Genomic DNA, 57,671 nt, shown 5'->3' on the forward strand with positions numbered 1-57,671 from the left:
GAGCCCCCAGCAGGGAAGAGATCCCTTTGGTAATACCGAGATCCTCGTTGATGCCGGCGGCGGAAGCGAAGCTGAAGTTCGCGCGATCAAGGTACGCCAGGCTGTACGTGATAAACACGATTGGCATGATGTACCACCAGCGTTTTGCTGCATTGGTTGAGCTATTCATAGACTGCCCTCTGGTTATGCTGATACGCCGCCTCTGAATGTAGGGTACAGAGACAGAGTTGGCCGGGAATTTATTCCCCTAATTGTTCACGTGTGGGTAATCCTTCGCTGTCGCCCTGGACCTGAATGGCCAGAGCGCCAATTTTATTGCCCCGGGTCACCGCCTGATGCAGCGAGCGCCCTTCCAGCAGGGCGCTGATAACGCCGACGGCAAAGCCATCACCCGCACCGACGGTATCGACCACATTGTCGACTTTCACCGGTGCGACGCAGCCTTGCTCGCCGCTCGCTGCTTTGTACCAGGCCCCATCAGCCCCGGTTTTGATAATCACGGCCTTCACGCCATGACGCAGATAAAAGTCGGCAATGGCTTCTGGTGTCTGCTGACCGGTTAAAATCATGCCCTCTTTTAACCCCGGCAGTACCCAGTCAGCCTGGAATGCCAGTCGGTTGAGTTTTTCCACCATCTCGCCTTCGCTTTTCCACAGCACTGGGCGTAAATTCGGATCGAACGAGATGGTCTTCCCTTGCGTTTTTAGCGTGCGGGCGGTGTGCGCCAGTAGTTCATATGAACTGGCAGACAGCGCAGCTGCAACGCCGCTCAGGTGCAGGTGGCGTGCGCTGGAGAAATACCCATCGTGATAATCCTCAACGCTGAGATGGCTGGCAGCAGAACCTTTGCGGAAATATTCCACAATGGGATCGGTTCCATTTTCGACTTTAGATTTAAGTTGAAAGCCGGTAGCGTAACGCCCGTCCTGGGTGACTCCCTGCGCATCAATCCCTTCTTTTTCCAGCGACTTAACGATAAAACGGCCAAAACTGTCGTTGCCTACACGGCTTACCCAGCCTACGTTCAGACCCAGGCGAGCAAGTCCGGTTGCGACATTAAGTTCAGCGCCTGCAACGCGTTTAATAAACTGCTCCACGTCCGCCAAATCACCGGTTTGCGTGGCGACAAACATCGCCATCGCTTCACCAATCGTTACCACATCCAGTGAATTTTTCATGCGTTACTCCTCGCGTAACAACTCGACGTAACGGCGGGTAACCGCCGCCAAATCCTGCCCTTCCAGGGGAAACTCAATGCCGCGCGGAACATCTGCGGGCAACGTGTCCAGCAGCGCCAGCCAGCGTGGTTCCGCGTGATCAGGCGGCACGGCACGGTAACTGTCGCGATGTGATGTGGCGGCTTTCACATGGATATACCCAACGGTTGACGCCAGTTTCTGCGCCGCCTGTTCCGGGGAGTCGCCCACCCACAGCCAGTTGCCCATATCGAAGGTCAGAGATATCGGCAGATTTTGCGTCTGGCAGGCTTCGTTAAAGCGCTGCATCGGCTTCAGGCGTCCGCAGGACGTTTGATCGTTTTCGACAACCAGCTCCATCCCGCTGTTGTCCAGCCATTCACGTAACACGTTGAACTGTTCGGTATGGGAGAAATGGCCGAGGGAGACTTTTAGCCACAGCGCCTGCAGGGCCTGTGCTTCTTCAAGTAGCGCAGGAAGTCGGGGATTGAGGCTACCGTCCTCAAGGAACAACGGCTCAGGCGCTGAGTAACAGGCCAGCAGGCCGAAGATTTCGATAGCAGAGGCCATGGTTGGCAGTGTTTTTAGCTCGGCGTCGGTCAGCATCTCGCGACGGATTTCAACCCCGTCAGCACCGGCTTCGGCAATGATAGGCAGCAGGGCGGTTTGCCCACCTGCGGCGCGTACCTGGTCGTAGCCGTAAGCGGCAGTGACCACCATAATTTTTCTTTTCATGGAAACTCCAAAACTAGCGTTCTTGCTATAACGCTAGATGGAACCGGTTCCAAAGAAAAGGCTATGATGTTGAATTTATGATCACCATCACGAAGGAAATTTAGCGGGCGGTTGAGCCACGGACGATCAGTTCGCCGGAAAAAACCTGTTCCTGGATTGTGTCTGAGTCGCCATCGATCCGGCGTACTACCTGTTCGACGGCGGTGTAGCCAATCTGCCAGGTGGGCTGTTTTAGCGTGGTGATGCCGACGCCCGCCAGCTCGGCCCATTCCAGCTCGTCAAACCCGAGCAGACCGATGTCGCTGCCCCAGTTGAGGCCAATACGCTTTAGCGCACGGGCAACCTGCAACGTCAGGGCGCCATTGGCAGAGATAACGGCTTTGCGCATCCCACGATGCTGCTGGTGAAACTGGCGCAGTGTGTCATCGAGTTGCGTATTGTCCGTTAGCGGGACTTCCGCATTTTGTGCGATAACGCCGGGGTACTGTGCGAGGGTGGCGCGAAAAGCGCTCAGGCGCTCGCGGCGGGTATTCACCATGCCGAGTGGTTCGCTGAGGAACAGGATGGCTTCAAAACCTTGTTCGACCAGATGTTCCGTGGCAACCGTTGCCGCCTGGGTGTTATCCAGACCGACCATATCACAGGCGAAATCGGGAATTTTACGGTCAATCAGCACCATCGGCAGCGCAGACTGCTGCAGACGGTTCAGTCCTTCTTCACGCATCCCGACGGCGTTCACCACGATCCCTTCGACCTGGTAGCTGCGCAGCAGGTCGAGATAATGCAGCTCCTGATCCACTTCGTTGTTCGTGTTACAGACCAGCGGGGTAAAACCTTTGTCACGACAGGCGGCTTCAATACCGCTTAACACGTTGACGGAGTAGGGGTTAGTTATGTCAGCGATAATCAGGCCAATCAGGCGGGTACGCCCATGCTTCAGGCCTCTGGCCATCAGGCTTGGACGGTAGTCGAGTTCGGCAATGGCTTTTTCAATGCGGGCTAACAGCGCGTCGGATAGCAGATGCTTTTCACCGTTGAGGTAGCGTGAAATGCTGGTCTTGCCGGTTTTTGCGGCCTTTGCCACATCGCTGATGGTTGCCCGTGTTGATTTGCTCATCGCTGATTTCCCTGAATTTCGTGTGAATACCTTAGCGGGAAAATCTGACGAAGCAAGTAATTTGCCCGGTGGCGCTGCGCTTACCGGGCCTACATGTCGAACGTAGGCCGGGTAAGGCGAAGCCGCCACCCGGCTCAACGATTACTGCACAGGACTCAACGTAATCTCTACGCGACGGTTCTGCGCTTTACCTTCCGCCGTGCTGTTGCTGGCGATGGGGTTCGCCGGACCCATACCCTGAGTGCGAATGCGGTTCGCTGCTACGCCCTGGGTAATCAATGCACTGGCGACGGAGTCGGCACGCTGCTGTGACAGACGCATGTTCAAATCCTGGCTGCCCGTGCTGTCGGTGAAGCCCAGCACGTTGACGGCTGTTTTATTGTACTCTTTCAGTACCATTGCCACGCCGGTCAGGGTGTTGGCACCAGCAGGTTTCAGGTTGGCGCTGCTGCTGTCGAAGGTGACGTTATTCGGCATATTCAGAATGATGTTATCGCCACTACGCGTCACGCTGACGCCCGTTCCCTGCATTTTTTCGCGCAGTTTGGCTTCCTGCACGTCCATGTAATAACCGATACCGCCACCCACAGCCGCACCTGCCGCTGCACCAATCAACGCGCCTTTGCCGCGATCTTTCTTCGAAGAAGAGAGTGCGCCAATGCCCGCGCCGACCAGAGAGCCAATACCCGCGCCAATGCCGGATTTACCCGCTTCGCGTTCGCCGGTGTAAGGGTTTGTTGTGCAGCCAGAAACCGCCAGGGCGCCGCTCACGATGGCAGCAATAACAAAAACACGTTTCTTCATCTTAATTCCTTAATGACTTTTTCTTCTTTGCCACAGCGACCGTGGCGGTTGATTATGACGTGTGAACATGAAGAAAATTCCAGGGAAGACTCTGAAATTTGTAAGTAACATTGAACGGCATAATAAATAAGCCGTCACATCGCATTCAGGAGCGCCATCTTGGCTAATTCACCCGCACATTACTCGGTGTTAACCGCCGCCCACTGGGGACCCATTCTCGTCGACACCGATGGTGAGACGGTTTTCTCCTCGCGTGGCGCGCTGCCCACTTCCCATCCCAACTCCTTGCAAACCGTGGTGCGCGACCAGGTTCACAGTAAAACGCGGGTACGTTTTCCAATGGTGCGTAAAGGCTTTCTCGCCTCGCCGGATAATCCGCAAGGCGTGCGCGGGCAGGATGAGTTTGTTCGCGTCAGTTGGGACGACGCGCTGAATCTTATCCATACGCAGCATAAACGCATCCGTGACAGCTACGGTCCGGCCTCGATTTTTGCCGGTTCCTACGGCTGGCGATCTAATGGCGTGTTACACAAAGCGGCAACCCTGCTACAGCGTTATATGGCGCTGGCGGGGGGGTATACCGGACACCTGGGGGATTATTCTACGGGGGCTGCACAGGCCATCATGCCGTATGTGGTGGGGGGCAACGAAGTTTACCAGCAGCAGACCAGTTGGCCGATGGTGCTGGAGCATAGCGATGTGGTGGTGCTGTGGAGTGCTAACCCACTGAATACACTGAAAATTTCCTGGAATGCTTCTGACGAACAGGGTATTGCTTACTTTGAAGCGCTGCGCGATAGCGGTAAGCGATTGATCTGCATCGATCCAATGCGATCGGAAAGTGTGGCGTTCTTTGGCGACAAAATGGAATGGATCGCCCCGCATATGGGAACCGATGTAGCGTTGATGCTGGGTATCGCGCATACGCTGGTGGAAAACGACTGGCACGACGAGGATTTTCTCGCCCGTTGTACAACCGGATATGATTCGTTCGCCGACTACCTACTGGGTGAATCCGATGGGATAGCGAAAACGGCAGAATGGGCTGCTGAAATTTGTGGTATTCCGGCAGCGAAAATACGCGAACTTGCGGCAATATTTCACCAAAATACCACCATGCTGATGGCCGGCTGGGGGATGCAGCGTCAGCAGTATGGCGAGCAAAAACACTGGATGATCGTCACGCTGGCCGCCATGCTCGGTCAAATTGGCACGCCCGGCGGTGGCTTTGGGCTGTCGTACCATTTTGCCAACGGCGGGAACCCGACACGTCGTGCAGCGGTACTGGCTTCGATGCAAGGGAGCCTCAAAGGCGGTACCGACGCGGTGGATAAAATCCCGGTGGCGCGTATCGTTGAGGCGCTGGAAAACCCCGGCGGTTTCTATCAGCATAACGGTATGGATCGGCATTTCCCGGACATCCGCATGCTGTGGTGGGCGGGCGGCGCCAACTTCACGCATCACCAGGATACCAATCGTTTGATTCGCGCCTGGCAAAAACCGGAGTTGGTAGTTATCTCTGAGTGTTTCTGGACCGCTGCGGCGAAGCATGCCGATATCGTGTTACCTGCGACAACCTCTTTTGAACGTAACGATTTGACCATGACCGGAGACTACAGCAACCAGCATCTGGTGCCGATGAAGCAGGTCGTGCCGCCACAGGCTAAAGCACGCAACGATTTTGATGTTTTTGCCGAGCTTAGCGAGCGCTGGGAACAGGGCGGTTACGAGCGATTCACCGAAGGTAAAAGCGAACTGGTGTGGCTGGAAACTTTTTACGACATTGCCGCGCAGCGTGGTGCCAGCCAGCAGGTTACACTGCCGCCATTCGCTGAGTTCTGGCAAAAGAATGCACTGATCGAAATGCCGGAAAACGCCGCCAATGCGCAGTTCATCCGTTTTGCTGATTTTCGCCGTGATCCACAGGCGCATCCGCTGAAAACGGACAGTGGAAAAATTGAAATCTATTCTGCAAAAATTGCAGGTTACGGCTATGCGGATTGTGCAGGACACCCGATGTGGCTGGAGCCGGATGAGTGGTTCGGCAATGCCGAACCCGACCAACTGCAGGTGCTTTCCGCCCATCCGGCTCACCGTTTGCACAGCCAGCTCAACTACAGTGCGTTACGCGAACAGTATGCGGTGGCGGATCGGGAGCCGGTAACAATTCATCCGCAGGATGCGCAAGCGCGGGGGATTGCCGATGGCGATACGGTCAGAGTGTGGAACCACCGCGGGCATATCCTGGCGGGTGCTGTCGTGACGACAGGGATCAAACCTGGCGTGATTTGTATTCATGAGGGGGCCTGGCCTGATTTGGACCCGGCCGCCGACGGGATTTGTAAAAATGGTGCTGTCAACGTGCTGACCAAAGATCTCCCCAGCTCGAAGCTGGGGAACGGCTGTGCGGGCAATACTGCGCTGGCGTGGCTGGAGAAGTACAGTGGGCCCACGCTGACACTTACCGCGTTTGATCCGCCTGCCAGCCCATAATCCAGGTTGGATGGTGAGTCTCTTCCTGCCATGCGCTGTCTTCAATGCGAAAGCCCAGTGCGTGGTAGAAGTTTACCGCTGATTGGTTCTTCTGGTAGACCTCCAGGCTGAGCAACGAAAAGCGCTGCTGCACATGTTGCACCAGCGCTTTACCGATACCGCTTCTGATGGCGGCAGGCGCGACAAACAGCGCGCCTAAAAAGCGCTCTTCCATCACGCTGGCAAAACCTTTGAGCACACCGTTTTCTTCCCACACCCAGGTTTGCGCAGCGGGCAGGTAGACATCACGTACGATAGGCTCACTCTCGCGCCAGTAGCGTTCTTCGATAAAAGGATGGGCAAAAATGGTGCTTTCCATCCACAGTGCCAGAATTGGTGCCAGATCGTCAGCGTTGGATTCACGAATCATGTTGTTCTCCTGGGTAACAGATGCAGCCGGTGACATGGTCGTTGACCAGGCCGCATGCCTGCATAAAGGAGTAACAGATAGTGGTGCCAACAAACTTAAATCCACGTTTTTTTAACGCTTTAGAAAGTGCGTCAGAGGCGGGCGTTGAAGTAGGGATATCGCTCAGACTGGCGGCACGGGTTAACTGCGGTTGGTTATCGACGAATGACCAGACGAACTCGCTAAACGGCTCACCGTTTTGCTCCATTGCCAGCCAGGCGCGGGCGTTGCCGATAATGGCCTGAATCTTTCCCCGATGGCGGATAATACCGGCATCCAGTACCAGCCTTTCTACATCCTCTTCGGTCATCGCCGCAACGGTGGCAGGATCGAAGTGGTGAAATGCCTGGCGATAGTTTTCCCGTTTTTTCAGCACCGTTATCCACGACAGCCCAGCCTGCTGCCCTTCAAGGCAGATCATTTCGAACAGCTTTTTACCATCGGTTTCCGGGACGCCCCATTCCTTGTCATGATAGGCAATGTATAGTGGATCCTGACTGACCCAGCCGCAACGTTGCATACTCTTCCTCGCTGTTTTTACTGGCGTAAAAATTTCATTCGGCCCGCCTTGACGCGCCCGCTAAAAAGACAATATTTAATACAGGGCCTCATGTGCCCGATATCCTTTAAACAATGACAATAATATCGCCGTATTCGGCTCTTTTCTGGAGTCGCGTTGATGATTATAAGAAACAGTAGTGGTCGTCAGAGGTTAACTCTGGCGAACGTCATCGTCTGTGCGCTGTTTGCCAATACGGCATATGGCTGGCAACAAGAATATATCGTTGATGCGCTGTCCGGTCATACGTCGGAACGCTATACATGGGACAGCGATCACCAACCACGTTATAACGACATTCTGGAAGAGCGCATTCGCTCCACCCAGAACGTGGCGGGGCCGGTGGTGAATCTGGCGGACCAAACGGCTCTGGATGCGACCAGCGGTATGAGCGTGGGCTGGAATTTTCCCCTTTCCCGTAAGGTGACGACGGGACCCGTCGCAGCCCTGCATTATGATGGTTCAGCCACCTCTACCTACAACGAATTTGGCGACAGTGTGACTTCGCTAACGCTGACCGATCCGATGTGGCATGCCAGCGTCAGTACCCTGGGCTGGCGGGTCGACTCGCAGTTTGGCGATGTACGGTCATGGGCGCAAATCAGCTATAACCAGCAGTTTGGCGAGAATATCTGGAAGGCGCAATCGGGTCTCAATCGTATGGCGGCGGCGAGTCAGGATGGTAACTGGGTCGATGTCACTGTCGGTGCAGATATGCTGCTGAATCAGCATATGGCTGCCTATGCGGCACTTTCTCAGGCAGAAAATAGTACGAATAACAGCGATTATCTGTACACCATGGGAGTGAGCGCTAAATTTTAACGAAAGAAAGCCGGGATAAAACATCTCTGTTACATATCGGGATCAATAATCACACGCATTCCAGCGATAGCGTGCACTAACTCCAGCAATAAAATTCAGTAACCCGACTTTTTGTCTCGTCATTCATTCCGCAATCCAGGCATTTCATTCCGTCCTGATGGCATTTCATGCCGTTTTCTCCTGGTCATAAAAGCACTTCGGTATGGTTGTCGGCAGAGAATTTCCCATTTTGTTTATGCAGGAAGACTGCCATGAAAACTTCTGATTATCAGCGTACCCGGTGGCTGACACTGATCGGCACCATCATTACCCAATTTGCATTAGGTTCTGTTTATACCTGGAGCCTGTTTAACGGTGCGCTCTCTTCTAAGCTTGATGCGCCGGTGAGTCAGGTTGCATTTTCCTTTGGTTTGCTGAGTCTGGGTCTGGCGATCTCTTCTTCCGTCGCCGGGAAGCTTCAGGAACGTTTCGGTGTGAAACGCGTCACCATGGCATCGGGTATCTTACTGGGTGTGGGCTTCTTCTTAACCGCGCATTCTGACAGCCTGATTATGCTGTGGCTGAGTGCCGGTGTACTGGTTGGTCTGGCTGACGGTGCAGGGTACCTGTTAACCCTGTCCAACTGCGTGAAATGGTTCCCTGAGCGTAAAGGGCTGATTTCCGCCTTTGCGATCGGCTCTTACGGCCTGGGTAGCCTTGGTTTTAAATTTATCGACAGCCAACTGCTGAGCACTGTGGGTCTGGAAAAGACCTTTATGATTTGGGGCGCGATCGTACTGGTGATGATTGTCTTTGGCTCCACGCTGATGAAAGATGCGCCAAACCAGGAAGTTAAAGCCGTAAATGGCGTGGTAGAGAATGACTACACGCTGGCACAATCCATGCGTAAACCACAGTACTGGATGCTGGCAGTGATGTTCCTGACGGCGTGCATGAGCGGGCTTTACGTGATTGGTGTCGCGAAAGATATCGCCCAAAGCCTGGCAAAAATGGATGTGGCAACAGCGGCGAATGCGGTAACCGTTATTTCTATCGCGAACCTGTCAGGTCGTCTGGTTCTGGGTATTCTGTCCGACAAAATTTCCCGTATTCGCGTTATCACCATTGGTCAGGTTGTTTCGCTGGTGGGCATGGCGGCGCTGCTTTTTGCCCCGCTGAATGAAGTGACATTCTTCGCAGCCATTGCCTGTGTTGCCTTCAACTTCGGTGGCACCATTACGGTCTTCCCGTCACTGGTGAGCGAGTTCTTCGGCCTGAATAACCTGGCGAAAAACTACGGTGTTATCTATCTTGGCTTTGGTATCGGCAGTATTTGTGGTTCGATTATCGCTTCGCTGTTTGGTGGGTTCTATGTCACCTTCTGCGTTATCTTTGCGCTGTTAATCATCTCGCTGGCGCTTTCTACCACCATTCGCCAGCCGCAACGTAGCGTATTTACTGAGGCTCACGCCTGAATCTATTAGCGGTCTGATTAATACCCGGCGCATATATTTACAAAAATATATGCGCCGTTTGCATTCACCATAAGCACTTTTCTCCCCTCCTGTGGTCTACTTAGCCGCGCCCGTAGACATTTCATCTCTGCTGTTGTCGCATTTTCCCCTGTTTGGTCGATTGACCACTTCACAGGGTGTTTTTATCCCGATTCCCAGGGTTTTTTTGCATGAGATACATTAAATCGATGACGCAGCAAAAGCTTAGCTTCTTGCTTGCGATCTATATCGGTCTGTTTATGAACTGCGCAGTTTTTTATCGCCGCTTCGGCAGCTATGTGCAGGAATTTACCGCGTTGAAAGGAATCTCTGCGGTTGTTGAATTGGCCGGCACCGTGCTGGTTACCTTCTTTTTACTTCGTCTTCTGTCTCTGTTTGGTCGGCGGGCCTGGCGCGTACTGGCTACCTTGGTGGTGCTGTGTTCCGCTGGTGCCAGCTATTACATGACCTTCCTGAATGTGGTCATTGGCTACGGCATTATTGCCTCGGTCATGACAACCGATATTGATTTATCAAAGGAAGTTGTGGGCTGGCATTTTATCGTGTGGCTGGTGTCGGTCAGCATTTTGCCGCTGCTGCTTATCTGGAGTAACCGTTGCCGCTATACCCTGCTAAAACAAATACGTACGCCAGGTATGAGATGGCGTAGTGTGGCCGTTGTTCTGCTGGCTGGCTTGATGGTGTGGGCGCCGATTCGTTTACTTGGAATACAGCAAAAATCAGTTGAACGGGAAACGGGTATTGATTTGCCCAGCTACGGTGGCGTAGTGGCAAATTCATATTTGCCTTCAAACTGGCTGTCCGCGCTGGGTCTGTATGCCTGGGCGCAGGTGGATGAATCTTCAGATAACAATTCGTTGATGAATCCGGCGAAGAAATTTACCTACGTCGCCCCCAAGAATATTGATGATACCTACGTCGTGTTTATTATCGGCGAAACGACCCGCTGGGATCATATGGGCATTTTTGGCTACGAGAGAAATACTACGCCAAGGCTGGCTCAGGAAAAAAACCTGGCCGCGTTCCGCGGATATTCGTGTGATACGGCAACCAAACTTTCGCTACGCTGTATGTTTGTTCGTGAAGGTGGGGCGAGCGATAACCCGCAGCGTACGCTGAAAGAACAAAACGTCTTTTCCGTACTCAGCCAGCTAGGTTTTAATACCGATCTCTACGCGATGCAAAGTGAGATGTGGTTTTACAGCAACACGATGGCGGAGAACATCGCCTATCGTGAGCAGATTGGCGCTGAGCCGCGTAACCGTGGCAAAACGGTTGACGATATGCTGCTGATCTCTGAGATGCAGCAATCAATCAAACCGGACGATAATGGTAAACACCTGATTATCCTGCATACCAAAGGCTCGCACTTTAACTACACGCAGCGCTATACCCGTGAGTACGCCCAGTGGAAGCCGGAGTGTGTCAATGTTGATAGCGGTTGTTCGAAAGCGCAGATGATTAACTCATTTGATAACTCGGTAACCTATGTTGACCACTTTATCACCAAAGTGTTTGACCAGCTGCGCGATAAGAAAGCGATTGTGTTCTATGCTGCCGATCACGGTGAGTCGATCAACGAGCGTGAGCATCTGCACGGTACGCCACGTAAAATGGCACCGCCAGAGCAGTTCCGCGTTCCTATGATGGTGTGGATGTCTGATAAGTATCTGGAAGACCCCGATCATGCGAAAGCCTTCGCCCACCTTAAGCAGGAGGCTGATATGAAGATTCCGCGTCGCCATGTTGAACTGTACGACACCATTCTCGGTTGCCTTGGATATACCTCGCCAAACGGCGGTATAAATGAGAATAACAACTGGTGTCATGTCCCGGACGACAAGAAGATTGTAACCCAGTAATGGGCTGCTGACTTTCTCGCCGATCGAATGGCATTTTGATACTAAGGGATTGACGGGCGCGCAGCTGAGCAGTAAGATGCGCCCCGCATTCGGTGATTGGCGCAGCCTGGTAGCGCACTTCGTTCGGGACGAAGGGGTCGGAGGTTCGAATCCTCTATCACCGACCAAATTAGAAAAGCCCGCTCTTTGAGCGGGCTTTTTGCTTTCCGGAATCCACGAGGATGAGAACCTCCGGGGGCAAGAGGTTCGACTCGAGCGGAGCGAGAGAACGTTGCGTCAGCAACGGCCCGTAGGGCGAGCCACGCAGTGGCGAGTAATCCTCTATCACCGACCAAATTAGAAAAGCCCGCTCTTTGAGCGGGCTTTTTGCTTTCCGGAATCCACGAGGATGAGAACCTCCGGGGGTAAGAGGTTCGACTCGAGCGTAGCGAGAGAACGTTGCGTCAGCAACGGCCCGTAGGGCGAGCCACGTAGTGGCGAGTAATCCTCTATCACCGACCAAATTCAAAATCCTGCTCAGCGAGCAGGTTTTTTTTGCTTTGTAGGCCTGATAAGCGCAGCGCCATCAGGCAAAACATTGCAGCATTTTGGCATTGCCGGATGGCGGCGCAGACGCCTTATCCGGCCTACAGGCTCAGTTTCATCCCGGCGTGTATGGTGTTATTCCAACCCCACCTTTGACCTTCATTTTATCTGCAAAAATTGTGCACCACTTCCCACTGACTGTTAACGATTCTGTGACATATTCCATTGCCTTTTTTTATATTTGCTTGAATCTTTTTTTGCGTTACTTATGGCTGAACCCAGCATTTTCCGCTGTGCGTTTTAACGTTCATGGTATTAATCGCTCAGATATGCAGCATGTGTTGAGAAAATTTTCATAATTTGCATAAATGTTAATCACCAAATGTTTCTGAATATGAAGATATTTATTCTGGCATAGTGCGCGTAGCACAAATTTCCCTGCTGAAAATACCCGCCTGCACTTTTTTTAATCTTTGTTTGCCAATTCTCACCGTTGGTGTAAATCGCGGTTACCTGTATTGACGTTTTCACATTCTGTTGACAGATTGTAGGGCATGAGGGGCATTTCATGGAGAATCCGCGCTGCAACTCAGTCGCTTATGTGAACGGAATCCCCATCCTCTTAACGCCGACCCGGCCGGGTAAAAAACAAAAAAGGCCAGGCGGTGCAAACCCACTGCAAAGGGTAAAACAACAAACATCACATTTGGAGCAGAAGAATGAGTATTTCCTTGAAGAAGTCAGGGATGCTGAAGCTTGGTCTGAGCCTGGTGGCTATGACCGTCGCAGCAAGCGTACAGGCTAAAACTCTGGTTTATTGTTCAGAAGGATCTCCTGAAGGCTTTAACCCGCAGCTTTTCACCTCTGGTACCACCTATGATGCCAGCTCCGTGCCGATCTATAACCGCCTGGTCGAGTTCAAAACCGGCACAACTGAAGTGATCCCGGGACTTGCTGAGAAGTGGGAAATCAGCGAAGACGGTAAAACCTATACCTTCCACCTTCGCCCTGGCGTGAAGTGGCAGGACAACAAAGATTTCAAACCGACGCGCGATTTCAACGCCGATGACGTGGTGTTCTCTTTCGATCGTCAGAAAAATGCCCAGAACCCGTACCACAAAGTTTCTGGCGGCAGCTATGAATACTTCGAAGGGATGGGCCTGCCGGATCTGATCTCCGAAGTGAAAAAGGTGGATGATAAAACCGTTCAGTTCGTGCTGACTCGCCCGGAAGCACCGTTCCTGGCTGACCTGGCGATGGACTTCGCTTCTATTCTTTCCAAAGAATATGCGGACAACATGCTGAAAGCCGGTTCCCCGGAGAAAGTGGATCTGAACCCAATCGGTACCGGTCCGTTCCAGCTGCAGCAGTACCAGAAAGACTCCCGTATTCTGTATAAAGCATTCGAAGGTTACTGGGGCACTAAGCCGCAGATCGACCGTCTGGTCTTCTCCATTACGCCTGACGCTTCCGTGCGTTATGCCAAGTTGCAGAAGAACGAGTGCCAGGTGATGCCGTACCCGAACCCGGCAGACATCGCGCGCATGAAGCAGGATAAAAATATCAACCTGATGGAGCAGGCCGGCCTGAACGTTGGCTACCTCTCTTTCAACACCGAGAAGAAACCGTTTGATGACGTGAAAGTCCGTCAGGCGCTGACCTACGCGGTAAACAAAGACGCGATCATTAAAGCGGTTTATCAGGGTGCTGGCGTTGCCGCGAAAAACCTGATCCCACCGACCATGTGGGGCTATAACGACGACATTAAAGATTACACCTACGATCCTGAGAAAGCCAAAGCACTGCTGAAGGAAGCCGGTCAGGACAAAGGCTTTACCGTTGAGCTGTGGGCTATGCCGGTACAGCGTCCGTATAACCCGAACGCCCGTCGTATGGCGGAAATGGTTCAGGCTGACTGGGCGAAAATTGGCGTTCAGGCCAAGATTGTGACCTACGAGTGGGGCGAGTATCTGAAACGCGCCAAAGCGGGTGAACATCAGGCGGTGATGATGGGCTGGACCGGTGATAACGGGGATCCGGACAACTTCTTCGCCACCCTGTTCAGCTGTGCGGCAGCGAAAGACGGTTCTAACTACTCTCGCTGGTGCTACAAACCGTTTGAAGACCTGATCCAACCGGCGCGTGCGACCGACGATCACAACAAACGTATTGAACTGTACAAGCAAGCTCAGGTTGTTATGCACGACCAGGCTCCGGCTCTGATTGTTGCTCACTCCACCGTGTATGAACCAGTGCGTAAAGAAGTAAAAGGCTATGTGGTTGATCCATTAGGCAAACACCACTTCGAAAACGTCTCTGTCGAATAATTAAAAGCAATCAAGGAAACGCTGCGCCCCGGTATTGTGTAGGCCGGATAAGCGCAGCGCCATCCGGCGTAATGCTTTACCCACGATGCAGTTTGCGTGGGATAAGATTTGTGAGCAATACAGACTCACGGTTCCAGGCCGTGCGTCATTAGAGAGAATCCGGGTTATGTTGCAGTTCATTCTCCGACGTTTGGGACTCGTCATCCCCACGTTTATCGGTATCACTCTTCTCACCTTTGCCTTCGTCCATATGATCCCCGGCGATCCGGTTATGATCATGGCGGGTGAACGTGGGATCTCCCCTGAGCGTCATGCTCAACTGCTGGCTGAACTCGGTCTGGATAAGCCGATGTGGCAGCAGTACCTCCACTATATCTGGGGGGTTATGCATGGCGATTTAGGTATCTCGCTGAAAAGCCGCTTACCGGTGTGGGAAGAGTTCGTGCCTCGCTTCAAAGCGACGCTGGAACTCGGCGTCTGCGCGATGATTTTCGCCGTCGCAGTAGGTATCCCGGTGGGTGTTCTTGCTGCCGTTAAGCGCGGCTCCATTTTCGATCATACCGCCGTTGGCCTGGCGCTGACCGGTTACTCCATGCCGATCTTCTGGTGGGGCATGATGCTGATCATGCTGGTTTCCGTGCAGTGGAACCTGACGCCAGTTTCTGGGCGGGTGAGCGACATGGTATTCCTTGATGATTCCAATCCGCTGACCGGTTTTATGCTGATCGACACCGCCATCTGGGGTGAAGAGGGCAACTTCATCGATGCGCTGGCGCATATGGTTCTGCCGGCAATGGTGCTGGGCACTATACCTCTGGCGGTCATTGTGCGTATGACCCGTTCATCGATGCTGGAAGTGTTGGGTGAGGATTACATCCGCACCGCGCGCGCCAAGGGGCTGACCCGGATGCGCGTCATCATCATTCATGCTCTGCGTAACGCGATGCTGCCCGTTGTAACCGTTATCGGCCTGCAGGTCGGTACGCTGCTGGCCGGGGCAATCCTGACCGAGACTATCTTCTCGTGGCCGGGTCTGGGACGCTGGTTGATAGATGCGCTGCAACGCCGTGATTATCCGGTAGTGCAGGGCGGGGTACTGCTGGTCGCGACGATGATTATCCTCGTCAACCTGCTGGTAGACCTGCTGTACGGCGTGGTGAACCCGCGTATTCGGCATAAGAAGTAAGGGGCCATCATGTCACAGGTTACTGAAAATAAAGTTATTGCTGCACCGGTGCCGATGACGCCGCTGCAGGAGTTCTGGCACTATTTTAAACGCAACAAAGGTGCGGTTGTTGGGCTGGTGTACGTTGTGGTGATGATCCTGATTGCGGTCTTTGCCAACGTTCTCGCGCCGTACAACCCGGCAGACCAGTTCCGCGATACGCTGCTGGCTCCGCCGGCATGGCAGGAAGGCGGTTCCATGGCGCACCTGCTTGGTACTGATGATGTGGGCCGCGATGTGCTGTCCCGCCTGATGTACGGGGCGCGTCTGTCGCTGTTGGTTGGCTGTCTGGTGGTGGTGCTTTCCCTGCTGATGGGCGTGGTTCTCGGGCTTATCGCCGGTTACTTTGGCGGGATTGTCGATAACGTCATCATGCGCGTGGTTGATATCATGCTGGCGCTGCCGAGCCTGTTACTGGCGCTGGTGCTGGTGGCGGTATTTGGTCCCTCGATTGGCAACGCCGCGCTGGCGCTGACGTTCGTGGCATTGCCGCACTATGTGCGTCTGACGCGTGCCGCCGTACTGGTGGAGGTGAACCGCGACTATGTCACCGCATCCCGCGTGGCCGGAGCCGGTGCGATGCGCCAAATGTTCGTCAATATTCTGCCTAACTGTCTTGCGCCGCTGATTGTTCAGGCGTCGCTTGGCTTCTCTAACGCCATTCTCGATATGGCTGCCCTCGGCTTTCTGGGGATGGGCGCACAGCCGCCGACGCCAGAGTGGGGCACCATGCTCTCTGACGTGCTGCAGTTCGCTCAAAGCGCCTGGTGGGTCGTGACCTTCCCGGGGCTGGCGATCCTGTTGACGGTGCTGGCATTTAACCTGATGGGTGACGGTCTGCGTGACGCGCTCGATCCCAAACTGAAGCAGTAAGAGGTTCGAGATGGCGTTATTAAATGTAGATAAATTATCGGTGCACTTCGGCGACGTAGGCTCCGAATTCCGCGCCGTGGACCGTATTAGCTACAGTGTGAACCAGGGTGAAGTGGTTGGCATTGTTGGGGAATCTGGTTCTGGTAAGTCCGTCAGCTCGCTGGCGATTATGGGGTTGATTGACTACCCAGGCCGCGTTATGGCCGAAAATCTGGAGTTTAATGGTCGCGACCTGAAGCGCATCTCTGAGAAAGAGCGTCGCCAGTTAGTTGGCGCGGAAGTGGCGATGATCTTCCAGGACCCGATGACCAGCCTTAACCCGTGCTACACCGTCGGCTACCAGATTATGGAAGCCATCAAGGTGCACCAGGGCGGCAATAAAAAAACGCGTATTCAGCGGGCGATTGACCTGCTGACGCTGGTGGGGATCCCCGATCCGGCCTCGCGCCTGGATGTCTATCCGCACCAGTTGTCCGGTGGGATGAGCCAGCGCGTGATGATCGCGATGGCGATTGCCTGTCGTCCGAAGCTGCTGATTGCCGATGAACCGACAACGGCGCTGGATGTGACCATTCAGGCGCAGATCATCGAGCTACTGCTGGAATTGCAGCAAAAAGAGAACATGGCGCTGGTCTTGATTACCCACGATCTGGCGCTGGTGGCCGAAGCCGCGCACAAAATCATCGTGATGTACGCCGGGCAGGTAGTGGAAACCGGGGCCGCGCAGGATATCTTCCGTGCGCCGCGTCATCCGTATACCCAGGCATTGCTACGTGCGTTGCCGGAGTTTGCACAGGATAAAGCGCGTCTGGCCTCACTGCCGGGCGTGGTTCCCGGTAAATATGACCGTCCGAGCGGCTGTTTGCTGAATCCACGCTGCCCCTATGCGACCGACAAATGCCGCGCTGAAGAACCTGAACTGAACCTGCTGGAAGGCGGTCGTCAGTCGAAATGCCACTACCCACTTGATGATGCCGGGAGGCCTGGGCTATGAGTACGCAAAAGGCCGCCGTGCAACAGCCGCTGTTGCAGGCAATTGACCTGAAAAAACACTACCCGGTGAAGAAGGGCATGTTCGCCCCGGAACGCCTGGTGAAAGCGCTGGATGGTGTTTCCTTTACTCTGGAGCGCGGTAAAACGCTGGCGGTGGTCGGTGAGTCGGGCTGTGGAAAATCCACCCTTGGCCGTCTGCTGACGATGATTGAAATCCCGACCGGCGGTGAGTTGTATTACCAGGGACAGGATTTACTCAAGCACGACCCGCAGGCGCAGAAGCTGCGTCGGCAGAAAATCCAGATAGTGTTCCAGAACCCCTATGGTTCCCTGAACCCGCGTAAAAAAGTAGGGCAGATTCTGGAAGAGCCGTTGCTGATCAACTCCACGCTCAGCAAAGAGGAGCGCCGTGAAAAAGCGCTGGCGATGATGGCGAAAGTGGGACTGAAAACCGAGCACTACGACCGCTATCCGCATATGTTCTCCGGCGGCCAGCGTCAGCGTATCGCCATTGCCCGCGGTCTGATGCTTGACCCGGATGTGGTGATTGCCGACGAACCTGTCTCGGCGCTGGACGTTTCCGTACGTGCGCAGGTGCTGAACCTGATGATGGACTTGCAACAGGAACTGGGGCTGTCATACGTCTTTATCTCGCACGACCTGTCGGTGGTAGAGCACATTGCCGATGAAGTGATGGTGATGTATTTAGGCCGCTGTGTGGAAAAAGGAACCAAGGATCAGATCTTCAATAATCCACGGCATCCGTACACTCAGGCGCTGCTCTCCGCAACGCCGCGCCTGAACCCGGACGATCGCCGCGAGCGTATCAAGCTGACCGGTGAGCTGCCAAGCCCGCTGAATCCACCACCAGGTTGCGCATTCAACGCCCGTTGCCGTCGTCGCTTTGGTCCGTGTACTCAGCTTCAGCCACAGTTAAAAGACTATGGCGGTCAGCTGGTGGCCTGTTTCGCCGTTGACCAGGACGAAAACCCACAGCAATAAACGTGGGTTATGACCCGATAACCGGAGCCTTGTGCTCCGGTTTTTTTATAATTCGTTTTTACTCCCACAATGTGAGTCCATTGGCAGAACATTATTCCATAGTGTCTAGAATATAGTCAGATTTTTGGACGGCACAGAAATATCTACTTCGCAGTTGCTAACTACCAGGAGCAAATGTGGTCACGATACGCTGGGATATTAAAACAATTGATCGTCTGTCGATGGTTGAGGATGTCCTGAAGGAATTTTCCTGTTGTGATATCAATATCATCTCCATGAAAGTCACACCTGGACGGATCCTGATTAAATCCTGGTGTCGCCAGTTACAGGATATTTCCTGCGTGCAATCCTGTTTAAGCCGACGCGCCGATATTATTAACGTCGCTTACCTGTGTGAAGAGATAAGCGAGTTGTCGATGTCTGAGCCGGAACGCCCGCGCTATTTCTCTGACATTATTTGCAGCAGCCAGAGCATGCACTCGCTTATCGAAAAGGCGATAAAAATTGCTGACAGCAAATATACCGTTCTGATCCGTGGTGATACGGGCACTGGCAAAGAATTGCTGGCCCGGGCTATCCATAATTCCGGTCAGCGGCGTTTTTATCCGTTTATTCCGGTTAACTGCTCTGCGCTACCTGAGTCGTTGATGGAGAGTGAATTCTTTGGCTATGAGAAAGGGGCTTTTAGCGGCGCAGACTGTAAAGGTAAAAAAGGGTTGTTTGAAATGGCCGAGAAAGGCACCCTTTTTCTCGATGAATTTGGTGAAATGTCGCTGGGCTTACAGGCTAAATTATTGCGCGTCCTGCAGGATGGCGGGATCCGTCGCGTTGGCGGGGCGCAAATTATTCCGGTTAATGTACGCATTATTGTGGCAACCAACGCCAATCTGGAAGAGATGGTGGAGCAACGCCTGCTGCGCGCCGATCTCTATTACCGCATCAATGTACTTTCCCTGACTATTCCACCCTTGCGGGAACGCCCACAGGATATCAGTCTGTTGATTCGCCACTTTGTGCAGAAATACGCGAAGGAATTCCAGCGACGGATCATTCTGGATAAAGCTTGCTTTGATACCCTGCATCATCACAGTTGGCCGGGAAATGTGCGCGAACTGGAAAATACCATTATTCGCCTGATGCTAATGGCGGAGTCCGATGTCATAACGCGGGAAGAATTAGGAATAGTGAATTTTCCCGCCGTTAAGCAAGGCCCGACAGAACGTCCTTTTAAAGAGCAGGTCCAGTGCGCCGAGCGTCAGTTAATTGAACAGATGGTGGAGGAGAATGTGTCGTCACGGCATATCGCCAAAGCGCTGGGGGTGTCACATACCACGGTACTGAATAAAATTCGCAGCTATCAACTGGAGAGTGTGAGCTAAGCGCCGCCAGGTGTTGACGGCGCAGTTTACGCGGGTTATTCAATCAGCTTCAGTAATGGCGACAGGCACAGCAGGATCCCGTACAGCAGGATTAGCCAGGTTTTCAGCCCGCGCAGTTTTTCCAGCTGTGTGACTTTATAGATCAGGAAAAACGGAATAATACATGACACAATCCCGTACAGCGGGCTGCCTAACTGGAAGAACACCAGTACCGATACGCGAAACGATACCCAAATAACCAGCGTAATAACGATAAATGTGCAAATACCCAGCGTAAGCACCAGAGGATTAATTTTCTCCACGTCAATAACGCGGCTCAGAACGTTAAGAATAATTCCTTTAATCGCCTCGTGGAATCCCAAATAAATACCAAAGAATGCGGTTAATACAGCGAAGATATTTAACACCGTTGAGGTGATGTGAATAATCTGACCAGGAATAACCTGCGCCGCCAGAGCCAGTGCAGAAATATTCTGTTCGAAGGCTGAAACGGCCTCTTCGTGGCTAATCGAAAAGGTAAAAGAGAAGGAGAAAAACAGGATGACCGCAATCAGCGTAATGTAACTGATCCGATGCGTGCGTATAGCCATACGTGTGGCCAGCACCCGGTCCGCCACCCGTTTGCGGTAGGCAATGTTCATGGGGTTCAGCACCTGAATAAACACCGCCGAGAAGAAGCAGAATGGTATAGTCAGCAGCACATCGCGAAAGAACACCGATGCTTCAGGAAAGGCGCTGATATTGCTGAAGTTCCAGTGCGGAACCATCGCAAAGCCGAAGATGATGATAATGCCGACTTTTACCACCACCATCGGACCGGAGATTTTGAACAGTAGCTTTTCTCCCCCGGAAGCAATGGCTACCAGTACGGCAAAAATGGCCACTTTGTAGATGATTGACTGCGAAAGGTCGGTATCGGTTAGCCCAAAAGTTTTGATATACGAGGCGCTGTCAAAAACCACCGATAATGAATAGATGAATATTCCATGAATAATCATCAAAAAGTAAATCACACCGAGGAATACACCCCAGTTTTTCCCAAGGTAATGACTTATAATATCGGTGTAGTCATTGCAGGTTTCACTTTCGGATAATGTTTTTAAATAAATGTCCTGCACAATGTACGTTGCCGGGTAAGCGATAATAAAGGCGACAATAAAAACCCAAATGCCGGTTAAGCCAATTTGTACCGGCATCAGAACTGTACCCGCACCAATTGCCATGCCGATGCAGAGTAATACCCAGCCAAAATCGTATTTTGTAAACGGTATTTTCTTTGAGAATGGTACGGCGGTTGCTGTATTGTTGCTTAATTGTATTGTGTTGTCCTGCATAGAACCCCCTGCCCAAAATACCCGTTCTCCCCAAAAAAGGAGCGCGCGTATAGCCAGACTGTTGTGCCTTGATGCTCAACGACCTGAACCGAGCGTCGTCGGTTCAGGCCGTAATGGTCAGAATGTTGCCTTTCTGATGGCGTGTTCAAGGTCGTTAATAATATCTTCTGGATCTTCAAGACCCACAGAAAGACGGATAAGCCCGTCGGTAATACCTGCTTTAAGCCGTTCCTCTGGCGCAACGGGCGAATGTGTCATAGACGCTGGGTGCTGAATGAGGGTTTCGGTATCACCGAGACTGACCGCGAGGAGGCACAATTCTACAGAATTGATCATCCGTCTGCCAGCCTCGAGGCCGCCGGCGATTTCGAAGCTGATAATTCCTCCTGGCAGGCTCATCTGCCGCTGGCCCAGTTCATACTGCGGGTGCGAAGCCAGGCCAGGGTAATAAACGCGGGTAATGGACGGATGCCCTTCGAGGAAGCGGGCGATTTTTAGCGCGTTTTCACAGTGACGTTCCATACGAATGCCCAATGTTTTAACGCCGCGCAGCGTCAGCCAGGCGTTGAAAGGGCTCATACAGCCACCGGTAATATCCTTCAAACCGACAAACCGCGCCTGGTCGATAAATTCCTGTTTCCCGACAATGATGCCGCCAATCACGTCACCGTGTCCGTTGATATATTTGGTGACGCTGTGCACCACGATGTCTGCGCCCAATTGCAGAGGCTGCTGACAATATGGCGACATAAAGGTGTTATCCACCACCAGCAATGCGCCTTGCTGATGGGCGATACCGGCTACCGTTTCAATGTCGACCAGCGACAGCGTCGGGTTAGCGGGCGTTTCGATATACACAACTTTGGTTTCCGGGCGCATGGCGGCGCGGATTTCTTCCGGTTTCGCGGCGTCGACAAAACTCACGTTAATGCCGAACTTCGGCATGCTGTGCGACAGAAATGCGTGAGTACAACCATAAATCGCGCTGGCGGAAACGATATGGTCGCCCTGCTGGCACAGCGTCAGCAGCGTTGTGGTGATCGCAGAAATACCGGACGCGGTAGCCAGCGCGGCTTCACCTCTTTCCAGCACCGCCAGCTTTTTCTCCAGCGCATCGGTGGTAGGGTTGCCTAAACGGGTGTAAATGTACCCGGACTCTTCGAGCGCAAAGCGGGCGGCACCTTGTTCGGCGCTGTCAAAAACAAACGTTGAAGTCTGGAAGATAGGCGTACTGAGCGCGCCAGTTGAAGGGTCGGGTTGTTGCCCCGCGTGAACGATCTGGGTATTGAATCCGTAAGTACGACAGTCAGACATGATATCTCCTTTTATTCGGAACAGAACAGCTCACAGTCAAATAGCAATCGCTGTGCCAGAAAATAAACAAATAGATATCAATTGGTTATTTATATTCTGACATTAATTGTCGGCAGGAATGTTGCCAACTGGCAAGAATCTTTCCAGCGTACTGGCGAGAAAACCGGTGAAATGCGAAGCGCTACGCAGAGCGCAATATTGCGCAGTGATATGGCGAGTGGGCTACCGTAGAATCAGCGGCAAGCCGGGAGTTCCCGGTGAGGCGCAATGTTGCGGGGGCTTGATCCCCGGCGGCATCGGTTGCTGGAAAGAGAAAACCCCCGCACGTTGTTCGGTATAAACCAGGCAACTAAACGGGGGCTAACTTGACTCCAGACAAGTTAAGAATAGCCGCGAACAGTTGCCATTGCAACACAGGCGGCTATATGACGCTCACACAGTTAGGTGTGGCTTTCTGGCACGATTTAGCGGCTCCAATTATCGCTGGCATTATTGCCAGCCTGATTGTGAACTGGCTGCGTAACAGGAAGTAATGCACTTTGCGGGTGTCTGCCTGCCGTAATGGCAACATGCGCCCGAACCAGGCCGCAGGGGTTAACCTTGCGGCCTTTTTCGGCTTAAATGCAGATAAATCTCGTCGCCAGGTGCCTATCCTGTCGCGATAATGCACGCTGGGAAGTTTTCAGATACCGCCTCTCTTAATACCGCTACGATCGGGTATACTCTGACGGCTGTTTTTGTCTATCCGTGGAGAGTCAGTTTGCGTGTCAGTCGCTCGTTAACAATAAAGCAGATGGCGATGGTTGCGGCCGTTGTCATGGTGTTTGTTTTTATTTTTTGCACCGTTTTGTTGTTCCATTTGGTCCAGCAGAACCGCTATAACACGGCTACGCAACTGGAAAGCATCGCTCGCTCCGTCCGTGAACCTCTGTCGGCTGCCATCCTGAAGGGGGATATCCCCGAAGCAGAAATGATTTTAAGCCGTATCCAGCCCGCTGGCGTGGTCAGTCGCGCGGATGTGGTACTGCCCAACCAGTTTCAGGCATTGCGGATGAGCTTTATCCCTGAACGCCCCGTTCCGGTTACGGTGACCCGACTGTTTGAACTGCCGGTGCAGATTTCGCTCCCGGTCTATTCTCTTGAGCGCTCTGCCAACCCACAGCCGCTGGCGTATCTGGTGTTACAGGCGGATTCATACCGCATGTACAAATTCGTGACGAGCACGCTTTCAACGTTAGTGACCATTTACTTACTTTTGTCGTTAATCCTGTCGGTAGCCATCTCCTGGTGTATTAACCGCCTGATTGTGCACCCGTTACGCAAAATTGCTCGCGAACTGAACGATATTCCGCAGCAGGAGCTGATCGGCTATCAACTGGCATTACCGCCTATGCATCAGGATGATGAGATTGGGATGCTGGTGCGTAGCTACAACCTGAATCAGCAACTGGTCCTGCGCCACAGTGAAGAGCAGAACGACAATTCGATGCGCTTTCCGGTCTCTGAACTGCCAAATAAGACGTTCTTAATGGGGCTACTTGAGCAGATTGTTACTGGCCCGCAAACAACTGCGTTGATGATTGTCACCTGCGAAACCCTGCGTGATACAGCCGGTGTATTGACCGAGACCCAGCGGGAAATCCTGCTGTTGACGCTGGTTGAGAAACTGAGATCGGTGCTGGCGCCCAGAATGGTGCTTACTCAGGTGAGCGGCTATGACTTCGCGATTATCGCGCACGGTGTGAAGGAACCCTGGCATGCAATCACATTAGGTCAGCAAGTACTTACTATCATGAATGAACGGTTGCCCATTCAGGGTATTCAGCTTCGCCCGAGCTGCAACATTGGGGTGGCGATGTACTACGGCGATTTGACGGCGGAACAGCTATACAGTCGCGCGCTATCGGCAGTGCTAACCTCGCGTCGCAAGGGTAAAAATCAGATCCAGTTCTTTGATCCGCAGCAAATGGAAGAAGCACAGCAACGTTTGACCGAAGAGAACGACATTCTGACCGCGCTTGATCACCAGCAATTTGCGCTGTGGATGCAGCCGCAGGTAGAGATCGCCAGCGGCAAGATGTTGAGTGCTGAAGCTTTATTGCGGATGCAGCAGGCAGACGGAAGCTGGGAATTACCGGAAGGGTTAATCGACAGGATTGAATCCTGCGGTCTGATGGTGACGGTTGGATATTGGGTGCTGGAGGAGTCTTGTCGCCAGCTTGCGGCCTGGCAGGAACGTGGTCTGATGTTACCGCTGTCGGTGAATCTGTCTGCGCTACAGCTCATGCACCCCAGTATGGTGTCGGATCTGCTGGAGTTGTTAAACCGATATCGCATTAAGCCCGGTACCTTGATTCTGGAAGTTACCGAAAGCCGGCATATAGATGATCCAAACGCCGCTGTCGCTATCCTGCGCCCGCTGCGCAATGCGGGGGTACGCATTGCGTTGGATGACTTTGGTATGGGCTATGCGGGTCTGCGACAGTTGCAGCACATGAAGTCACTGCCAGTTGATGTGCTCAAAATCGATAAGATGTTTGTTGAAGGCCTGCCAGAAGATAGCAGTATGATTTCTGCCATTATTCAGCTGGCTCACAGTCTCAATTTGCAAATGATTGCGGAAGGCGTTGAAACCGAAGCGCAACGCGACTGGTTATCACAGGCAGGGGTGGATGTCGCGCAAGGATTCCTGTTTGCCCGTCCGGTTCCGGCAGATATCTTCGAAGAACGCTATTTAGCGAAGGAATCAGCTGATTACAAAAGTTAAAAAAGGTAGCGCTTGTGCGAGCCAGTTCAAAATTTTTAACAAATTTGTATCAATTATGATCCAGGTGCATTTCTGTCATGTTGTGTGGGTGTTACTTTAAGGCCGCAGGTTAAACAAAACCTTACAAGACCTGTGGTTTTTACTTTAAGGACACCCTATGAAAACCTCTATCTTCAAAAGCCTTTACTTTCAGGTCCTGACAGCAATTGCCATTGGTATCCTCCTTGGCCATTACTACCCTGAATTAGGCGCCCAAATGAAACCGCTTGGCGACGCGTTCGTTAAGCTCATTAAGATGGTCATCGCACCTGTTATCTTCTGTACTGTCGTTACCGGCATTGCAGGTATGGAAAGTATGAAAGCAGTTGGCCGCACAGGTGCGGTTGCACTGCTTTATTTTGAAGTGGTTAGTACGATTGCGCTGATCATTGGTCTTATCATTGTCAACGTGGTGCAACCCGGCGCCGGGATGAACGTCGATCCGGCAACGCTGGATGCCAAAGCGGTAGCGATCTACGCCGAGCAGGCAAAAGACCAGGGGATCGTGGGCTTCCTGATGGATATTATCCCGGGTAGCGTCATTGGCGCGTTCGCCAGCGGCAACATCCTGCAGGTATTGTTGTTCGCGGTGATGTTTGGTTTTGCTCTGCACCGTCTGGGCAGCAAAGGCCAGATGATTTTCAACGTAATTGAAAGTTTCTCGCAGGTTATTTTCGGCATTATCAACATGATCATGCGCCTTGCGCCGATAGGTGCTTTCGGTGCCATGGCCTTTACCATCGGTAAGTATGGCGTCGGAACGCTGGTGCAACTGGGTCAGTTGATTATCTGCTTCTACATTACCTGTATCCTGTTTGTGGTCGTGGTTCTGGGCTCCATTGCTCGCGCAACCGGCTTCAGCATTTTCAAATTCATCCGCTATATCCGTGAAGAACTGCTGATCGTACTGGGGACCTCTTCTTCCGAGTCAGCGCTGCCGCGTATGCTTGATAAGATGGAAAAACTGGGCTGCCGGAAGTCGGTTGTCGGGTTGGTTATACCCACGGGCTACTCGTTTAACCTTGATGGGACATCGATATATCTGACTATGGCGGCGGTGTTTATCGCGCAGGCCACCAATAGTCATATGGATATCTTCCATCAGATAACCCTGTTGGTGGTGCTGCTGCTCTCCTCGAAAGGCGCAGCGGGCGTGACCGGAAGTGGCTTTATCGTGCTGGCAGCGACAATTTCCGCAGTAGGGCATCTGCCGGTAGCGGGTCTGGCGCTCATCCTGGGTATTGACCGCTTTATGTCTGAAGCGCGTGCGCTGACTAACCTGGTCGGTAACGGGGTGGCAACGGTCGTTGTGGCTAAGTGGGTGAAAGAACTGGACCACAAAAAGCTTGATGATGTGCTGAATAATCGTGCGCCGGATGGCAAAACGCACGATTTATCCTCTTAATCTCTCCACTTATGCCCGTAGTCCCTTCCAGGACTGCGGGCGTTTGCGCATAATTACTCCCTGTGCCTGAAACTGTCTGTTCGACGGTTTCGGGATTTTTTCACTTCTTCCGTGACATTTTTATGTTCTTGCGGTCTAACACGAAGTGTTTTTAACGTCATATTCAGAGGGTCCTTCTCAGGGCTGTCTTTTTATTTCCAGGATAGTTGATCAGGGGTTCACATGCAGGGCACAAAAATTCGACTTTTAGCGGGCGGCTTGCTGATGATGGCCACTGCCGGCTATGTGCAGGCAGATGCGCTCCAGCCTGACCCGGCGTGGCAACAGGGCACGCTGGCAAATGGTCTCCAGTGGCAAGTGTTAGCCACTCCCCAGCGCCCCAGCGACCGTATTGAGGTCCGCCTGCTGGTTAATACCGGTTCACTCACCGAAAGTACGCAACAGAGTGGTTTCAGCCATGCGATCCCACGTATCGCGCTGACGCAAAGCGGTGGCCTTGATGCCACGCAAGCCCGTTCATTGTGGCAGCAGGGGTTCGATCCTAAACGCCCCATGCCGCCCGTTATCGTTTCCTATGATTCCACGTTGTACAACCTCAGTCTGCCAAACAGCCGTAACGATCTACTGAAAGAGTCACTTTCTTACCTGGCGAATATTTCCGGCAAGCTGACCATTACCCCTGAAACGGTTAACCATGCGCTGAGCAGCGAAGATATGGTGGCAACCTGGCCGTCAGATACCAAAGAGGGATGGTGGCGTTATCGTCTGAAAGGCTCCACGCTGTTAGGGCACGATCCTGCCGATCCGCTGAAAAAGCCGATTGATGCAGCAAAAATTCAGTCGTTCTACCAGAAATGGTATACCCCGGATGCGATGACGCTGATTATCGTCGGTAACGTTGATGCGCGCAGCGTGGCTGAGCAAATCAATAAAACCTTCGGTGAGTTAAACGGAAAACGTGAAACGCCGGCTCCGGTGCCTACGCTCTCTCCACTGCGTGCGGAAGCTGTAAGCATTATGACCGATGCGGTACGCCAGGATCGTCTTTCCATCATGTGGGACGCGCCGTGGCAACCTATTCGTGAATCCGCCGCGTTGTTACGCTACTGGCGTGCCGATTTAGCCCGTGAAGCGCTGTTCTGGCATATCCAGCAGACGTTATCCAGGAACAACGCGAAAGACATCGGCCTCGGCTTTGACTGTCGGGTGCTGTTCCTGCGTGCACAGTGCGCTATTAACGTTGAATCGCCGAACGATAAGCTGAATGCGAACCTGGGCACGGTGGCTCGCGAACTGGCGAAAGTGCGGGACAAGGGCCTGCCGGAAGAAGAGTTCAATGCGCTGGTAGCGCAAAAAAATCTGGAATTGCAGAAACTGTTTGCCACCTACGGCCGCACCGATACCGATATTTTGATCAGCCAGCGTTTGCGCTCGTTGCAAAACCAGGTGGTGGATATCGCGCCAGAACAGTATCAGCGTTTACGGCAGAACTTCCTTAATGGCCTGACCGTTGAGATGCTGAATCAGGATTTGCGTCAGCAGCTATCGCAGGATATGGCTCTCATTCTGCTTCAGCCGAAAGGGGAACCTGAGTTCAACATGAAGGATCTGCAGGCGACATGGGATAGCATAATGGCGCCGGTTAGCGCAGCGGCAACGTCGGCTGAAACGGATGAATCACATCCTGAAGTGACGGATATCCCGCCAGTACAGTAACCTGTAGGCCGGATAAGGCGGTTACGCCGCTATCCGGCATTGGAGATGCCGGGGGCGCTTTGCTTGTCCGGCCTACGGTATGCAGACCGGATAATCGACGTTACTGCGGCATGGCATCGCGTGGGATAATCGCCCCGCGATGCTGAATAACGGTGCTTGCTGTCAGGTGGCCGCGTTTTGCGGCTTCAGCGGCATCGCCACCGGTTAAACGCACTGCCAGATACCCGGCACTGAATGAGTCTCCTGCCGCCGTGGTATCGATCACTTTTTCTTTCGGTAATTTTACAGCCGGTACATCGATAAGTCCTTCACCCTCGATGGACACCAGGCAAGAGTCTGCGCCGCGCTTCACAACCACTTCCTGTACGCCAGCTGCGTGAGTCCGGGCAATTACGTCCTCTACGGGTTTTTCACCCCACAGCGCGTCTTCATCGTCCAGCGTCAGGAACGCAATATTGGTGCACTCCAGCATCTGCTGATACACCTGCTGAGTTTCTTCTTTGCTGCTCCACAGACGCGGGCGGTAGTTGTTGTCAAAAATGACCTTGCCGCCGTTGGCGCGACACTCGCGCAGCAGCGACAGCAGTTTGTCACGGCTGGCCGGGCTTAAAATCGCCAGGCTGATTCCGCTCAGGTACAGGTAGTCGAATGTCGCCAGCGTTTTGCAAATGGCGCCGGATTGTTCGCTCTCCAGCCAGAATTTTGCCGCCGCTTCATTACGCCAGTAATAGAAGGTGCGCTCGCCAGTACTGTCAGTCTCAATGTAATAGAGACCCGGCAGACGGTTTTCCATACGCTGGGTTAATGACGTATCGACGTTTTCTCCCTGCCAGGATTCCAGCATTTGCTGGCTGAAACTGTCAGTGCCCAGCGCCGTGACGTAATGTACGGAAAGGGCCGCAGAATCGACCTGACGGGCAATATAAACGGATGTATTCAACGTGTCGCCACCGAATCCGCGCTGAACGTCGGCGCCTTTCTGTGACAGCTCAATCATGCATTCGCCAATCACGGCAATCTTCCTGGACATAGTCGTAACCTGCTCTGAAAAAAATTAGCGTTAGTGTGCGCTGTGGGTGTTAAGTGGTCAACTATATTAAAACAACGTTCCATTATTTTTTTGAGCCAGAACGTGTTCTGTGTCGTTTTTACCGCTGTTTTTATTTTGCGTACTGCTGAACGTAAAGTTCTGCGCCTGAGCGCCGATAACCTTTGACGAGTCCGGTCAGTCACACTCTTATTTACAGGACACCTCAGATGATAAAGCAGGTCACCCAGCAGCTAATTACGCCAGATGCGAGTATCGAATGCTTGCAGGAGCGACGCTATTGGCTGCAGTGCGAGCGTGCTTACACTTATCAGCCCATTTACCAGACCAATGGTCGGCTGATGGCCGTAGAGCTGCTAACCGTCGTGAGCCATCCTGATAACCCTGCTCAACGCATTGCGCCAGACCGTTATTTTGCTGAAGTTGCTGTTCGGCATCGCGTTGAGGTAGTGAAAGAGCAGCTTGAACAACTTGAACTGAAAAGTGATTTTTTCAGAGCCCACGATCTGCTGGCCTCCGTCAATGTCGATGGCCCGACGCTCATTGCGATGCGCCAGGACCCCGAGATCCTGAAAATCATTGAATGCCTGCCCTGGTTACGCTTTGAGTTGGTAGAGCATATCCGCTTACCGAAGGGATCGTCGTTTGCCTCAATGTGCGAGTTCGGCCCGCTCTGGCTGGATGATTTTGGTACCGGGATGGCCAATTTCTCGGCTCTTAGCGAAGTGAGTTACGACTACATCAAAGTGGCGCGGGATCTGTTTGTCATGCTGCGTCAGACGCCGGAAGGCCGTAACCTCTTCACTTTGCTGCTCCAGCTTATGAACCGCTATTGCCGTGGCGTGATTGTCGAAGGTGTTGAAACCCTGGAAGAGTGGCGCGATGTGCAAAACTCACCGGCTTTTGCTGCTCAGGGCTATTTCCTCTCTCGTCCGGTGCCACTGAGTACCCTGGAAGAGGTGATTCTGTCGCTTTGATGCGGATGTAGCGTGCCTCCTTTTCGCCCTGCTGGACTATCTTTAGGACAGGCAAGGGAGGAAGTCAGGAGGAAAACGTGACGAAAACAGGCAAAATAGCCGCATCCGTAGTAGGGTTTTTCTTGTTGCTGATCGTCGTGCTCATCATTGTGATTGCGACATTTGACTGGAACCGGCTCAAACCGACCATCAACCAGAAAGTCTCTACTGAACTCAACCGTCCATTCGCCATACGCGGTGATCTGGGCGTCGTCTGGGAACGCCAGAAGCAGGAAACCGGCTGGCGCAGTTGGGTTCCGTGGCCGCATGTTCATGCTGAAGATATTATCCTCGGCAACCCGCCAGATATTCCCGACGTTACCATGGTGCATCTCCCGCGTGTTGAAGCTACGCTCGCCCCACTGGCACTGCTGACAAAAACCATCTGGCTCCCGTGGGTCAAGATGGTGAAACCCGATGCGCGGCTCATTCGGTTGTCGGAGAAAAACAACAACTGGACCTTTAACTTCGCCGGGGATGAAAAACGCGATCCCAATGCGCCGCCACCCGCGTGGTCTTTCAGGCTGGATAACATTCTGTTCGATCAAGGGCGTATCGCTGTTAATGATAAGGTGACGAAGTCGGAGCTTGAGATCCTGGTCGATCCACTAGGCAAGCCGCTACCGTTTAGCGAAGTGACAGGCACCAACAGCAAAGAAGGGGGCACCAGCGTTGAGGATTACATTTTTGGTCTGAAAGCCCAGGGCCGCTACAACGGTGAGCCGCTAACCGGAACGGGAAAAATTGGCGGGATGTTGGCGTTACGTGGCGAAGGTACCCCTTTTCCGATACAGGCAGACTTTCGCTCGGGCAACACGCGCGTGGTATTTAGCGGCACGATAAATGACCCGATGAATATGGGCGGTGTCGATCTACGGCTTAAATTCTCTGGGGATTCACTTGGGGATTTATACGATTTGACCGGTGTGCTGTTACCGGATACACCACCGTTTGAAACGGACGGGCGTCTGGTGGCGAAAATCGATCCGGAAAAGTCCTCTCTTTTTGAATACCGCCATTTTAATGGTCGCATTGGCGATAGCGATATTCACGGGACGCTGGCCTACACCACCGGCAAGCCGCGACCCATGCTGAAGGGCGATGTGGAATCACGCCAGCTGAGGCTGGCTGATTTGGGGCCGCTGATCGGTGTGGATTCAGGCAAAGGGGCAGAACGGGCAAAACAATCTGAACAGCGCAAAGGTGAGAACAGTGCGCAACCCGCAGGCAAAGTCTTGCCGTATGACCGTTTTGAAACCGATAAATGGAACGTGATGGATGCTGATGTGCGTTTCAAAGGACGGCGTATCGAACACGGCAGTAGCCTGCCAATCAGCGATCTCTCCACCCATATCCTCCTGAAAAATGCTGACTTGCGCCTGCAGCCACTGAAATTTGGCCTCGCAGGGGGCAGTATTGTTTCCAGCATTCATCTGGAAGGGGATAAAAAGCCGATGCGGGGGCAGGCGGATATTCAGGCTCGCCGCCTGAAGCTAAAAGCACTGATGCCGGACGTGGAGTTGATGCAGAAAACGCTCGGTGAGATGAACGGTGACGCCAGGTTGAGCGGTAGCGGAAATTCAGTGGCTGCGCTGCTGGGTAACAGCAACGGTAACCTGAAGCTATTGATGAATGATGGATTGGTCAGTCGCAATCTGATGGAGATCGTTGGGCTGAATCTGGGTAACTATATCGTCGGACAAATATTCGGTGATGACGAAGTACGGGTGAACTGCGCAGCGGCAAATCTGGATATCGTCAATGGCATCGCGCGCCCACAAATTTTCGCGTTCGACACAGAAAACGCGGTGATCAACGTGACCGGGACTGCAAGCTTTGCATCTGAGCAACTGGATTTAACCATCGACCCGGAGAGCAAAGGCATTCGTATTATTACCCTGCGTTCGCCGCTGTATGTCCGTGGGACCTTTAAAAATCCACAGGCTGGCGTGAAGGCCGGGCCGCTGATTGCACGCGGTGCGGTGGCTGCCGCGCTGGCAACGCTGGTTACGCCAGCGGCGGCGCTGCTGGCGCTAATTTCTCCGTCTGAAAACGAAACGAATCAGTGCCGGACAATCCTGTCGCAGATGAAGAAGTGATGAGCGCGCCGGATGCGGTGTAAACACCTTATCCGGCTTACGGGGGATTGCAGTCTGTAGGCCTGATAAGCATAGCGCCATCAGGCAATCAAATTACAGCGATTGATGCCGTGTCTCATGGGTTAACAGCAGCGCAATCAGCGTTAAAGCCGCCATCGATGCCAGATACGTACCGACCGCCGCCAGACCGTAGTTCCCCTGCAGCCATGCGGCAATATAAGGGGCAACAGAGGCACCGAGAATCGACGAGACGTTATACGAGAATGATGCGCCCGTATAGCGCACTTCAGTCGGGAACAACTCCGGCAGCAGTGCCCCCATCGGGCCGAATGTCAGACCCATCAGGCTCAGGCCAAGCAACAGGAAAGCGAACACCAACACCGGATTGCCAGAACCGAGCAGCGGTTTAAAGGCAAAAAGCGCAAACAGAATGATAAGCGTGGTGATGATGAGCATGCTCTTGCGACGACCAAACGCATCGGCCAGCAGGCCAGCCACTGGTACCATAACGCCAAAGCCAATAACCGCCATCATCAGCATCCACAACACTTCATTACGCGGCAGGCCAAGCCCTACGGGGGCTGCGGCAGTGCTGAACGTCATCGAATAGACGGTCATGATATAAAACAGTGTATAGGTCGCCAGCATGATGAATGTGCCAAGGATCGTCACACGAACATGTTTTGTCAGCAGAGTACCCAGCGGGATTTTCACCTGTTTTTTCGCTGCGGCGACTTTGGCAAATACCGGCGATTCGTGGAGAGAAACACGGACGTAGAGACCGATAATGACCAGTACGGCAGAGAAGATAAACGGCACGCGCCAGCCCCAGCTCATAAACTGTTCGTCGGTCAACAGCCAGGAGAGCAACAGGAACGTGCCGTTAGCGAAGAAGAAACCGATAGGCGCACCCAACTGCGGGAATGAACCGTACAGCGCGCGTTTACGCGGTGGTGCGTTTTCCGTTGCCAGCAACGCCGCGCCGCCCCATTCACCGCCCAGACCTAAACCCTGACCAAAACGCGCCAGCGCCAGCAGCAAGGGGGCGAAAATGCCGATTGTTTCATAGCCCGGCAGTAGGCCAATCACAACCGTTGAAATCCCCATGGTGAGCAGTGAAGCAACCAACGTGACTTTACGTCCAACACGATCGCCGAAATGGCCGAATACGGCGGAGCCGATCGGGCGGGCCACGAAGGCGATAGCAAAGGTAGCCAGCGACTGTAGTGTGGCCGCCGTGGGGTCACCCTGCGGGAAGAAGATGTGGGGGAACACGATCACCGCCGCGGTCGCGTAAATATAGAAGTCGAAGAACTCAATGGCAGTGCCGATGAGCGAAGCGACGACGACTTTATTGCGCGAATTGACCGGGGCGTGTTCTTGTTCGTTATCGAATGTTGTGGCGGTTGCTTGCATAATATTTTCTTATTTTGGGTCGAACGAAAGGCCATATTACGCACAGCAAAAGAGACATTTCAATCTGTAACAAACTTTGAGATCGGTCAAAAATGGAGCAAAAAGGGGATAGTTTTTAGGCTTGAGATTTCACTTCCATGAAATGCTTCGCACAATTTAAAACTTAGTTGATAAAACTGGTTTTTGGTTAAATAAAAGTTACGTTCTGGATTTATTCACTAAATCGGTGAGAGCAGGCGGCATTATAATTGCCGGATGGCGCTGCGCTTATCCGGCAATTCACAACTAATCCGGCGGTGGCTATTGCGTTTTCCCCGGCATACGCGGGTCGTCTTTGTATTCCGCTGTGGCAATCCAGGCGGCGCAGAACAGGGTCAAACGCGCGAAGAAGTAAAAGAATGCCATCAGCCCAAGCACCGAACCAAACGCCGCGCCGGAGGGGGATTTTACCAACGATGGCAGCGTGTAGGTCATGACGATCTTAATCACCTCAAAGCCAATAGCCGCAATAAATGTTCCGCGAATCAGCGCCTTCTTACGCGGTCGGTGACGCGGTAGCCGCCAGAAAATCCAGAAGAACAGCAAATAGTTGGCGAAAATGGAGATCGCCAGACCAATCAATCGCCACGCGGGTTTCAGCCACTCAATACCGTCGAGATACAGTGCCGAGATGATCATTTGCTGGGCAGAACCGGCAATGGAGGTAATCGACAGCGTAACGATCAGCGCAATCAGCAATCCAATCAATGAGACAAAATCACGCAGGTATTTAACCCATATTTTTTCCTGATCCTGCGGTGTGCGTTCCCAGAGGTCCCGCGACTGTGCACGAATCGCTTCGCGCAGGTTTCCCATCCAGTTAATACCAGAGTAGAGGGCGATGCCAAGCCCCACCAGACCCACGGTGGTACGTTGCTGAACGGCAGTATTGATGGTGTTTTTCAGCGTCGAGGCCAGCGTCGGATCGCTAACGTTGAGCAATATTTTGCTGAAGATATCCTGTAATAACGTGGGGTGTGAGGCGAGAATAAAACCGGCCGCCGCAAACGACACCATCAGGATAGGGATCATCGACAGGAACGAGAAATACGTGATGGCTGCGCCAAACTGATTTCCCATTCGGTCATTAAAACGCTCTGCTGCGCGGATCAGGTGGGCGATAACAGGTTGACGTTGAATTTTTTCAGCGAAGGTCAGGGCAGTTTTCAACGCCTGGTTCGCTGTGGCGTTTTTCACCGGCGTTGTGGCGGTTTGCTGTTGTTCAGGCGTAGGGTGCTTTGCGTGGTGTTCCTGCGTCATCCGATCGGTAGTCCTTATTTTGTTTACTCATGACATTATAGCCGCTCAGACCCACTTCCCGAAAAATGGGCTAATCCACATAGTCTTTCATCACACCGGTCAACCATTCCATGAACAGATGTACCCGGCGGGAAAGGTTCCGGCGATGTGGATAGAGCAAAGAAACGGGCATGGGTTCGGCCCGATATTGCGGTAACACTTCAACCAGAGTACCGGCGCGAAGGGCTTCACGCACCCCGACGCGTGGTACCTGAATAATGCCCAGCCCGGCAAGACATGCCGCATGATAGGTTTCTGTGCTGTTCACGGTCAGCATGCCGCCCGTTTTTACCCATGCAGTCCCATTGTCTGTAGCCACCTCGAAGCCCTGTGCGCGTGTTCCCAAATTGACCGAATAATGCACCACGGCATGTGAGGCCAAATCCTCCAGGCTTTCCGGATAACCAAAGCGGGCCAGATACTGTGGACTGGCACAGTTAATCTGCGTGAGTTTCCCCAGCGGTCGGGCAATCAGCCCCGAATCTTTCAGTGTGCCAACGCGTACGACGCAGTCGAAACCCTCACGAATTAAGTCTACCAGGCGGTCACTGCTGCTGAGTTCAAGCTCCAGCCCTGGATACTGATGCAAAAAGACGGGCAGGCGGGGCATGACCAGATTTCTCGCCACGCCAACCGGCATATCGACGCGTAGCTTACCGCTGATACTGGCTGGATCGTGATGGAACAACCCATCCAGTTCATCCAGATTGCTCAACAGATCTTTTGCACGTTCGTAATAGATCATGCCGTCTTGTGTGAGCTGAACGCGGCGGGTAGTGCGGTGCAGAAGCTGCGTACCCAGATGATTTTCCAGGGCCTGGATTTGGCGCGATACGCTACCTTTAGGAAGTCCAAGGGTGTCTGCCGCACGCGAAAAACTCTCCAGTTCTGCGACGCGGATGAACAACTGCATTGCGTGAATTTTATCCATTCCCATGCCCTATTGTTGTTCTGAATGAAACAGTAATGCGCAATTAGCGATATTTATTGTTCTTCTACCACCTAATAAGCTTTGTCTCAATCATCACAACATCTGAAATGAGGTTTCTTATGACGCAACGTATCGCATTAGTGACCGGTGGCGGTCGTGGGCTCGGTAAAAACGCGGCACTTAAGCTGGCGAACAAAGGAATAGGTATCGTCCTGACGTGGAACAGCAATGAAAAAGAGGCGCAGCAGGTTGTGGATGAAATTCGGCAATCTGGTGGAAAAGCAGCGGCATTACCGTTAAATGTCGGGGATATTTCAACTTTCCCATCCTTCGTTGAACAGATGAACCACACCTTAAAGGCACAGTGGCAAAGCGAAGGGTTTGATTATTTATTGAACAACGCCGGAATCGGCATTACTGCGCCGTACTCTGCATTCACCGAAGCGCAATTTGACCAATTGCTGAGCATCCAGTTTAAGGGGCCATTTTTCCTGACGCAGAGTCTTCTTCCGCTGATGAACAAGGGGGGAAGGATCCTCAATGTCTCGACCGGCCTGGCGCGTTTTGCTCTACCGGGCTACAGCGCCTATGCCGCCATGAAAGGGGCGATGGAAGTGCTTACCCGGTATCAGGCTAAAGAGTTGGGGGAACGCGGTATTACGGCAAATATTATTGCGCCGGGCGCGATTGAAACTGATTTCGGCGGTGGGAACGTGCGTGATAACGCGCAACTGAATGCATATATTGCCTCGCAAACGGCGCTGGGACGCGTCGGGTTACCGGATGATATCGGTGATGCCATCGCCGCGTTGCTCAGCGATGAACTCGCCTGGATGACTGCACAGCGTATTGAGGTATCTGGCGGGATGTTCCTGTAACGTGCAACGTGCTTATTCAATAGGCTGCGGTAGCTGTTGAATGAGCACTTAATGCTATATTGTAATTTGTAACATATTTATTATTTTTTCAGGATATCTTATTTTTAGCTAAAAATGTATTCTCTGAAAATTAATATTAATAAGGAATTCTGACCCTCGATAAATGAGGAATGTCTCAGAAATCTATCCTGTTCTGCCCGCTTTGTGTAATCCTTTTTCTTGAGCTGTAACTATTCATAACTCTTGCTTTTTTATTCTTCGCTTATCGGTAGAATGACCCCTGCCAAATGGTGAGTTATTATTTTTCCTCGTGAAGAATACCCTTTCGCGTCTCAAGACTACTATTTTTTAGACGGAGAGTTAATAATGCAGGTAATAATGTTTGACAGGCAGTCAATATTTATTCATGGAATGAATATAAGTTTGCAGCAACGAATTCCAGGAGTGAATGTTCAGGGTGTCAGTCAGGCAGATGACCTTTGGCAAAAACTGGAAAATACCCCAGATGCGCTGCTCATGCTGGACGGTGATCTCGACGGTGAGTTTTGCTGCAGCTTGCTGCAACAGATTGCACACTCTTTTTCAACGGTGAAGGTGCTGATCTCTGCCACTGATTGCAGTAAGAAATGGCTGCAGGATGTGACGCAATTAAACGTGCTGGCCATTGTGCCGCGTGACTCTGATGCAGAAACCTTTACTCTGGCGCTTAACAGCGTTGCGATGGGCATGATGTTTCTTCCCAGGGATCACTTAGCGACAAACGATAGCAGTCGGCAAAATATAAAAACATTAAGCGCCCGCCAGCGGGAGATCCTGACCATGCTGGCGGCTGGTGAGTCAAATAAACAAATTGGTCGGCTGTTAAATATCAGTACCGGAACGGTAAAAGCCCACCTTGAGTCACTTTATCAGCGCCTGGAAGTTAAAAACCGTACTCAGGCAGCAATGATGTTAAATGAATTTCTATAATTGATATTTATTTCACGGTCAGACGCTATCTGGCTGTGAAATATTAACCGGCCACCTTTCTGCGTGACAAAAGCGCGTTATCCCAACACTTAGCATCCACGCAATAAAGACTTCTTGTTGAAACGGGTCGTTAAGCTGAGGTTTATTTGTGCGTATTAATGCTTGGCAGATATCCAGATCTGTGAGCAGCAGGGATTCTGCCTGCGCCATTGAAATGGGGGCAATAAAGGTTTCATCGGGTGTAATTTCATGCCCGTAGCCAATGACCCATACACCATTTTTATCCTGATACTTTTCCAGCGACAGGCCCTGCCATTGCTTGATAAATGCAATACCGGCGGAGGTAAAATGAGCGGCGCAATGCGGCATAATGATTTCTCTTAAAAGAAAAACAGTATAAAGATAATTATCAGCAGACGTAGTTGCCATATGGCCATTTTTGGCCATAAACGCCTTACGACTTAAGGGGCGGCATTCACGTTTTAACCGGCTAAACATCCTGTCATCTCAGGCACTTTTCCCGATATGCTATTGCGTATCGCCAGGCATAACCAGTCACCCTCCGTCATTGAGGGGCAGTCGCGCTGTTTTCAACACCGACACGGATTTATCTCCAGAATAAATTTCAATGATTTTGCCGTTGTCACTGCAAAACGCATTTATTTGTTATATGAATGTGTTCTAGTCTACAGCGGCACAATTCTGCGCTGTGCCACGTTTATAAAAAGATAACGAAATACATCGTGAGGCCGCACCTTTCTGGGCTCTTTTAGGGAAGATAATGACCAATAGCGCGTTACAGGCGACATGTGCGCCATTTGAACACTGTTTGGGGATCATCCGTCAGGCGTCGGTGGAAATTTTGCTGCTGTTAGGCGTACATGTGGCAGAGGGCAAAGATCCGCGTTGGTTTCTGGAGCAACTCGATCAGGCCCGACTGAATCTGGGCGGTTGGGGGGCTGTCGCCAGACGCTTGCAGATGAATGATGCGCAACTCAGCCAGTTCACGTTGCGTTTACGCCATCTTCAACAGAGTGTGCCTCAGTATGAAAGCGGTCAGGATGTCAGTGAAAACCAGCTGATTTCCGCGCTGCGTTTTGTAGCAGCACTGGAGCAATTACGCCAGCAACAGCCGCTCCTGAACTATCAAACCGATATCGACATCGGGGGGCAGGATGCGCAGATGCGGGCGCAGCGTCAGCTTCGCGCAATAGAGTTAACGCTCAAAGCCCTCGTCGCACGGGTATGGCCAGATCAGCATCCGCTAAACAGTTTTCTGAAGCAGCACTTTGGTGCCGAACGCTTGCGTCGCTGGTTAAAGCTGGGCGAAGGACGTGATGCGCTGGACGGCATGCTGTTTAGCGAACTGGCGTTGATGGTGGTCGATAAGAAACTATTTGTTCGCCACTTTACGCAGATTTTTAATGATACGTCAGTGTTGATGCTGTTTGTCGAACCGCGCTTAACGCTGCGAATGTTTCTGGATGATTGCCGACAGGCGCGAAACGCTGTCATTGCTCAGCAACCGCTGACGTCAGTACAGCTGATGCTGTTAAATTACCAGTACCAACAAATTACGCATTCTGTGCAGCGAGCGTTTGAAGAGCGCCGAACGCGTATCAATCCTGCATCGTATCTGGAATCTGATGAGTCGACGGTTCGTCAATTCTGGGAAACGGCAAGGCAAAAAGACGAGCAGGCTGGAGGCGATAAAAAGGAAATTGCTGACAGTATCGATCCTCCTGAGAAGCGAGCGCAGCGTACGGCCGAAGAGCGCGAACAGCTGATTTCCGGCATGTTGTGGGTGGCTGTCGGTGTTATGGTTCTGGCGATCTCGCTGGGCGCTTTCTGGCTATTCAATGCACCTGCACCGCAAGCATCTTCAGGGCAAACTGTTGAGATAGTGCAGGAAGAGCCGCGGCGTGATGCACCTTCTGCGCGAGAATCGGTGACCCGGATGGGCATTACATGGGATACCTTTAATATGCGGGCGGCTATCGATCGCAACGATACCCGCGTCACGTCGCTGTTCCTGCAAGGAGGTATGGACTGGAAGCTGGCGTGGACGGAGCAGGCATTTTCCGCGGGGAACACCGCAGTTCTGAAGCTGCTGCTGCGGTATCCCTCACAGATGGATGAGGCTAAACCCTGCCAGCAGTTTATGACTACGCTCAGTCATGCCATGTCGAATGGCGCATCACTGACGTCACTGCATAAAAGCTACCTACAAAGTTTCTGCTCGACACCGGAGGTCGTTGCTCGTCAGCAGTATGATATGGAACAGGCCCAACTGCGTGTGCGCGCAGATCCAAATGCAGAGAACAAAAAATGGCAGAAAATCCACACCGCGCTGTACGATGCCATTAACTAACGGCCCGATGCATTTCGTGGCATCAGGCCGTCAGACATTTACGGTTCACCGTACAAACCGATTAATCGGCGCACCACGCCATTCGTCCAGCCAAATCCGTCCTGCAGCGGATATTCCCCGCCGCCGCCTTCGCGCGGCGTGCCGTCAGCGATATGGTACTTTTCAATTAGCTTGTGGTGTTCATGATAAAAAACATTAACTGTTTTCAGCCAGTTACGGGCAATTTCATCACCGAGATGGTCATCGCCATACAGTTTAAACCCCTGAATCGCCATCCACTGCAGCGGTGCCCAGCCGTTGGGTTTATCCCACTGCTCGCCGGTTTCATACTCGGTTGCTAAAATCCCGCCTGGCGTGAGTAAGCGGCTGCGTACCGTGTTGGCGAGTCGGTCGGCTTGTTCATGTGTTGCCATACCGACATACAGCGGCACAATACTGGCAGCAGAGAAAAGGGCCATTTGTTCGCGCCGCCAGTCGTAATCGCGATAGCAGCCGTTTTCATCGTCCCACAGATAGCGGTTCACCGCATCGCGGCGGTCACTGGCTTTCTGGCGAAACTGCGCTTCCGTTTCTTTGTCGCCTTTCAGCGCGGAAATATTGGCGATGGTGCTTTCCAGCTTGTAGAGGAAGGCGTTCAGATCAATCGGGATGAACTGAGTGGTGCGTATGCTGGCAAGGCGGCCTGCATCGCGTAGCCAGCGCGAGGAATAATCCCAGCCGGAGGCCGCGCCCGCGCGCAAATCCCGATACACCTCATTGGGCGGGCGACCTGAATGCTTGGCGGTCTCGACGTCTTCAAGCCATGATTCATCACGCGGCGTATCACGATCGTCCCAATAGCGGTTGAGCAGAGAGCCGTCCGACATTCTGATCACGTGACGGTAGGCCTGGTTGAGCACCAGGGAATCGGCGCCATCCATCCAGAATGCGTATTCCATTTTTAGATGTTCAAGGTAGCGACGCGCGCCGCGCACGCCATCCTCTTCAAACAGTTCCACCATCAGCGCAAAGACCGGTGGCTGCGAACGGCTCAGGTAGTAGGTACGGTTACCGTTGGGGATGTGACCATAGTTTTCAATCATCCAGGCAAAGTTATCCGCCATACACTTCAGCAGATCTTCGCGGCCGCTCTCTGCCAGACCCAGCATGGTAAAGTAGGAATCCCAGTAGTAGGTTTCGCTAAAACGTCCACCGGGCACAATATATGACTGCGGTAACGCCAGCAGCGAAGACCAGGGAATATGATCCTGCGGCTCGCGCGTCAGCACAGGCCACAGTTGATCGATATGCTCTTTCAGCGAGCTTGCCGGATCGGACACATATTCACTGGAGGGCGTTTCCGGTAGCCAGAAATGGTTCTCGACAAAGCGTCGCAGATCAAAGTCGCGGTGGCGTTTAACTTTGCGATAGCGGATCAAAATGTCCAGTGGGTCCATTTTGGGCGCACAATCAGGGAAGGTTTTGCTATCAGCAAATAGTTTGGATGACTGGACGTGTTCAAACAGCTCGAGGTAACGATCGGCGGGGGTTAACGCATCTGACGCGGGTAACCCTGCAATCATCTCCGGCTCTGGCTCTGCCTCAATCATTTCATCCAGCTTTAACTCGCACGGATCCATTTCATAAAGCAGATCGATATCGATCGTCATTTCTTCTGAAGGGGCGTGGGGTAGTTTCTGGTTGAGCATAATGAGAAAGACCTCCGATGGACGTTGAAAGATTAAGGCTATTGCCCGGTCGTCAGTTAAGCGTAGACATTCGCTTCGGTGTCTGGTGAGTAAAGCGTGCGGTTGATCACATTTTAGTGCTGCATATTATTTAGAAAATAAGACTATCCCAATGAATATAATGAGGAATTCATAATTCTGTGTGACCTGAAGATATTTCATTTTCAGAACATTCGATTGCAACGAGGTGTGAACAGAACCCGGTAACGGCTTATCTTCGTAATAGGCACAGGCTATTCTATCGATAGTTATCCCCCATCTAATTGCTTGATACTTATCAAAATAATAAATCCCCTACTTTCTATGATGGTTAAGTCTGATAAAGACTATGCACTCATTATTCTAATTTTTCTGGGTCACAATAACTCACAACGGTGAGGGTAAAATAATGAAAATCATTACCCGTCTTACCGCGATAGCCATAGCTGGCGTCGTGATTTGTTATTTTGGATTATCCGGTTATGTGTGGTATCACGATAATCAACGGAGTAAACAGGCAGATGTTCAGGCCTCTACGCTGGAAGAAAATAATAAAGTACTAGGGTTTTTACGCGAAAAAGGATGCGATTATTGTCACACGCCTTCAGCTGAATTACCTTTCTATTCTTCTTTTCCTGTCGCTAAGCAGTTGATGAATTACGATATTCAACTGGGATATAAATCCTTCAATCTTGAAGCCGTGCGTGCGGCACTGGTCGCGGATAAACCCGTTTCGCAAAGCGATCTGAATAAAATTGAATGGGTGATGCAGTACGACACCATGCCGCCAACGCGTTATACCGCGCTGCACTGGGCTGGCAAGGTAAGCGATACGGAGCGAGCAGAGATCCTGGGCTGGATTGCGAAACAGCGCGAGCAGTATTACGCCAGTAACGATACCGCCGCGCAGCATCGTAATGAGCCTGTGCAGCCGATACCGGAAAATATCCCGACCGATGCCCGCAAAGTGGCGCTGGGCTTTACGCTTTACCACGACCCGCGTATTTCCGGTGACAGCACGATTTCTTGCGCGCACTGCCACGCCCTGAACGCGGGCGGCGTGGATGGTCGCAAAACGTCAATCGGCGTAGGCGGCGCGGTTGGCCCTATCAATGCGCCGACGGTATTTAACTCGGTCTTCAACGTGGAACAATTCTGGGATGGTCGAGCACCAACATTGCAGGCGCAGGCAGGCGGCCCGCCGTTGAACCCTATCGAGATGGCGTCTAAATCCTGGGATGAAATTATTCAGAAACTGGATAAGGATCCGCAACTCAAACAAGAGTTTATCGCGGTTTATCCGCAGGGATTCAGCGGAGATAATATTACCGATGCGATTGCTGAGTTTGAGAAAACGTTAATTACGCCAAATTCGCCGTTTGATAAATGGCTACGCGGCGATGAAGCGGCGTTAACTGCCCAGCAGAAACATGGCTATCAGTTGTTTAAAGATAATAAGTGCGCGACCTGTCATGGCGGTATTATTTTAGGCGGACGCTCATTTGAGCCATTGGGTTTGAAAAAGGACTTTAATTTCGGCGAGGTCACTGCCGCAGATATTGGCCGCATGAACGTCACTAATGAATTACGTGACAAGCTGCGTCAAAAAGTCCCTGGCTTGCGTAATGTTGCGCTGACTGCACCTTATTTCCATCGCGGTGATGTGCCAACACTTGATGGTGCGGTAAAACTGATGCTGCGTTATCAGGTGGGTAAAGAACTGCCGCAGGAAGATATTGACGATATCGTGGCGTTCCTTGAGAGTCTGAACGGGGTGTATACGCCGTATATGCAGGGTAAATAGACTTTGCCCTGGTCCTGATTCGGACGTAAAAAAACCGACTTCACGTCGGTTTTTTTACGCTTCAGCCCGAGTTGGTGGCTCTGGCCGAAGTGAGATAGTTATCATCTAACGCTTCAATCCTATTACCTTAACGGTACTATTGCAAGAATGCGCTGGCAGTTACGATTAAAAGAACTGTATACTTATCCAGTTAGCTCTGTAACTTATCCCTTCCGGACGCGCGCTAAACGCTTTCTAAGTCCTGATCGGCGAAACGGGTGGTGCCGTTGGCCGATGCTCTGGCCGGGGTGAGATAGTTATCATCTAACAATGGAGCATGCCCCGTGACAGGCAATGGATGAGTAAGCGGGTGCATTCTCACTCCATCTGATGGAGAAAACGGGTGATTGATAAAGCAATCATCGTTCTGGGAGCGTTAATCGCGTTGCTGGAGCTGATCCGCTATCTGCTGCAACTTTTGAACTGATAGCGGAAACGTAACTAAGGGCAAAGAGCTAACCCCTCTTTGCCCTTTAACACTCATGAAGTGCAATTAACGCATGGTAACGAATTCTTCTGCCGCCGTCGGGTGAATCGCGACGGTGTTATCGAAGTCTTTCTTGGTTGCGCCCATTTTCAGTGCGACCGCGAAGCCTTGCAGCATTTCATCCATTCCAAAACCAATACCGTGAATACCGACAATCTTCTCTTCCGGACCGACGCAAACCAGCTTCATGCGGCACGGCTGACGATGTGAAGTGACAGCGGTATACATCGCGGTAAATGATGATTTATACACTTTCACCTGGTCATCGCCGTGCTGTTCACGAGCCTGCTGCTCGGTCAGGCCCACGGTGCCAATTGGCGGATGGCTGAAGACCACGGTCGGGATGTTGCTGTAGTCCAGATGTTCGTCCGGTTTGTTGTTAAACAGACGCTCGGACAGGCGACGGCCCGCGGCAACGGCAACCGGCGTCAGCTCAACGGCGCCGGTATTATCGCCGACGGCATAAATACCCGGCACGCTGGTGTTCTGATATTTATCAACGACGATGTAGCCTTTTTCGTTGGTTTTTACGCCAGTAACTGCCAGGTTGAAGTTATCGGTGGCTGGTTCACGACCAATTGCCCAAATCAGGCAATCTACCGTTTCGCTACGACCATCTTCCAGTTGCAGGGTCAGGCTGCCGTCAGCGTTTTTAACGACCGCTTTCGGAATCGCGTGAGTATGCAGAGTCGGGCCTTCGGCGTTCATCACCTCGACCAGCGTGTCGACGATCATCGGGTCGAAGCTGCGTAGCGGCGCGTGTTTACGCACGAACAGATGCGTTTGGGCACCCAGGCCGTTAATCACGCCTGCCAGCTCAACGGCGATGTAACCTGCGCCGACGACCGCAACGCGCTTCGGCAGCGCGGGCAGCTCAAAGAAGCCATCGGAGTCGATCCCGTATTCCACACCCGGAATGTTCGGATGGCTCGGGCGACCGCCGGTAGCAATCAAAATATGATCGGCAGTAATAGTTTCACCGTTCACTTCAATGGTTTTGGCATCCACAAAGCGGGCAAAACCTTTAATCACATCGACATTATTTTTGCCCAGCACATTGTCATACGAGGTATGAATACGATCGATATAAGCGGTACGCGTGGCGATCAGTTTATCCCAGTCGAACTTATTGATGGTGGTGTCGAAACCGTAATCCGGCCCGAACATGTGGATCGCTTCGCGAACCTGGGCGGCATGCCACATCACTTTCTTTGGTACGCAGCCCACGTTAACGCAGGTGCCGCCTAACTCTTTGGCTTCAATCAGTGCGCATTTCTGGCCGTACATTGCTGCACGGTTAATGGAGGCAATACCGCCGCTGCCGCCGCCAATAGCGATGTAATCATAGTGCTTGGTCATGACCGCTCCTTCATGTTCATTGTAGGGCGGAGAAGCGTTACGCCATCCGCCAAAATATTCGCGATTGTATACCTGATATTAAAAGGTTCCACCGATGGCTGCGATTACTCCGGCACGATCCAGCTTACCGAGGTATGACCGGTTCCTGCCGGAACCAGTTTGCTATGCAACCACGGCAGAACGTTGTTCATCTGCTGCTCCAGCTTCCACGGCGGGTTAATCACAATCATGCCAGACGCTGTCATACCGCGCTGATCGCTGTCCGGGCGCACCGCCAGTTCAATTTGCAGAATTTTGCGGATGCCGGTGTCTTCGAGATCGTGGATCATGCGCTTGATTTGTTGGCGCAGAACCACCGGATACCACAGCGCATAGGTGCCGGTCGCGAAACGCTTGTAGCCTTCGTTAATACCGGTGACCACCGCCTGATAGTCGCTTTTGATTTCGTAGGGTGGATCGATAAGGATCAGCCCACGACGTGAAACCGGTGGCAATTTTGCTTTCAGTTGCTGATAACCATCGGCTTTGGCCACGCGCGCGCGCTCATCTTTCTGGAATTCGCCGCGCAGCAGAGGAAAGTCGCTCGGGTGCAGTTCAGTTAACTGCAGGCTGTCCTGCTCACGCAACAACTGGCGGGCAATCAGCGGAGAGCCCGGGTAGTAGCGCAACTGACCGCTGCGGTTGAAGTGCTGCACCACGCCAATGTAGGGTTCCAGTTCGGCTGGCAAATCGTCCTGCTGCCAGATACGGGCGATCCCTTCCAGATATTCACCGGTACGTTCGGCATGCTCACTGCTCAGCTGATAACGGCCAGCGCCAGCATGGGTATCCAGATAGAGAAACGGTTTTTCTTTCTCTTTGAGCGACTCGATGATCAGGCTCTGGACGGTGTGTTTCAGGACGTCGGCGTGGTTGCCTGCGTGATAACTGTGGCGATAACTGAGCATGGGTAATGAAATTCCGCTGAAATGACGATTTGCCACAGTTTACAGCAGATCGGCACAGATTACCCGTAGGCCCGGTAAGCGCAGCACCACCGGGCGTCTTTCCGTCACGGTTAGCATTGAAATCCTCTACACTTAACCCCATTGTACAAATTAATATGCACAGCGCCGGATACGCGCTTCATTCACTCTTTTCAACAGGACCGCGCTAATGACCAATCCATTGCTGACTCCCTTCGAACTGCCGCCGTTTTCTAAAATTCAGCCTGAGCACGTTGTGCCTGCCGTCACTAAGGCGCTGAACGATTGCCGCGAAAACGTTGAACGCGTGGTTGCGCAGGGCGCGCCGTACACCTGGGAAAATCTCTGCCAGCCTCTGGCGGAAGTTGACGACGTACTGGGGCGTATTTTCTCTCCGGTCAGCCATCTGAACTCGGTGAAAAACAGCCCGGAACTGCGCGAAGCCTACGAACAAACGCTGCCACTGCTGTCTGAATACAGCACCTGGGTTGGACAACATGAAGGCCTGTACAAAGCGTACCGCGACCTGCGTGATGGCGATCATTACGCCACCCTGAACACCGCACAGAAAAAAGCGGTCGATAACGCGCTGCGCGATTTTGAGCTTTCTGGTATTGGTCTGCCGAAGGAAAAACAGCAGCGCTATGGTGAAATCGCCACGCGTCTGTCTGAGCTCGGCAACTTGTACAGCAATAACGTCCTTGATGCCACGATGGGCTGGACGAAGTTAGTCACCGATGAAGCCGAGCTGGCTGGTATGCCGGAAAGCGCGCTGGCTGCGGCGAAGGCTCAGGCGCAAGCCAAAGAGCAGGAAGGCTATCTGTTAACGCTGGATATCCCAAGCTACCTGCCGGTGATGACCTACTGTGACAACCAGGGGCTGCGTGAAGAGATGTATCGCGCTTACTCCACGCGCGCGTCTGACCAGGGGCCGAATGCGGGCAAATGGGACAACAGCCCGATAATGGAAGAGATCCTCGCGCTGCGCCACGAACTGGCACAGCTGCTGGGCTTTGAAAGCTACGCCTTTAAATCTCTGGCCACCAAAATGGCGGAAAACCCGCAGCAGGTCCTCGACTTCCTGACCGATCTGGCGAAACGCGCCCGTCCGCAGGGGGAGAAAGAGCTGGCTCAGCTGCGCGCCTTCGCGAAAGCGGAATTTGGTGTTGATGAGCTGCAGCCGTGGGATATCGCCTACTACAGCGAGAAACAAAAACAGCACCTCTACAGCATCAGCGACGAGCAGCTGCGCCCATATTTCCCGGAAAACAAAGCCGTTAACGGTCTGTTTGAAGTGGTTAAACGTATTTACGGCATTACCGCCAAAGAGCGCACCGATGTTGACGTCTGGCATCCGGAAGTTCGTTTCTTCGAGCTGTATGACGAAAATAACGCGCTGCGCGGCAGCTTCTACCTCGATCTCTACGCCCGTGAACATAAACGCGGCGGGGCGTGGATGGACGACTGCGTCGGCCAGATGCGTAAAAGTGACGGCACGTTGCAAAAACCGGTCGCCTACCTGACCTGTAACTTTAACCGTCCGGTGAACGGCAAACCTGCGCTGTTTACCCACGATGAAGTGATCACCCTGTTCCACGAGTTCGGCCACGGTCTGCATCATATGCTGACCCGTATCGAAACCGCGGGCGTTTCCGGTATTAACGGTGTGCCATGGGATGCGGTCGAACTGCCGAGCCAGTTTATGGAGAACTGGTGCTGGGAGCCACAAGCGCTGGCGTTTATCTCCGGTCACTTTGAGACCGGTGAACCGCTGCCGAAAGAATTGCTGGATAAAATGCTGGCAGCGAAAAACTACCAGGCGGCGCTGTTTATTCTGCGTCAACTGGAGTTCGGTCTGTTCGACTTCCGCCTGCACGCGGAGTTTAACCCACAGCAGGGGGCGAAAGTCCTTGAGACGCTGGCGGAAATCAAGAAACAGGTCGCCGTGGTGCCGGGCCCAGCGTGGGGCCGCTTCCCGCATGCCTTCAGCCATATTTTTGCAGGGGGCTACGCGGCGGGTTACTACAGCTATCTGTGGGCCGACGTGCTGGCGGCAGATGCCTTCTCTCGCTTTGAAGATGAAGGGATTTTCAACCGCGAAACCGGACAGTCGTTCCTCGATAACATCCTCACCCGTGGCGGTTCTGAAGAGCCTATGGCGCTGTTCAAACGCTTCCGTGGCCGTGAACCACAGCTGGATGCGATGCTTGAGCATTACGGGATTAAAGGCTGATTTACCCGTCATACTTCAAGCTGCCTCTTCGGCAACTGCGCTCACTCACCCTGGTCACGTACTATTTGTACGTTCCCAGGGATTCCTTCACTTGTTGTCTTGATGCAACTCGAATTATTTAGGGTAAAGCGGAATTGAAAATCTGCTTAATTGATGAAACAGGCGCCGGAGACGGCGCCTTATCTGTTCTGGCCGCCCGCTGGGGGCTGGAACACGATGAAGATAACCTGATGGCGCTGGTAATGACGCCGGAACACCTGGAGCTGCGCAAGCGTGATGAGCCGAAACTCGGCGGCATTTTCGTTGATTTTGTCGGCGGTGCGATGGCCCATCGGCGCAAATTTGGCGGTGGCCGCGGTGAAGCGGTGGCGAAGGCGGTCGGCATTAAAGGCGATTACCTGCCGGACGTGGTCGATGCGACCGCCGGGCTGGGACGCGATGCGTTTGTACTGGCCTCGGTGGGCTGCCATGTACGGATGCTGGAACGTAATCCGGTGGTGGCGGCGCTGCTCGACGATGGCCTGGCGCGCGGCTATGCCGACCCGGAAATTGGCCCGTGGTTGCAGGCGCGTTTGCAGTTGATTCACGCCTCAAGCCTGACGGCGTTAACGGATATCACCCCGCGCCCGCAGGTGGTGTACCTCGACCCGATGTTCCCACATAAGCAGAAAAGCGCGCTGGTGAAAAAAGAGATGCGCGTGTTTCAGTCGCTGGTGGGGCCAGACTTAGATGCCGATGGTTTGTTGGCGCCAGCACGTCAGCTGGCGACTAAACGTGTCGTGGTGAAGCGCCCGGATTACGCGCCGCCGCTCGCTGATGTGGCGACACCCAATGCGGTAGTCACGAAAGGGCATCGGTTTGATATTTATGCGGGAACGGCATAGGCCAGATGGTGAGCTATAGTGCCCGATGGCGCTGCGCTTATCAGGCCTACAGTTCGGTGCCGTTAGTAGGCCGGATAAGGCGGTAGCCGCATCCGGCGATTCGACTACACGAATGGAGCCAGCGGATCGGCAATCTCAAACGCTACCGCGCGGTCCGCCTTCGGCGGGTAAATCAGCTCACTGACAATAGATACCTTCAGCTTTTTCGCTTCTGCACGCGTCAGTTTCACCTGCTGATCCCATCCTTCGGTATACACCGCACCCCATGCGCCAAGATCCAGACAGGTGACGTAGTTTTCCTGACGGTACGGCAGTGGCGCAACGTTTAGCAAGCTGGCTGCCGCGTTATTTCCGGCAAATTTGCCCAGCAAAATAGCGTGCTGGCAGGTCATCAGCGCGTGATTACCTTTATCATCGGTGGCGGCGTAAGCCACATCGCCAGTGGCGTAGATATCATTGTGACCCACCACCTGCAGATTGGCATTTACATGCAGACGGCCCTGACGATCGCGCGGTGCGTTAATCTGTGCTGTCAGGCTATTAGCCTGAACGCCGACGGTCCAGATAACGGTCTGTGAGGCAATGGTCTGCCCATCTTTCAGCGTGACGCCGGACGCATCTACGCACTCTACTTCCGCATTGACCAGCCACTCGACGCCCAGTTCAGCGGAGGCTTCGATAATCACGTCACGTAATTCCTGGCTCCAGCGTCCGCCCGGCTGAGCGCCGCGTTCAACTACGACAACTCTGGTCTTAGCATCAGCGCCCAGTATTTCGCGCAAACGACCTGGTAATTCCAGCGCCATTTCAATGCCGGTAAAGCCGCCGCCGCAGACCACTACCGTATTGCGAGCCTCACTTTCCGGTTGTAATGCCAGATCGTTAATGTGCTGCTCCAGTACGGCGGCGCTCTCAAGTTGGTCGAGGTCGAATGCATGTTCGGCGGCACCGGCAACGATATCGCGGTTGACGTGGCTGCCGCTGGCAAGCACCAGACGGTCATAACGGCGCAGACGCACTTCACCGTTCTCGTCTTTCCAGCTCACCTCTTTAGAGTCCGGGAGGATCTGCTCGACGGTGCCGCGCAGGAATTTAACGCCGGTGACGTCGAACAGCGGCATCAGTGGCGAAACCAGCGTCTGAACGTGGCTTTCATAAAAACGCGGACGAACGCGCAGCTCCGGCTGTGGCGCAATCACCGTAATATCAACGGCCTGCTGGTGTTTGTCTGCCAGACGCGCGGCGCTTAGTGCTGCCCACATACCGGCAAAGCCGGCGCCCACGATCAGAATTTGTTTATGCATTGGTTTTTTCTCACTGGTGACTACGAATCATTTACTCGGATTTTATTTGTCGTAGTTAAGGATTGCAATGCGATCTTGATCCTTTTTTCAGTATTACGCCAGGGTGTTTTATTATCTGTTTGATAAATATCTATTTATATTTTTATGTTCATGCGGGGTTGCTCTGTTATCTGGAATGCCTTAGATGAAAAAGCTACAATAAACTCAGATTCATTTTGGCTGAGATAAAAAATGGCATTTTACAGTTCCGGGGTTGAGTACGGCATCCATAGCCTGATGTGTATGGTCGATAGCAAAGGCGACGCGCGGGATATGAGCGTGCGGGAAATTGCCGAACTACAAAGCGTGCCGTATGACTATCTGGCAAAAATCTTCACCCGTCTGTCGAAAGCAGGTCTGGTGCGCAGTATCGAGGGTAAGGGCGGCGGGTTCCAGTTGGCCAAACCCGCGGAAGACATCACTGTGCTGGATGTGGTCAATGCTATTGATGGCGATAAGCGTATTTTTGAATGTCGTGAAATTCGCCAGCGGTTGGCGGTATTTGAGGAGCATCCGCCCCAGTGGGCTTGTGAAGGCATTTGTGGTGTGCGTTCGGTAATGGACATGGCACAGCAGCGCATGGAAGAAGCGCTCGGCCAGCATACGATTCTGGACTTGGCGCGCAAAATGTACCGCAAAGCGCCAGATACCTTCGTGGTGGAAGTACAGGAGTGGATTGATGCTCGCAAAGGATAGCGAGTTAAAATGCCCGATAGCGCAAGGCGATCGGGCATATTGAATGTAGGCCGGATAAGGTAATAGCCGCCATCCGGCACTGAAGGTTATTGCTCGGTGCTCGGTGTATTAATCATGCGGTTCAGCCATGGCACCATAATCGCCATTACAACCGTTACCGCCAGGGTCACCAGGCCTATCTTACTGAACACGTTAGTATAAATAGGCAGCGTCTGGAGTGGGTCGGTAATGTTTTCCGGTACTGCGGTAAACGTTGCGACGTAACCCCCCATCAGGAAGGCTGCTGCCTGCGTCAGGAACCACATCCCAAGAATAAAGCCCATCAGGTGTTGTGGCACCAGCGCGGCGACCATAGCCAGCCCCAGGGCGCTAATCAGCAGTTCACCCAGGCTCTGGAACAGATACACCAGCACGATAAACCACGGCGACGTCAGCCCCTGAGCATCGGCAAACCACATCCCGGCTGCGGCGGCAGTCAGGAAGCCTAGTGAGCACAGGAACATGCCAAGCGTAAACTTCATCGGCATGGTCAGGTCTTTGCCTTTGTTTCCCAGACGGGTATAGATAGCGGCCAGCACCGGACTCGCCAGTACCACCCAGAACGGGTTCAGCGCCTGGAAGCTTACCGGGTTGATGGCGAAACCAAGAATTTCATGGTGCACGTTATTGATAGCAAAGAAGTTCAGCGAAGTTGGCATCTGCGCGTACAGCACGTAGAACACCACCGCTTCCAGCATCAGGATAAAGGCCACGAACATCTTGTTGCGCCCGGTTTTATCCAGTTTGAATGCCTGGCGGAAGAAGATGATAGTTACGGCAATCGACAGGACGATCAGCACCAGGTTGGCAACCTGTACATTGTGCATCAGCCAGGCGCAGATAAAGACCATCACAACCGTACCGGCCAGCACATAGAGCAGGTTACGGAAATTCAGCGGCTTATGGTCCGGCTCTGAACCGATATTCTTCACCATGCCACGACAGGCAAAGTAGACCAGTAGTGCAACGATAAGCCCGGCTCCGCACAGGTTGTAGGTCACTGCGTAGCCAAACTTATCGGCAATCACCGGCGCCAGTGACAGTGACAACAGCGAACCGATGTTAATCGACATATAAAACAGGGTGAAAGCACCGTCCAGACGGGCGTCTTTCGGCGGATAGCATTTTGACAGCAGGCTTGCCGGGTTGGCTTTAAACAGCCCGTTACCGACGGCAATGGTACCCAAAGCAATAAAAATCAGGTCGGGCTTAAGCAGTGACATCCCGGTCATGAAGTAGCCGATCGCCAGCACAATGGCGCCGAGTACCAGCGTGCGTTTGGTCCCTAAGAGATGGTCGCCGACGTAGCCGCCGATGGATATCAGGCCGTATACCAATGCCGCAAACGCGCCAAAGGTGACAAATGCCTGTTCCTGAGAAAATCCGAGTTGCTTAACAAAAAATACCGCCAGGATGCCCTGAACGCCGTAATAGCCAAATCGTTCCCATAATTCCACAAAGAAGATCATGAAGAACGGACGAGGTTGCTGCAGCAAGCCCGTAGGTGCAGTAGTATTCATATTCCTTCGCCTTTCAAAGCCATCCCGAAAAGTATGAACGCGTATGCTTAAACGCGCCGAAAAAGTCTTATTTTGTTATAGACTGCGGCGATTAGCCGTAAGGGTAGATTATTATAGAGATAGTTTTCGATCCAATTAGTTGATCACACTAATTATGATTTATTTGTTGGATTGATGTACTAATTGTGTCTGAATGATAAAAACAAAAACGCCCGCGCAGGCGGGCGTTTACAGGCTTAACGACTTGCAGCGCGCCGGGTTATCTCCCGACGGCCAGCGTTTTATGCTTCTTCGTCGTCACGCAGCGGAACAATCAACATGTCGACGTGAACAGTGTTGATCAGTTGACGCGCGGAGGACATCAGTTTGCTCCAGAAATCCTGGTGATGACCACAAACGACCAGATCCATGTCGTATTTTTTGATGGCATCAACCAGAACCTGACCCAGGTCGCCGCTACCGCTCAGGGTTTCGGTGATAGGGTAGCCTGCGTTGGTGGACAGCTCGGTTAACGCGTGGTGGGTTTCTTCAGAAATGCGTTTCTGCATGTCGCCCAGATTCACGTCGATTAGCCCGGTGTACAGGTCGGAATAGTTTACGTCAACGTGGATAAGGGAGACTTTCGCATTGTAAGGCCGTGCCATAGAGACCGCTTTTTCAACCAGAACTTTGCTTTCTGGAGAAAGATCAACCGCGATAAGAATGTGTTTATAAGCCATAGTGTTACTCCTTCCATAAGTTGTCGATGACTAGCCTGCTGGCGTTCATTTGCCGCCGCGTCATCCGCGTCCTGCGAACTTTATGCGCGGGGCTAGCCCAGTCGTAAAAACGTACCTTTTAAGGACTATCCTTACATTATAGCGACCGGGATAATCCGTCAATCCGCCTTGCTTGCCAAGTAGTTAAACAAATTTTTTAGTTAATTGCATTGATAGTGATTAACCTTCTGGCAAAAAAATTAACTAATCTCCTACACTATTTAGAGAGGCGCTCGGATGCGTGACACTAACACGAGCGGTTTCGGTTGTACTCTTCACTGAATGGTTTGGCAGGGTATCGGGGAGCGGTAGTCCCGGAAAGGCGTTCCGTGGGCGGGTCGCCGGGGAGGAGATATGATAAGCACCATTGCGTTATTCTGGGCTTTATGTGTCGTTTGCATTGTTAATATGGCGCGTTATTTTTCTTCGCTACGCGCACTGTTAGTGGTACTTCGTGGTTGCGATCCATTACTTTACCAGTATGTCGATGGGGGCGGCTTTTTTACCTCGCATGGGCAACCTAACAAGCAGATGCGTCTGGTGTGGTATATCTACGCTCAGCGTTACCGCGATCATCATGATGATGAGTTTATTCGCCGCTGTGAGCGGGTTCGCGGCCAGTTCATTCTCACCAGCGCGCTATGCGGCCTGGTGCTGATCAGCATGGTTGCGCTGATTATCTGGCACTGATGCCAACGACAGATATAAAAAAAGCGGGTCAGTTTCCTGACCCGCTTTTTTACTGTGCATGCATTTAGATTAACTTCAGGGAGAGCCAGTACAGGACCCCGGAAAGGATAATCGCTGCTGGCAGGGTGAAGACCCAGGCCATCAGAATGCTGGTTACCGTTTTACGCTGCAAACCGCCACCGTCAACAACCATCGTCCCTGCAACAGAAGAGGAGAGAACGTGAGTGGTGGAAACAGGCATACCGGTGTAACTGGCGAGACCGATAGAGACTGCGGCAGTCATCTGTGCCGACATCCCCTGAGCATAGGTCATGCCTTTCTTACCGATTTTCTCACCAATAGTGGTCGCCACGCGACGCCAGCCAATCATCGTACCGCAGCCCAGAGCCAGAGCAACAGCCATGATAATCCAGACGGGTGCGTACTCAATGGTGCTCAGCATGTCGGTTTTCAGTTTCTTCAGCAGTCGCTGATCGTCGCTGCTTACGCCAGGCAGTTTCACGACTTTATCGGTGGTATCAGAGATGCACAGCATAATGCGACGCAGCTGGCTACGCTGCTCAACGCTTAACTTGTCGTAGGTTTCCAGGTTCGCCAGCATACCTTTTGCACGCTCAAGCGCGTTGATGGTATTTGCCGGGTGACAATGGAACTCTGCCGGTGTTGTTGTCGCCGTTTCCGTCGGAGACGGAACCAACTGATCAACGCCGGTCGCCTGTTTGAGCAGATCAGGACGCTGCTGGAAGTAGGTTTCGACGTTATTGATAGCATCACGGGTACGCGTAATTTCGTAACCAGAAGCATTCATATTCACCACGAAGCCTGCAGGCGCTACGCCAATCAGTACCAGCATTACCAGACCAATACCTTTCTGCCCATCGTTAGCGCCATGAGAAAACGCCACACCGATAGCGGAGAGGATCAGCGCGATACGCGTCCAGAACGGCGGCTTTTTCTTACCGTCTTTCTTTTCACGCTCTGCTGGCGTCAGGTGAATACGTGCCCGCTTCTTGGTGCCGTTCCAGTAACGACGCAGCAAGAAGATCAGACCGCCAGCGAACACCAGGCCGACAATAGGGGAAATGATCAGCGAACCGAAAATATTGAGCACTTTCGGGATGTTAAGTGCATCCACCACTGAAGTCCCGTTCATCAACGCATTGGTTAAACCAATACCAATGATCGCGCCAATCAGCGTGTGGGAGCTGGATGCAGGCAGACCAAAGTACCAGGTACCGAGGTTCCAGATAATTGCCGCCAGTAGCATGGAGAACACCATGGCGAGGCCATGTGAAGAACCCATGTTGAGCAGCAGATCCGTTGGTAGCATATGCACGATGGCATAAGCTACGCTGAGACCACCCAGCAAAACACCAAAGAAGTTGAACAACGCAGCCATGACCACCGCCAATTGCGAACGCATTGCACGGGTATAGATCACGGTTGCAACAGCATTGGCTGTATCGTGGAAGCCGTTAATTGCTTCGTAGAACAGCACAAAAGCCAGAGCAAGCAATAATAAAAGCCCGGTATGTAAATCCAGGCCAGCAAACAAATGTAGCATAGGACGTTACGCCATTTTGAGGACATGAACGCGGCGCATTATCAGTGACTTTGGCGGCGCGGGCAAAGTGAAATATAGAGTTTTTTTGATTTGTCTCCTGCTTTGTTTTACACCACTAAAGAATTATCCTATAGAATTCAGGTAAATACCTATTATTGATAGTTTGGTGCTGGTGCGACCACTGAGGAATCTTTACAATTCACGCCCGCTTTTTAGAGAGGATCGCAACGTGGAAAGGTTTGATACCGTTATTATAGGCGCTGGCGCAGCGGGTATGTTCTGTGCCGCGCAGGCAGGGCAAGCAGGCAGTCAAGTACTGCTGATTGATAATGGTAAAAAGCCTGGACGTAAGATCCTCATGTCCGGCGGAGGGCGCTGTAACTTTACCAATCTTTATGTGGAACCGGCTGCATATTTGAGTCAAAACCCGCATTTTTGCAAATCGGCGCTGGCTCGCTATACGCAGTGGGACTTTATCGATTTGGTGGGTAAACACGGCATTGCCTGGCATGAAAAAACGCTCGGCCAGCTGTTCTGCGATGATTCGGCCCAACAAATCGTCGATATGCTGGTGGCCGAATGCGAAAAAGGTAACGTTACGATGCGTTTACGTAGCGAAGTCCTGAGCGTCGCACAGGATGATGATGGCTTCATTCTGGAACTGAACGGGATGACGGTCGGTGCGAAGAAATTGGTTATTGCCTCCGGTGGGCTTTCCATGCCGGGTCTGGGAGCAACGCCGTTTGGTTATAAAATTGCCGAACAGTTTGGTCTGAAGGTTCTGCCGACCCGTGCCGGTTTGGTGCCTTTCACGCTGCATAAGCCACTGTTGGAGCAGCTTCAGGTACTCTCAGGCGTGTCTGTTCCTTCCGTTATCACCGCTGAAGACGGCACCGTATTTCGTGAAAACCTGCTCTTTACGCACCGTGGGCTTTCAGGCCCGGCCGTTTTGCAAATTTCCAGTTTTTGGCAGCCCGGCGAATTTGTCAGCATTAATTTGTTGCCGGATGTTGACCTTGCGAGCTTCCTCGATGAACAACGAAGCGCACATCCAAATCAGAGCTTAAAGAACACGTTAGCGATGCAGTTG

50 protein-coding genes, 1 tRNA gene and 2 other RNA genes (2 of these 53 running past the window's edge) are annotated in these 57,671 nt (G+C 52.6%); 31 read left to right on the plus strand and 22 right to left on the minus strand.

Annotated elements, in window-relative coordinates:
* The 5 genes from G8S19_RS00830 to G8S19_RS00850 form a co-directional block, all read right to left on the minus strand.
* Window positions 1-169, minus strand: the 5' portion of a protein-coding gene (locus G8S19_RS00830) for an MFS transporter (protein WP_040231622.1). Its footprint begins 1,112 nt before the window's first position; the window shows 169 of its 1,281 coding nt (coding positions 1-169); it begins with the start codon at window positions 167-169; the stop codon falls past the left edge of the window.
* 70 nt (window positions 170-239) lie between these two features.
* A complete protein-coding gene (locus tag G8S19_RS00835; RefSeq protein ID WP_253685941.1) occupies window positions 240-1,178 on the minus strand; it encodes a sugar kinase in 939 nt (312 codons plus the stop codon).
* A gap of 3 nt (window positions 1,179-1,181) precedes the next feature.
* Window positions 1,182-1,931, minus strand: a complete 750-nt coding sequence (locus tag G8S19_RS00840) for a sugar phosphate isomerase/epimerase (protein WP_253685943.1) — start codon at window positions 1,929-1,931, stop codon at window positions 1,182-1,184.
* A gap of 100 nt (window positions 1,932-2,031) precedes the next feature.
* Window positions 2,032-3,048 carry a LacI family DNA-binding transcriptional regulator gene (locus G8S19_RS00845; RefSeq protein WP_199969590.1) on the minus strand — a complete coding sequence of 339 codons (1,017 nt, stop codon included), beginning with the start codon at window positions 3,046-3,048 and terminating at the stop codon, window positions 2,032-2,034.
* A 141-nt stretch (window positions 3,049-3,189) separates the two neighbouring features.
* The gene (locus tag G8S19_RS00850) at window positions 3,190-3,852 is read right to left on the minus strand and encodes an OmpA family lipoprotein (protein WP_101742802.1); all 663 of its coding nucleotides are present in this window, start codon (window positions 3,850-3,852) and stop codon (window positions 3,190-3,192) included.
* Between the two features lie 159 nt (window positions 3,853-4,011).
* Between G8S19_RS00850 and G8S19_RS00855 the strand changes: the two genes are divergently transcribed.
* Entirely contained in the window at window positions 4,012-6,345 is a 2,334-nt protein-coding gene (locus G8S19_RS00855; protein WP_253685945.1) for a molybdopterin guanine dinucleotide-containing S/N-oxide reductase, read from the plus strand.
* Here G8S19_RS00855 and G8S19_RS00860 read toward each other — a convergent pair.
* Both G8S19_RS00860 and tag read right to left on the minus strand, forming a co-directional pair.
* The gene (locus G8S19_RS00860; protein WP_048213656.1) at window positions 6,314-6,754 is read right to left on the minus strand and encodes an N-acetyltransferase; all 441 of its coding nucleotides are present in this window, start codon (window positions 6,752-6,754) and stop codon (window positions 6,314-6,316) included. The two genes, G8S19_RS00855 and G8S19_RS00860, sit on opposite strands and share 32 nt — an antisense overlap.
* Entirely contained in the window at window positions 6,744-7,313 is a 570-nt protein-coding gene (gene tag / locus G8S19_RS00865; protein WP_061066787.1) for a DNA-3-methyladenine glycosylase I, read from the minus strand. Before tag ends, G8S19_RS00860 begins: the two co-directional genes overlap by 11 nt.
* Window positions 7,314-7,472: 159 nt before the next feature.
* On the opposite strand from tag, the gene G8S19_RS00870 reads away from it, so the two are divergent.
* The 14 genes from G8S19_RS00870 (at window position 7,473) to G8S19_RS00935 (ending at window position 19,853) form a co-directional block, all read left to right on the plus strand.
* The gene (locus G8S19_RS00870) at window positions 7,473-8,174 is read left to right on the plus strand and encodes an autotransporter outer membrane beta-barrel domain-containing protein (protein WP_048213654.1); all 702 of its coding nucleotides are present in this window, start codon (window positions 7,473-7,475) and stop codon (window positions 8,172-8,174) included.
* Between the two features lie 251 nt (window positions 8,175-8,425).
* Window positions 8,426-9,628: an MFS transporter gene (locus G8S19_RS00875; RefSeq protein ID WP_048213653.1), complete on the plus strand. Its 1,203-nt coding sequence runs from the start codon at window positions 8,426-8,428 to the stop codon at window positions 9,626-9,628.
* A 209-nt stretch (window positions 9,629-9,837) separates the two neighbouring features.
* Window positions 9,838-11,529 carry a kdo(2)-lipid A phosphoethanolamine 7''-transferase gene (gene eptB / locus G8S19_RS00880; RefSeq protein WP_048213652.1) on the plus strand — a complete coding sequence of 564 codons (1,692 nt, stop codon included), beginning with the start codon at window positions 9,838-9,840 and terminating at the stop codon, window positions 11,527-11,529.
* A 90-nt stretch (window positions 11,530-11,619) separates the two neighbouring features.
* A tRNA-Pro gene (locus tag G8S19_RS00885) sits at window positions 11,620-11,696 on the plus strand.
* A 34-nt stretch (window positions 11,697-11,730) separates the two neighbouring features.
* Window positions 11,731-11,863: non-coding RNA, RtT sRNA (locus G8S19_RS00890), on the plus strand.
* A gap of 34 nt (window positions 11,864-11,897) precedes the next feature.
* Window positions 11,898-12,030: non-coding RNA, RtT sRNA (locus tag G8S19_RS00895), on the plus strand.
* 86 nt (window positions 12,031-12,116) lie between these two features.
* Entirely contained in the window at window positions 12,117-12,413 is a 297-nt protein-coding gene (locus G8S19_RS00900; protein WP_048213651.1) for a hypothetical protein, read from the plus strand.
* 209 nt (window positions 12,414-12,622) lie between these two features.
* On the plus strand, window positions 12,623-12,859 hold the full coding sequence (locus tag G8S19_RS00905; protein WP_162873164.1) for a hypothetical protein: 237 nt from the start codon (window positions 12,623-12,625) through the stop codon (window positions 12,857-12,859).
* Window positions 12,774-14,381, plus strand: coding sequence for a dipeptide ABC transporter periplasmic-binding protein DppA (gene dppA, locus G8S19_RS00910; RefSeq protein ID WP_048213650.1), 1,608 nt, complete (start codon window positions 12,774-12,776; stop codon window positions 14,379-14,381). The genes G8S19_RS00905 and dppA overlap by 86 nt, the downstream gene beginning before the upstream one ends.
* A 166-nt stretch (window positions 14,382-14,547) precedes the next feature.
* Complete coding sequence (gene dppB, locus G8S19_RS00915; protein ID WP_003837733.1) at window positions 14,548-15,567, plus strand: dipeptide ABC transporter permease DppB; 1,020 nt, start codon at window positions 14,548-14,550, stop codon at window positions 15,565-15,567.
* Between the two features lie 9 nt (window positions 15,568-15,576).
* Window positions 15,577-16,479 (plus strand): dipeptide ABC transporter permease DppC, encoded by a 903-nt coding sequence (gene dppC, locus G8S19_RS00920; protein ID WP_061066786.1) that lies wholly within the window; start codon window positions 15,577-15,579, stop codon window positions 16,477-16,479.
* Between the two features lie 10 nt (window positions 16,480-16,489).
* A complete protein-coding gene (gene dppD, locus G8S19_RS00925; protein WP_003024317.1) occupies window positions 16,490-17,473 on the plus strand; it encodes a dipeptide ABC transporter ATP-binding protein in 984 nt (327 codons plus the stop codon).
* Window positions 17,470-18,474, plus strand: a complete 1,005-nt coding sequence (dppF, locus tag G8S19_RS00930; protein WP_253685947.1) for a dipeptide ABC transporter ATP-binding subunit DppF — start codon at window positions 17,470-17,472, stop codon at window positions 18,472-18,474. The genes dppD and dppF overlap by 4 nt, the downstream gene beginning before the upstream one ends.
* A 176-nt stretch (window positions 18,475-18,650) precedes the next feature.
* The gene (locus G8S19_RS00935) at window positions 18,651-19,853 is read left to right on the plus strand and encodes a sigma-54-dependent Fis family transcriptional regulator (protein WP_253685949.1); all 1,203 of its coding nucleotides are present in this window, start codon (window positions 18,651-18,653) and stop codon (window positions 19,851-19,853) included.
* Between the two features lie 35 nt (window positions 19,854-19,888).
* On the opposite strand, the gene G8S19_RS00940 is transcribed toward G8S19_RS00935, so the two are convergent.
* Window positions 19,889-21,187: an aromatic amino acid transport family protein gene (locus G8S19_RS00940; protein WP_048213647.1), complete on the minus strand. Its 1,299-nt coding sequence runs from the start codon at window positions 21,185-21,187 to the stop codon at window positions 19,889-19,891.
* 117 nt (window positions 21,188-21,304) lie between these two features.
* On the minus strand, window positions 21,305-22,501 hold the full coding sequence (gene megL, locus G8S19_RS00945; protein ID WP_048213646.1) for a methionine gamma-lyase: 1,197 nt from the start codon (window positions 22,499-22,501) through the stop codon (window positions 21,305-21,307).
* 425 nt (window positions 22,502-22,926) lie between these two features.
* On the opposite strand from megL, the gene G8S19_RS00950 reads away from it, so the two are divergent.
* The 4 genes from G8S19_RS00950 to G8S19_RS00965 all read left to right on the plus strand — a co-directional run bounded on the left by G8S19_RS00950 (window position 22,927) and on the right by G8S19_RS00965 (window position 28,428).
* Window positions 22,927-23,034, plus strand: a complete 108-nt coding sequence (locus tag G8S19_RS00950) for a type I toxin-antitoxin system toxin Ldr family protein (protein ID WP_048213645.1) — start codon at window positions 22,927-22,929, stop codon at window positions 23,032-23,034.
* Between the two features lie 227 nt (window positions 23,035-23,261).
* Entirely contained in the window at window positions 23,262-25,268 is a 2,007-nt protein-coding gene (gene hmsP / locus G8S19_RS00955) for a biofilm formation regulator HmsP (RefSeq protein WP_061066782.1), read from the plus strand.
* Between the two features lie 157 nt (window positions 25,269-25,425).
* Window positions 25,426-26,712 (plus strand): C4-dicarboxylate transporter DctC, encoded by a 1,287-nt coding sequence (dctA, locus tag G8S19_RS00960; RefSeq protein WP_048213643.1) that lies wholly within the window; start codon window positions 25,426-25,428, stop codon window positions 26,710-26,712.
* Between the two features lie 222 nt (window positions 26,713-26,934).
* The gene (locus tag G8S19_RS00965; protein ID WP_101742797.1) at window positions 26,935-28,428 is read left to right on the plus strand and encodes a pitrilysin family protein; all 1,494 of its coding nucleotides are present in this window, start codon (window positions 26,935-26,937) and stop codon (window positions 28,426-28,428) included.
* A 100-nt stretch (window positions 28,429-28,528) separates the two neighbouring features.
* On the opposite strand, the gene G8S19_RS00970 is transcribed toward G8S19_RS00965, so the two are convergent.
* Window positions 28,529-29,458 carry a sugar kinase gene (locus tag G8S19_RS00970; RefSeq protein ID WP_048213641.1) on the minus strand — a complete coding sequence of 310 codons (930 nt, stop codon included), beginning with the start codon at window positions 29,456-29,458 and terminating at the stop codon, window positions 28,529-28,531.
* Between the two features lie 227 nt (window positions 29,459-29,685).
* Here G8S19_RS00970 and pdeH point away from each other — a divergent pair, with 227 nt between their 5' ends.
* Window positions 29,686-30,453: a cyclic-guanylate-specific phosphodiesterase gene (gene pdeH / locus G8S19_RS00975; RefSeq protein WP_005133851.1), complete on the plus strand. Its 768-nt coding sequence runs from the start codon at window positions 29,686-29,688 to the stop codon at window positions 30,451-30,453.
* A gap of 77 nt (window positions 30,454-30,530) precedes the next feature.
* Window positions 30,531-32,591 (plus strand): AsmA family protein, encoded by a 2,061-nt coding sequence (locus tag G8S19_RS00980; protein WP_253685951.1) that lies wholly within the window; start codon window positions 30,531-30,533, stop codon window positions 32,589-32,591.
* A 93-nt stretch (window positions 32,592-32,684) separates the two neighbouring features.
* Here G8S19_RS00980 and G8S19_RS00985 read toward each other — a convergent pair whose 3' ends face one another.
* The 3 genes from G8S19_RS00985 to G8S19_RS00995 form a co-directional block, all read right to left on the minus strand.
* Window positions 32,685-34,007, minus strand: coding sequence for an MFS transporter (locus G8S19_RS00985; protein ID WP_253685953.1), 1,323 nt, complete (start codon window positions 34,005-34,007; stop codon window positions 32,685-32,687).
* 300 nt (window positions 34,008-34,307) lie between these two features.
* Complete coding sequence (gene yhjD, locus G8S19_RS00990; protein ID WP_061066779.1) at window positions 34,308-35,306, minus strand: inner membrane protein YhjD; 999 nt, start codon at window positions 35,304-35,306, stop codon at window positions 34,308-34,310.
* A 70-nt stretch (window positions 35,307-35,376) separates the two neighbouring features.
* The gene (locus G8S19_RS00995; protein ID WP_061068776.1) at window positions 35,377-36,276 is read right to left on the minus strand and encodes a LysR family transcriptional regulator; all 900 of its coding nucleotides are present in this window, start codon (window positions 36,274-36,276) and stop codon (window positions 35,377-35,379) included.
* A gap of 119 nt (window positions 36,277-36,395) precedes the next feature.
* Between G8S19_RS00995 and G8S19_RS01000 the strand changes: the two genes are divergently transcribed.
* Together G8S19_RS01000 and G8S19_RS01005 are read left to right on the plus strand one after the other, a co-directional pair.
* The gene (locus G8S19_RS01000; RefSeq protein ID WP_115642712.1) at window positions 36,396-37,154 is read left to right on the plus strand and encodes an SDR family NAD(P)-dependent oxidoreductase; all 759 of its coding nucleotides are present in this window, start codon (window positions 36,396-36,398) and stop codon (window positions 37,152-37,154) included.
* A 366-nt stretch (window positions 37,155-37,520) separates the two neighbouring features.
* A complete protein-coding gene (locus G8S19_RS01005) occupies window positions 37,521-38,123 on the plus strand; it encodes a response regulator transcription factor (protein ID WP_061066778.1) in 603 nt (200 codons plus the stop codon).
* An 18-nt stretch (window positions 38,124-38,141) separates the two neighbouring features.
* Here G8S19_RS01005 and G8S19_RS01010 read toward each other — a convergent pair whose 3' ends face one another.
* The gene (locus G8S19_RS01010; protein ID WP_048213804.1) at window positions 38,142-38,492 is read right to left on the minus strand and encodes a glycoside hydrolase family protein; all 351 of its coding nucleotides are present in this window, start codon (window positions 38,490-38,492) and stop codon (window positions 38,142-38,144) included.
* A 412-nt stretch (window positions 38,493-38,904) separates the two neighbouring features.
* On the opposite strand from G8S19_RS01010, the gene G8S19_RS01015 reads away from it, so the two are divergent.
* Window positions 38,905-40,494 carry an STY4199 family HEPN domain-containing protein gene (locus G8S19_RS01015; protein WP_101742795.1) on the plus strand — a complete coding sequence of 530 codons (1,590 nt, stop codon included), beginning with the start codon at window positions 38,905-38,907 and terminating at the stop codon, window positions 40,492-40,494.
* Window positions 40,495-40,532: 38 nt separating this feature from the next.
* Here G8S19_RS01015 and G8S19_RS01020 read toward each other — a convergent pair whose 3' ends face one another.
* Window positions 40,533-42,182 (minus strand): alpha,alpha-trehalase, encoded by a 1,650-nt coding sequence (locus G8S19_RS01020; RefSeq protein WP_199946224.1) that lies wholly within the window; start codon window positions 42,180-42,182, stop codon window positions 40,533-40,535.
* A 427-nt stretch (window positions 42,183-42,609) separates the two neighbouring features.
* Between G8S19_RS01020 and G8S19_RS01025 the strand changes: the two genes are divergently transcribed.
* Window positions 42,610-44,004: a cytochrome-c peroxidase gene (locus G8S19_RS01025; protein ID WP_061066775.1), complete on the plus strand. Its 1,395-nt coding sequence runs from the start codon at window positions 42,610-42,612 to the stop codon at window positions 44,002-44,004.
* A 223-nt stretch (window positions 44,005-44,227) separates the two neighbouring features.
* Here G8S19_RS01025 and G8S19_RS22420 read toward each other — a convergent pair whose 3' ends face one another.
* Window positions 44,228-44,359 (minus strand): hypothetical protein, encoded by a 132-nt coding sequence (locus G8S19_RS22420; RefSeq protein WP_005122496.1) that lies wholly within the window; start codon window positions 44,357-44,359, stop codon window positions 44,228-44,230.
* A 27-nt stretch (window positions 44,360-44,386) separates the two neighbouring features.
* Here G8S19_RS22420 and dinQ point away from each other — a divergent pair, with 27 nt between their 5' ends.
* Complete coding sequence (gene dinQ, locus G8S19_RS01030; RefSeq protein WP_003837776.1) at window positions 44,387-44,470, plus strand: damage-inducible type I toxin DinQ; 84 nt, start codon at window positions 44,387-44,389, stop codon at window positions 44,468-44,470.
* 66 nt (window positions 44,471-44,536) lie between these two features.
* On the opposite strand, the gene gorA is transcribed toward dinQ, so the two are convergent.
* A complete protein-coding gene (gene gorA, locus G8S19_RS01035) occupies window positions 44,537-45,889 on the minus strand; it encodes a glutathione-disulfide reductase (RefSeq protein ID WP_253685955.1) in 1,353 nt (450 codons plus the stop codon).
* Window positions 45,890-45,993: 104 nt separating this feature from the next.
* Complete coding sequence (locus G8S19_RS01040) at window positions 45,994-46,836, minus strand: 23S rRNA (adenine(2030)-N(6))-methyltransferase RlmJ (RefSeq protein ID WP_003023347.1); 843 nt, start codon at window positions 46,834-46,836, stop codon at window positions 45,994-45,996.
* Window positions 46,837-47,044: 208 nt separating this feature from the next.
* Here G8S19_RS01040 and prlC point away from each other — a divergent pair, with 208 nt between their 5' ends.
* Together prlC and rsmJ are read left to right on the plus strand one after the other, a co-directional pair.
* Complete coding sequence (gene prlC / locus G8S19_RS01045; protein ID WP_199969594.1) at window positions 47,045-49,087, plus strand: oligopeptidase A; 2,043 nt, start codon at window positions 47,045-47,047, stop codon at window positions 49,085-49,087.
* A gap of 134 nt (window positions 49,088-49,221) precedes the next feature.
* Window positions 49,222-49,971 (plus strand): 16S rRNA (guanine(1516)-N(2))-methyltransferase RsmJ, encoded by a 750-nt coding sequence (gene rsmJ, locus G8S19_RS01050; protein WP_101742792.1) that lies wholly within the window; start codon window positions 49,222-49,224, stop codon window positions 49,969-49,971.
* 104 nt (window positions 49,972-50,075) lie between these two features.
* Here the strand turns inward: rsmJ and G8S19_RS01055 are convergent, their stop codons facing one another.
* Window positions 50,076-51,275: an NAD(P)/FAD-dependent oxidoreductase gene (locus tag G8S19_RS01055; RefSeq protein WP_253685957.1), complete on the minus strand. Its 1,200-nt coding sequence runs from the start codon at window positions 51,273-51,275 to the stop codon at window positions 50,076-50,078.
* A 231-nt stretch (window positions 51,276-51,506) separates the two neighbouring features.
* On the opposite strand from G8S19_RS01055, the gene G8S19_RS01060 reads away from it, so the two are divergent.
* Window positions 51,507-52,010 (plus strand): Rrf2 family transcriptional regulator, encoded by a 504-nt coding sequence (locus tag G8S19_RS01060; protein ID WP_048213629.1) that lies wholly within the window; start codon window positions 51,507-51,509, stop codon window positions 52,008-52,010.
* Between the two features lie 86 nt (window positions 52,011-52,096).
* On the opposite strand, the gene dtpB is transcribed toward G8S19_RS01060, so the two are convergent.
* The gene (gene dtpB, locus G8S19_RS01065; RefSeq protein WP_048213628.1) at window positions 52,097-53,569 is read right to left on the minus strand and encodes a dipeptide/tripeptide permease DtpB; all 1,473 of its coding nucleotides are present in this window, start codon (window positions 53,567-53,569) and stop codon (window positions 52,097-52,099) included.
* A 281-nt stretch (window positions 53,570-53,850) separates the two neighbouring features.
* Window positions 53,851-54,288: a universal stress protein UspA gene (gene uspA, locus G8S19_RS01070; protein ID WP_003023368.1), complete on the minus strand. Its 438-nt coding sequence runs from the start codon at window positions 54,286-54,288 to the stop codon at window positions 53,851-53,853.
* Between the two features lie 393 nt (window positions 54,289-54,681).
* Between uspA and uspB the strand changes: the two genes are divergently transcribed.
* The gene (gene uspB / locus G8S19_RS01075; RefSeq protein ID WP_003023371.1) at window positions 54,682-55,017 is read left to right on the plus strand and encodes a universal stress protein UspB; all 336 of its coding nucleotides are present in this window, start codon (window positions 54,682-54,684) and stop codon (window positions 55,015-55,017) included.
* Window positions 55,018-55,081: 64 nt separating this feature from the next.
* Here uspB and pitA read toward each other — a convergent pair whose 3' ends face one another.
* Window positions 55,082-56,581 (minus strand): inorganic phosphate transporter PitA, encoded by a 1,500-nt coding sequence (pitA, locus tag G8S19_RS01080; RefSeq protein ID WP_048213627.1) that lies wholly within the window; start codon window positions 56,579-56,581, stop codon window positions 55,082-55,084.
* A gap of 229 nt (window positions 56,582-56,810) precedes the next feature.
* Here pitA and G8S19_RS01085 point away from each other — a divergent pair, with 229 nt between their 5' ends.
* A protein-coding gene (locus G8S19_RS01085; RefSeq protein WP_115642721.1) for an NAD(P)/FAD-dependent oxidoreductase crosses the window boundary here: on the plus strand, window positions 56,811-57,671 show its 5' portion. 333 nt of this gene lie beyond the right edge of the window; only the first 861 of its 1,194 coding nucleotides appear in the window; the start codon lies at window positions 56,811-56,813; its stop codon lies beyond the right edge, outside the window.

Source organism: Citrobacter sp. SX206, from assembly GCF_024181025.1.
Classification (GTDB): Bacteria; Pseudomonadota; Gammaproteobacteria; order Enterobacterales; family Enterobacteriaceae; genus Citrobacter; species Citrobacter youngae.

Bases quoted from the DNA above. Each gene is read 5' to 3' on its own strand.
- G8S19_RS01040 (WP_003023347.1), bottom strand. From the start codon at position 46,836: ATGCTCAGTTATCGCCACAGTTATCACGCAGGCAACCACGCCGACGTC.
- uspB (WP_003023371.1), top strand. From the start codon at position 54,682: ATGATAAGCACCATTGCGTTATTCTGGGCTTTATGTGTCGTTTGCATT.
- G8S19_RS00950 (WP_048213645.1), top strand. From the start codon at position 22,927: ATGACGCTCACACAGTTAGGTGTGGCTTTCTGGCACGATTTAGCGGCT.
- gorA (WP_253685955.1), bottom strand. From the start codon at position 45,889: ATGACCAAGCACTATGATTACATCGCTATTGGCGGCGGCAGCGGCGGT.
- G8S19_RS00840 (WP_253685943.1), bottom strand. From the start codon at position 1,931: ATGAAAAGAAAAATTATGGTGGTCACTGCCGCTTACGGCTACGACCAG.
- G8S19_RS01005 (WP_061066778.1), top strand. From the start codon at position 37,521: ATGCAGGTAATAATGTTTGACAGGCAGTCAATATTTATTCATGGAATG.
- G8S19_RS01025 (WP_061066775.1), top strand. From the start codon at position 42,610: ATGAAAATCATTACCCGTCTTACCGCGATAGCCATAGCTGGCGTCGTG.
- megL (WP_048213646.1), bottom strand. From the start codon at position 22,501: ATGTCTGACTGTCGTACTTACGGATTCAATACCCAGATCGTTCACGCG.
- dppC (WP_061066786.1), top strand. From the start codon at position 15,577: ATGTCACAGGTTACTGAAAATAAAGTTATTGCTGCACCGGTGCCGATG.
- dppD (WP_003024317.1), top strand. From the start codon at position 16,490: ATGGCGTTATTAAATGTAGATAAATTATCGGTGCACTTCGGCGACGTA.
- G8S19_RS00965 (WP_101742797.1), top strand. From the start codon at position 26,935: ATGCAGGGCACAAAAATTCGACTTTTAGCGGGCGGCTTGCTGATGATG.
- prlC (WP_199969594.1), top strand. From the start codon at position 47,045: ATGACCAATCCATTGCTGACTCCCTTCGAACTGCCGCCGTTTTCTAAA.
- G8S19_RS00850 (WP_101742802.1), bottom strand. From the start codon at position 3,852: ATGAAGAAACGTGTTTTTGTTATTGCTGCCATCGTGAGCGGCGCCCTG.
- G8S19_RS01055 (WP_253685957.1), bottom strand. From the start codon at position 51,275: ATGCATAAACAAATTCTGATCGTGGGCGCCGGCTTTGCCGGTATGTGG.
- dtpB (WP_048213628.1), bottom strand. From the start codon at position 53,569: ATGAATACTACTGCACCTACGGGCTTGCTGCAGCAACCTCGTCCGTTC.
- G8S19_RS00860 (WP_048213656.1), bottom strand. From the start codon at position 6,754: ATGATTCGTGAATCCAACGCTGACGATCTGGCACCAATTCTGGCACTG.
- G8S19_RS00835 (WP_253685941.1), bottom strand. From the start codon at position 1,178: ATGAAAAATTCACTGGATGTGGTAACGATTGGTGAAGCGATGGCGATG.
- tag (WP_061066787.1), bottom strand. From the start codon at position 7,313: ATGCAACGTTGCGGCTGGGTCAGTCAGGATCCACTATACATTGCCTAT.
- G8S19_RS00940 (WP_048213647.1), bottom strand. From the start codon at position 21,187: ATGCAGGACAACACAATACAATTAAGCAACAATACAGCAACCGCCGTA.
- yhjD (WP_061066779.1), bottom strand. From the start codon at position 35,306: ATGACGCAGGAACACCACGCAAAGCACCCTACGCCTGAACAACAGCAA.
- dppF (WP_253685947.1), top strand. From the start codon at position 17,470: ATGAGTACGCAAAAGGCCGCCGTGCAACAGCCGCTGTTGCAGGCAATT.
- G8S19_RS00875 (WP_048213653.1), top strand. From the start codon at position 8,426: ATGAAAACTTCTGATTATCAGCGTACCCGGTGGCTGACACTGATCGGC.
- G8S19_RS22420 (WP_005122496.1), bottom strand. From the start codon at position 44,359: ATGCACCCGCTTACTCATCCATTGCCTGTCACGGGGCATGCTCCATTG.
- G8S19_RS01060 (WP_048213629.1), top strand. From the start codon at position 51,507: ATGGCATTTTACAGTTCCGGGGTTGAGTACGGCATCCATAGCCTGATG.
- dppB (WP_003837733.1), top strand. From the start codon at position 14,548: ATGTTGCAGTTCATTCTCCGACGTTTGGGACTCGTCATCCCCACGTTT.
- dctA (WP_048213643.1), top strand. From the start codon at position 25,426: ATGAAAACCTCTATCTTCAAAAGCCTTTACTTTCAGGTCCTGACAGCA.
- pitA (WP_048213627.1), bottom strand. From the start codon at position 56,581: ATGCTACATTTGTTTGCTGGCCTGGATTTACATACCGGGCTTTTATTA.
- eptB (WP_048213652.1), top strand. From the start codon at position 9,838: ATGAGATACATTAAATCGATGACGCAGCAAAAGCTTAGCTTCTTGCTT.
- pdeH (WP_005133851.1), top strand. From the start codon at position 29,686: ATGATAAAGCAGGTCACCCAGCAGCTAATTACGCCAGATGCGAGTATC.
- G8S19_RS00985 (WP_253685953.1), bottom strand. From the start codon at position 34,007: ATGCAAGCAACCGCCACAACATTCGATAACGAACAAGAACACGCCCCG.
- G8S19_RS00970 (WP_048213641.1), bottom strand. From the start codon at position 29,458: ATGTCCAGGAAGATTGCCGTGATTGGCGAATGCATGATTGAGCTGTCA.
- G8S19_RS00845 (WP_199969590.1), bottom strand. From the start codon at position 3,048: ATGAGCAAATCAACACGGGCAACCATCAGCGATGTGGCAAAGGCCGCA.
- G8S19_RS01020 (WP_199946224.1), bottom strand. From the start codon at position 42,182: ATGCTCAACCAGAAACTACCCCACGCCCCTTCAGAAGAAATGACGATC.
- G8S19_RS00870 (WP_048213654.1), top strand. From the start codon at position 7,473: ATGATTATAAGAAACAGTAGTGGTCGTCAGAGGTTAACTCTGGCGAAC.
- uspA (WP_003023368.1), bottom strand. From the start codon at position 54,288: ATGGCTTATAAACACATTCTTATCGCGGTTGATCTTTCTCCAGAAAGC.
- G8S19_RS01010 (WP_048213804.1), bottom strand. From the start codon at position 38,492: ATGCCGCATTGCGCCGCTCATTTTACCTCCGCCGGTATTGCATTTATC.
- G8S19_RS01000 (WP_115642712.1), top strand. From the start codon at position 36,396: ATGACGCAACGTATCGCATTAGTGACCGGTGGCGGTCGTGGGCTCGGT.
- G8S19_RS00995 (WP_061068776.1), bottom strand. From the start codon at position 36,276: ATGGATAAAATTCACGCAATGCAGTTGTTCATCCGCGTCGCAGAACTG.
- G8S19_RS00905 (WP_162873164.1), top strand. From the start codon at position 12,623: ATGGAGAATCCGCGCTGCAACTCAGTCGCTTATGTGAACGGAATCCCC.
- G8S19_RS01015 (WP_101742795.1), top strand. From the start codon at position 38,905: ATGACCAATAGCGCGTTACAGGCGACATGTGCGCCATTTGAACACTGT.
- dppA (WP_048213650.1), top strand. From the start codon at position 12,774: ATGAGTATTTCCTTGAAGAAGTCAGGGATGCTGAAGCTTGGTCTGAGC.